Annotated in this window: 45 protein-coding genes and 3 tRNA genes; 23 read left to right on the forward strand and 25 right to left on the reverse strand. The window is 44.2% G+C overall.

Annotated features, from left to right (window positions below):
* Nucleotides 1-53 precede the first annotated feature (53 nt).
* The gene (locus tag L1D50_RS02775; RefSeq protein ID WP_138522513.1) at nt 54-266 is read left to right on the forward strand and encodes a hypothetical protein; all 213 of its coding nucleotides are present in this window, start codon (nt 54-56) and stop codon (nt 264-266) included.
* A gap of 709 nt (nt 267-975) precedes the next feature.
* Here L1D50_RS02775 and L1D50_RS02780 read toward each other — a convergent pair.
* The 5 genes from L1D50_RS02780 to nudE all read right to left on the reverse strand — a co-directional run bounded on the left by L1D50_RS02780 (nt 976) and on the right by nudE (nt 3,147).
* Nucleotides 976-1,052, reverse strand: a tRNA-Met gene (locus tag L1D50_RS02780).
* Between the two features lie 166 nt (nt 1,053-1,218).
* Nucleotides 1,219-1,295 (reverse strand) — tRNA-Met (locus tag L1D50_RS02785).
* Between the two features lie 165 nt (nt 1,296-1,460).
* Nucleotides 1,461-1,537 (reverse strand) — tRNA-Met (locus tag L1D50_RS02790).
* 241 nt (nt 1,538-1,778) lie between these two features.
* The gene (cysQ, locus tag L1D50_RS02795) at nt 1,779-2,582 is read right to left on the reverse strand and encodes a 3'(2'),5'-bisphosphate nucleotidase CysQ (RefSeq protein ID WP_128725622.1); all 804 of its coding nucleotides are present in this window, start codon (nt 2,580-2,582) and stop codon (nt 1,779-1,781) included.
* 1 nt (nt 2,583) lies between these two features.
* Nucleotides 2,584-3,147 (reverse strand): ADP compounds hydrolase NudE, encoded by a 564-nt coding sequence (nudE, locus tag L1D50_RS02800; protein WP_017219353.1) that lies wholly within the window; start codon nt 3,145-3,147, stop codon nt 2,584-2,586.
* A gap of 61 nt (nt 3,148-3,208) precedes the next feature.
* On the opposite strand from nudE, the gene yrfG reads away from it, so the two are divergent.
* Nucleotides 3,209-3,868 carry a GMP/IMP nucleotidase gene (gene yrfG / locus L1D50_RS02805; RefSeq protein WP_045989426.1) on the forward strand — a complete coding sequence of 220 codons (660 nt, stop codon included), beginning with the start codon at nt 3,209-3,211 and terminating at the stop codon, nt 3,866-3,868.
* Here the strand turns inward: yrfG and L1D50_RS02810 are convergent.
* Complete coding sequence (locus tag L1D50_RS02810) at nt 3,865-4,485, reverse strand: dUTP diphosphatase (protein ID WP_017219351.1); 621 nt, start codon at nt 4,483-4,485, stop codon at nt 3,865-3,867. The two genes, yrfG and L1D50_RS02810, sit on opposite strands and share 4 nt — an antisense overlap.
* 114 nt (nt 4,486-4,599) lie before the next feature.
* On the opposite strand from L1D50_RS02810, the gene L1D50_RS02815 reads away from it, so the two are divergent.
* Nucleotides 4,600-5,226, forward strand: coding sequence for a peroxiredoxin-like family protein (locus L1D50_RS02815; protein WP_128725624.1), 627 nt, complete (start codon nt 4,600-4,602; stop codon nt 5,224-5,226).
* Nucleotides 5,227-5,265: 39 nt separating this feature from the next.
* Here L1D50_RS02815 and L1D50_RS02820 read toward each other — a convergent pair whose 3' ends face one another.
* The 3 genes from L1D50_RS02820 to L1D50_RS02830 form a co-directional block, all read right to left on the reverse strand.
* Nucleotides 5,266-7,599, reverse strand: a complete 2,334-nt coding sequence (locus L1D50_RS02820) for a fatty acid cis/trans isomerase (protein ID WP_239965466.1) — start codon at nt 7,597-7,599, stop codon at nt 5,266-5,268.
* Entirely contained in the window at nt 7,600-7,971 is a 372-nt protein-coding gene (locus tag L1D50_RS02825) for a hypothetical protein (RefSeq protein ID WP_010374501.1), read from the reverse strand.
* Between the two features lie 86 nt (nt 7,972-8,057).
* The gene (locus L1D50_RS02830) at nt 8,058-8,723 is read right to left on the reverse strand and encodes an SDR family oxidoreductase (protein WP_128725626.1); all 666 of its coding nucleotides are present in this window, start codon (nt 8,721-8,723) and stop codon (nt 8,058-8,060) included.
* A 157-nt stretch (nt 8,724-8,880) separates the two neighbouring features.
* Here L1D50_RS02830 and L1D50_RS02835 point away from each other — a divergent pair, with 157 nt between their 5' ends.
* Complete coding sequence (locus L1D50_RS02835) at nt 8,881-9,609, forward strand: transporter substrate-binding domain-containing protein (RefSeq protein WP_138524620.1); 729 nt, start codon at nt 8,881-8,883, stop codon at nt 9,607-9,609.
* Here the strand turns inward: L1D50_RS02835 and L1D50_RS02840 are convergent.
* The 5 genes from L1D50_RS02840 to tesB all read right to left on the reverse strand — a co-directional run bounded on the left by L1D50_RS02840 (nt 9,606) and on the right by tesB (nt 13,387).
* Complete coding sequence (locus tag L1D50_RS02840; RefSeq protein WP_128725628.1) at nt 9,606-10,406, reverse strand: VOC family protein; 801 nt, start codon at nt 10,404-10,406, stop codon at nt 9,606-9,608. The two genes, L1D50_RS02835 and L1D50_RS02840, sit on opposite strands and share 4 nt — an antisense overlap.
* A gap of 77 nt (nt 10,407-10,483) precedes the next feature.
* Entirely contained in the window at nt 10,484-11,143 is a 660-nt protein-coding gene (locus L1D50_RS02845) for a DUF799 domain-containing protein (RefSeq protein ID WP_128725629.1), read from the reverse strand.
* Between the two features lies 1 nt (nt 11,144).
* The gene (locus L1D50_RS02850; RefSeq protein WP_128725630.1) at nt 11,145-11,489 is read right to left on the reverse strand and encodes a DUF4810 domain-containing protein; all 345 of its coding nucleotides are present in this window, start codon (nt 11,487-11,489) and stop codon (nt 11,145-11,147) included.
* A gap of 35 nt (nt 11,490-11,524) precedes the next feature.
* On the reverse strand, nt 11,525-12,193 hold the full coding sequence (locus tag L1D50_RS02855) for a CsgG/HfaB family protein (RefSeq protein WP_128725631.1): 669 nt from the start codon (nt 12,191-12,193) through the stop codon (nt 11,525-11,527).
* A gap of 336 nt (nt 12,194-12,529) precedes the next feature.
* On the reverse strand, nt 12,530-13,387 hold the full coding sequence (gene tesB / locus L1D50_RS02860; protein ID WP_128725632.1) for an acyl-CoA thioesterase II: 858 nt from the start codon (nt 13,385-13,387) through the stop codon (nt 12,530-12,532).
* Nucleotides 13,388-13,540: 153 nt separating this feature from the next.
* Here tesB and L1D50_RS02865 point away from each other — a divergent pair, with 153 nt between their 5' ends.
* The gene (locus L1D50_RS02865) at nt 13,541-14,002 is read left to right on the forward strand and encodes an EVE domain-containing protein (RefSeq protein ID WP_128725633.1); all 462 of its coding nucleotides are present in this window, start codon (nt 13,541-13,543) and stop codon (nt 14,000-14,002) included.
* Here L1D50_RS02865 and L1D50_RS02870 read toward each other — a convergent pair.
* The gene (locus L1D50_RS02870; RefSeq protein WP_095728599.1) at nt 13,999-14,181 is read right to left on the reverse strand and encodes a hypothetical protein; all 183 of its coding nucleotides are present in this window, start codon (nt 14,179-14,181) and stop codon (nt 13,999-14,001) included. The genes L1D50_RS02865 and L1D50_RS02870 overlap by 4 nt on opposite strands.
* Nucleotides 14,181-15,260 (reverse strand): potassium channel family protein, encoded by a 1,080-nt coding sequence (locus L1D50_RS02875; protein WP_128725634.1) that lies wholly within the window; start codon nt 15,258-15,260, stop codon nt 14,181-14,183. Before L1D50_RS02875 ends, L1D50_RS02870 begins: the two co-directional genes overlap by 1 nt.
* Before the next feature lie 122 nt (nt 15,261-15,382).
* On the opposite strand from L1D50_RS02875, the gene L1D50_RS02880 reads away from it, so the two are divergent.
* From L1D50_RS02880 to L1D50_RS02900, 5 genes are all read left to right on the forward strand, one after another.
* The gene (locus L1D50_RS02880; RefSeq protein WP_138524618.1) at nt 15,383-16,327 is read left to right on the forward strand and encodes a chemotaxis protein CheV; all 945 of its coding nucleotides are present in this window, start codon (nt 15,383-15,385) and stop codon (nt 16,325-16,327) included.
* Nucleotides 16,328-16,472: 145 nt separating this feature from the next.
* Complete coding sequence (gene uvrD, locus L1D50_RS02885) at nt 16,473-18,638, forward strand: DNA helicase II (RefSeq protein ID WP_128725636.1); 2,166 nt, start codon at nt 16,473-16,475, stop codon at nt 18,636-18,638.
* Nucleotides 18,616-20,685: a GNAT family N-acetyltransferase gene (locus L1D50_RS02890; RefSeq protein WP_138524616.1), complete on the forward strand. Its 2,070-nt coding sequence runs from the start codon at nt 18,616-18,618 to the stop codon at nt 20,683-20,685. The genes uvrD and L1D50_RS02890 overlap by 23 nt, the downstream gene beginning before the upstream one ends.
* A gap of 73 nt (nt 20,686-20,758) precedes the next feature.
* Nucleotides 20,759-21,763 carry an ABC transporter substrate-binding protein gene (locus L1D50_RS02895; RefSeq protein ID WP_235956605.1) on the forward strand — a complete coding sequence of 335 codons (1,005 nt, stop codon included), beginning with the start codon at nt 20,759-20,761 and terminating at the stop codon, nt 21,761-21,763.
* 41 nt (nt 21,764-21,804) lie between these two features.
* Entirely contained in the window at nt 21,805-22,653 is an 849-nt protein-coding gene (locus tag L1D50_RS02900; RefSeq protein WP_138524612.1) for a CZB domain-containing protein, read from the forward strand.
* A gap of 106 nt (nt 22,654-22,759) precedes the next feature.
* On the opposite strand, the gene typA is transcribed toward L1D50_RS02900, so the two are convergent.
* Nucleotides 22,760-24,580 carry a translational GTPase TypA gene (typA, locus tag L1D50_RS02905; protein WP_138524610.1) on the reverse strand — a complete coding sequence of 607 codons (1,821 nt, stop codon included), beginning with the start codon at nt 24,578-24,580 and terminating at the stop codon, nt 22,760-22,762.
* 383 nt (nt 24,581-24,963) lie between these two features.
* On the opposite strand from typA, the gene L1D50_RS02910 reads away from it, so the two are divergent.
* The 11 genes from L1D50_RS02910 (at nt 24,964) to L1D50_RS02960 (ending at nt 39,116) form a co-directional block, all read left to right on the forward strand.
* A complete protein-coding gene (locus L1D50_RS02910) occupies nt 24,964-27,408 on the forward strand; it encodes an ABC transporter permease (protein ID WP_235956604.1) in 2,445 nt (814 codons plus the stop codon).
* A 39-nt stretch (nt 27,409-27,447) separates the two neighbouring features.
* The gene (locus L1D50_RS02915) at nt 27,448-28,800 is read left to right on the forward strand and encodes a sigma-54 dependent transcriptional regulator (protein ID WP_138524608.1); all 1,353 of its coding nucleotides are present in this window, start codon (nt 27,448-27,450) and stop codon (nt 28,798-28,800) included.
* Nucleotides 28,787-30,082, forward strand: a complete 1,296-nt coding sequence (locus L1D50_RS02920) for an ATP-binding protein (protein WP_138524606.1) — start codon at nt 28,787-28,789, stop codon at nt 30,080-30,082. Before L1D50_RS02915 ends, L1D50_RS02920 begins: the two co-directional genes overlap by 14 nt.
* 149 nt (nt 30,083-30,231) lie before the next feature.
* On the forward strand, nt 30,232-31,482 hold the full coding sequence (locus L1D50_RS02925; RefSeq protein WP_235956603.1) for an HlyD family efflux transporter periplasmic adaptor subunit: 1,251 nt from the start codon (nt 30,232-30,234) through the stop codon (nt 31,480-31,482).
* Nucleotides 31,483-31,505: 23 nt separating this feature from the next.
* Nucleotides 31,506-32,228: an ABC transporter ATP-binding protein gene (locus L1D50_RS02930; RefSeq protein ID WP_128725642.1), complete on the forward strand. Its 723-nt coding sequence runs from the start codon at nt 31,506-31,508 to the stop codon at nt 32,226-32,228.
* 26 nt (nt 32,229-32,254) lie between these two features.
* Entirely contained in the window at nt 32,255-32,737 is a 483-nt protein-coding gene (locus tag L1D50_RS02935) for a hypothetical protein (protein ID WP_235956602.1), read from the forward strand.
* A 426-nt stretch (nt 32,738-33,163) separates the two neighbouring features.
* A complete protein-coding gene (glnA, locus tag L1D50_RS02940; RefSeq protein WP_239965467.1) occupies nt 33,164-34,570 on the forward strand; it encodes a glutamate--ammonia ligase in 1,407 nt (468 codons plus the stop codon).
* A gap of 266 nt (nt 34,571-34,836) precedes the next feature.
* Complete coding sequence (locus tag L1D50_RS02945; RefSeq protein WP_239965468.1) at nt 34,837-35,343, forward strand: DUF4124 domain-containing protein; 507 nt, start codon at nt 34,837-34,839, stop codon at nt 35,341-35,343.
* 812 nt (nt 35,344-36,155) lie between these two features.
* Entirely contained in the window at nt 36,156-37,238 is a 1,083-nt protein-coding gene (glnL, locus tag L1D50_RS02950) for a nitrogen regulation protein NR(II) (protein WP_128725646.1), read from the forward strand.
* Nucleotides 37,235-38,632: a nitrogen regulation protein NR(I) gene (gene ntrC, locus L1D50_RS02955; protein WP_128725647.1), complete on the forward strand. Its 1,398-nt coding sequence runs from the start codon at nt 37,235-37,237 to the stop codon at nt 38,630-38,632. The genes glnL and ntrC overlap by 4 nt, the downstream gene beginning before the upstream one ends.
* Nucleotides 38,633-38,654: 22 nt before the next feature.
* A complete protein-coding gene (locus L1D50_RS02960) occupies nt 38,655-39,116 on the forward strand; it encodes a cyclic nucleotide-binding domain-containing protein (protein WP_128725648.1) in 462 nt (153 codons plus the stop codon).
* A 33-nt stretch (nt 39,117-39,149) separates the two neighbouring features.
* Here the strand turns inward: L1D50_RS02960 and L1D50_RS02965 are convergent, their stop codons facing one another.
* The 7 genes from L1D50_RS02965 to L1D50_RS02995 form a co-directional block, all read right to left on the reverse strand.
* The gene (locus tag L1D50_RS02965; RefSeq protein ID WP_239965469.1) at nt 39,150-40,385 is read right to left on the reverse strand and encodes a cysteine desulfurase-like protein; all 1,236 of its coding nucleotides are present in this window, start codon (nt 40,383-40,385) and stop codon (nt 39,150-39,152) included.
* Nucleotides 40,386-40,394: 9 nt separating this feature from the next.
* A complete protein-coding gene (locus L1D50_RS02970) occupies nt 40,395-41,027 on the reverse strand; it encodes a 2OG-Fe dioxygenase family protein (RefSeq protein WP_239965471.1) in 633 nt (210 codons plus the stop codon).
* A gap of 245 nt (nt 41,028-41,272) precedes the next feature.
* Entirely contained in the window at nt 41,273-43,870 is a 2,598-nt protein-coding gene (acnB, locus tag L1D50_RS02975) for a bifunctional aconitate hydratase 2/2-methylisocitrate dehydratase (protein WP_239965473.1), read from the reverse strand.
* Between the two features lie 310 nt (nt 43,871-44,180).
* Nucleotides 44,181-45,230, reverse strand: a complete 1,050-nt coding sequence (locus tag L1D50_RS02980; protein WP_239965475.1) for an OmpA family protein — start codon at nt 45,228-45,230, stop codon at nt 44,181-44,183.
* Nucleotides 45,231-45,381: 151 nt separating this feature from the next.
* Entirely contained in the window at nt 45,382-47,160 is a 1,779-nt protein-coding gene (locus L1D50_RS02985) for an ABC transporter ATP-binding protein (RefSeq protein ID WP_239965477.1), read from the reverse strand.
* Nucleotides 47,161-48,582 carry a YdiU family protein gene (locus tag L1D50_RS02990; protein WP_138524456.1) on the reverse strand — a complete coding sequence of 474 codons (1,422 nt, stop codon included), beginning with the start codon at nt 48,580-48,582 and terminating at the stop codon, nt 47,161-47,163.
* A 29-nt stretch (nt 48,583-48,611) separates the two neighbouring features.
* Complete coding sequence (locus L1D50_RS02995) at nt 48,612-49,292, reverse strand: DNA-3-methyladenine glycosylase I (protein ID WP_138524458.1); 681 nt, start codon at nt 49,290-49,292, stop codon at nt 48,612-48,614.
* 526 nt (nt 49,293-49,818) lie between these two features.
* On the opposite strand from L1D50_RS02995, the gene L1D50_RS03000 reads away from it, so the two are divergent.
* A complete protein-coding gene (locus tag L1D50_RS03000) occupies nt 49,819-50,331 on the forward strand; it encodes a sigma-70 family RNA polymerase sigma factor (protein ID WP_128725655.1) in 513 nt (170 codons plus the stop codon).
* A 7-nt stretch (nt 50,332-50,338) separates the two neighbouring features.
* Here the strand turns inward: L1D50_RS03000 and L1D50_RS03005 are convergent, their stop codons facing one another.
* Entirely contained in the window at nt 50,339-50,788 is a 450-nt protein-coding gene (locus L1D50_RS03005) for a TerB family tellurite resistance protein (RefSeq protein ID WP_128725656.1), read from the reverse strand.
* A gap of 54 nt (nt 50,789-50,842) precedes the next feature.
* On the opposite strand from L1D50_RS03005, the gene L1D50_RS03010 reads away from it, so the two are divergent.
* Entirely contained in the window at nt 50,843-51,217 is a 375-nt protein-coding gene (locus tag L1D50_RS03010) for a hypothetical protein (protein WP_239965478.1), read from the forward strand.
* Nucleotides 51,218-51,486: the final 269 nt, after the last annotated feature.

The following is a 51,486-nucleotide window of genomic DNA, read 5'->3' on the forward strand; positions in this document are numbered from 1 at the left end:
GCTATCGGTTTCGTGATAACAAACTTAATAAATCTATAAAAAGGATATTGGAAATGAAAATAAAGCTTCAAAAAAAGCAGCTAAAAAAGCTAACTCAAGATAACAAACTACCTCAGGAAGCAACGCCTCAAGTAGCTGGAGGTGATTACACGAGAGTTTACGGATGTCAGGACACGATGAAATGTGCATCTCGCCAAGACAACTCAGCTTGTTGCAATCACTCAGATCTTGCTAGCTGCCAAATCGGATTTACCTGCCTTTGCTAAATCTATTCACTCTTTAACAGCGGGTTTCCATAACCCGCGTACAGGTTGTTGCTCACGGTGTGAGTATTAAGATCAATTCTAATTTAAGAAATGCATCAAACAACAGCAACACTCAGGCTTTGAGTTATAAAAAGTGGATGATTTATTTCTCTGTATATATCGAAAAAACTGACTATCCATTGAGGCGATTTTAGGTAACTGAACTAAAAAGGTTGATTGCGGGAGCTATTAATTTATGAAGAGTGAACCGATGAATTTCTGGAGAGTTCTTTAGATTATACAGTCCAATTAAAAATTGGTTGCGGGAGCCATTAATTTATGAAGAGTGAACCGACGACTTTCGGAGCAGTTCTTTAGAGTGTGCAGTCCAAATAAGAATTGGTTGCGGGCGCCATTAATTTATGAAGAGTGAACCGACGACTTTCGGAGCAGTTCTTTAGAGTGTGCAATCCAATTAAAAATTGGTTGCGGGCGCCATTAATTTATGAAGAGTGAACCGACGACTTTCGGAGCAGTTCTTTAGAGTGTGCAGTCCAAATAAGAATTGGTTGCGGGAGCCATTAATTTATGAAGAGTGAACCGACGAGTTTCGGAGCAGTTCTTTAGAGTGTGCAGTCCAATTAAGAATTGGTTGCAGGAGCCTAATTTATGAAAAGTGAACCGATGAATTTCGGGAGAGTTCTTTAGAGTGTGCAGTCCAATCAAGAATTGGTTGCGGGAGCCGGATTTGAACCGACGACCTTCGGGTTATGAGCCCGACGAGCTACCAGGCTGCTCCATCCCGCGCCTGTATATTTTTGTGAATCTATTCTTCGTCGGAGACCGACGACCTTCGATTCTTTTCCAGGTTTAGCGAGTCCGACAAATGATTTATCATTCTGCTCCATCCCACGCCTGTATTTATACTTAATTTTAAGTCTTGTACTTGAGACTTTATACATCCAACTGATGTTGGTTGCGGGAGCCGGATTTGAACCGACGACCTTCGGGTTATGAGCCCGACGAGCTACCAGGCTGCTCCATCCCGCGCCTGTATATTTTTGTGAATCTATTCTTCGTCGGGGACCGACGACCTTCGATTCTTTCCAGGTTTAGCGAGTCCGACGAATGATTTATCATTCTGCTCCATCCCGCGCCTGTATCTGTACTTAATTTTTAGTCTTGTACTTGAGACTTTATACATCCAACTGATGTTGGTTGCGGGAGCCGGATTTGAACCGACGACCTTCGGGTTATGAGCCCGACGAGCTACCAGGCTGCTCCATCCCGCGCCTGTATATTTTTGTGAATCTATTCTTCGTCGGGTACCGACGACCTTCGATTCTTTCCAGGTTTAGCGAGTCCGACGAATGATTTATCATTCTGCTCCATCCCGCGCCTGTAAATTCTTAAAAAGGACTTCCTTTTCAAGAGGCCGCTATAATAATGGATTAAAATTTTATTGCAAGGGATTTAATGCTTAAAACAATTCAAGTGCGCAAAAATCCCACAACCTTAAACTTAAGCCGTTATTTATTCTATCGTTCGATGATGTGGGCTGATCAACTTTTGCCATTGCCAATCGGGGTGCCCCATAACAATAAAGTCTGGGTTTTCGGTGGTTTCTCGTCGATTGTAGGTCAGCGGGTTAAACTCAGCATCGGTAATACAACCTCCGGCTTCTTCCACGATGATCTGTGACGCGCCAGTATCCCACTCTCCCGTTGGTCCTACTCGTAAAAAACAATCCGCCTTACCTTCTGCGATAATGCAGGCTTTTAATGAACATGACCCAAGTGCCACTGTGTCGAACTGACTATTTAAGTACTGACTTACCGCTTCAAGCTTTTGTCTGCGACTTACTGCCAATGTCAGTGTTTCTCGTGGCGAGACGAAAATACGTTTACTTTCACCTGAGTCACTACGTTTGAACGCACCTTCATCTTTGCTGGCGTAATATGTTAGCCCTTGAGATGGCCAGTAAATGACGCCTAACACAGGATGATTATTTTCGATGAGCGCAATATTGACGGCAAAGTCACCACTTTCAAGAATAAACTCCCCAGTGCCATCCATAGGATCGAGTAACCAGTAGCGCTGCCAGTCTTGTCGCTCACTCAATGGTGGAATTGGTGTTTCTTCAGACATTACCGGAATGTCTGGTGCTATTTCAGCAAGACCCGCCATTAAGATCTCATTAGATGCCAAATCTGCTGCAGTGACAGGAGTGTGATCAGACTTTTCTTTTTTACCAATATCGTCAGCTTGATAAATTGCCATAATGGCTTCACCGGCACGTTTTGCCAGTGCGATGCAAGGCTCTAAATAGGACCGCAATTTACGCCTCCAGATTCAAATGTGCTTTTAATAACAGTAGTGCCGCGACACTTCTTGCTTCGGTAAAGTCCTCTTGGTGTAACAGGTCATATAATTTATCTAGCGGCCACTTCACTACTACCAGTGGCTCTGGTTCATCACCTTCAAGCTGTTCAGGGTAAAGTTCACTAGCGACCAAAATATGCATTTTGGCATTAAAGTAACTCGGTGCCAGTGACACTACTTTGAGTTCAGAGAAAGCATTTGCACCAAAACCCACTTCTTCTTTTAGCTCTCGGTTGCCCGCTTCCACCGGGGTTTCGCCTGGGTCAATTAGCCCTTTGGGAAAGCCGAGTTGATAGTCATGTGTTCCTGCACAGTATTCTCTCACTAATAATAGCTCATTATCAGCCGTTATGGGCACGATCATTACTGCGCCACGCCCACCGCCACGAACTCTTTCGTATTCTCGTTGCTCGCCATTCGAAAAGGATAACGAAAGTGCTTCTACCGTGAACAATTTGCTTTTAGCCACGACGTCGCAAGCTAAAATTTCTGGTGGTGTGGGATGCTTTTTATGTGACATAGATCATTATTTGCTATCATGGCGAATAACCTAATCATAAAGCCTTTGAAGTTAAATGCCTATGCTAAATTGGTCAAATATCGATACCGTTTTGTTAGATATGGATGGCACATTACTCGACCTCCATTTTGATAATCACTTTTTTCTCGACGTCGTGCCTAAGGCACACGCAAAACGTCAAGGCTTAACCCTTGAGGCTGCAAGGGCCGACATCCTCGCCCGTTATGACGCGGTAATGGGCCAGATAGAATGGTATTGCCTAGATTATTGGCAGGAGCAGCTACAGCTCCCTATTATGGAGCTTAAACGTGAAGTACAACACTTGATCTCCATTCGTGAGGATGTACCTGCGTTTTTAGAGGCCTTAAGAGAGAGTGGAAAACAGCTTATCTTGTTGACCAACGCGCACCCAAACAGTCTAAGTTTGAAAATTGAGCGTACCCAATTCGATAAGTATCTCGACAAATTGGTTTCAACCCATGAATATGGCGTAAGTAAGGAAAGTCAAATGTTGTGGCAACAGGTAGAGCGTGATTTGGGCTTTGATAAGTCCCGCACTTTATTTGTGGACGATAGCATTAGCGTGTTAAATGCTGCGCAAGAGTTTGGTATTGGCCATTTGCTTGCTGTTGCTAATCCTGATAGTCGGCAACCAGAGCGAGAGATCACTGAATATCTTTCAGTCTCCGATTACCGTACCTTGCTACCTATTATAGATTAAGCTGGGTAGCGAGCTTTTAAGCCGTCGTACACATGTGTTTTGAAGTCTGGGTGCGCTGTGTCTAGACTTTTCACCACTTCAACTAAGTGTTCGTTATCTTCTTGGCCATTCCATACCTTGATGTAAGAACCATCCTTATAGCCATGGTCTTGGCGGAAAAAGTTAAGCGTGTTTTTACCGACATATCCACGGTATAGGTCATCAATAGACATCCCGATTTGCTGCATACACCCCGCAAACGCATGGGCATCAAACTCGCGTTTGGTCACAGCCGCACTTGCAAGCAATTCAAGGGTTTCCTTGAAGTCCTCTGCGGTAGTTGGCTTTGCCAATTCAGCTTCTAACTGAGTCGCTAATTGCTCAAATGACGTTTCGCCGTCGATACGTAAAGACAAGCCAAAATGAAAAATATCCACTAGCTCTAAAATCACTTGCTCAGTATCTGGCGTTTGCTTTTTCCACCATTTCCAGCCGTAGTGATCTAGCATTTCTGCACACTCAACCCAAATTGCGCGGTACCATTCAAACCCTTGTTCAAACCATTGTTGGTGTACTTTGGTATTCATGGCATGTTGCATTTCTAGCATAACCACAAGCTTAGTGATGTTTGCAGACATTGTGCTCTCTCTTCATGGAAATCAATTACGAGCGATATCATACCGAAGTGAAAGATTTTCGCCAGCGCTTAGGTCTTCTGAGTCGATATCAACTTGAAACCCTAGGAACTTTTTATGCGCCATTTTATTTTATCGCTCGCTTTGGCTTGTTCAGCCTTTGTCAGCGCAGCTGAAATCACTAATATCGCCGCAGCACCTGAGCAAGTGAGTCCACTCCTTCCAGGCATTGATGCCCCTGCATTACAACTCAAAGATAAGTCAGGTAAAACTGTCGACCTCGCGACACGCTATAAAGAAAATATCACCGTACTGGTGGTTTATCGTGGTGGCTGGTGTCCGTACTGTTCAAGACAGCTCGCGGGGATCCAAGAAGTTGAACCACAGCTTGTAAAAATGGGAGCACAAATTATTGCAATCGCACCAGACTCACCTGAGGCGCTGGCAAAAAGTACAATTGAATCCCCTCACTACCAACTGTTGTCTGATAACAAAATGCGTATGAGCCAAGCGTTAGGTCTCGCCTATTTTCTAGATGATAAAACAGCCCTTGCTTATCGCAACAAGTTGGGCGTAAATTTCGTTGATTTTGAGGGGAACGATAAAGTTGCCTTGCCGGTGCCGGCGGTATTTGTAGTCGATAAGAAAGGCTTGATCCAATTTCAATATGCAAACCCAAATTACAAAGTGAGACTGGATGAAAGCGTGCTACTAGCTGCGGTAAAAGCAGCTAGTCAACTATAGGAAAAGCACATAAAAAATGGAGTCCGAAGACTCCATTTTTTAGCGGTTTTCTAACCGGTTATAGTCAAATAAACCATATTCAACGCCACGTGTTTGCTTGGCAATGTCGTGGATTAAATCACTGTAACGCCAAAACTCTGGGTGAGTCCTGCGGATCCCATATTGCGCTCGTAGCGCTCGGTAATCAGACTCACTATTCATGTGGCTAAATGATGAGACAAAGTCCTCTTGTGCAGCCTCGCTTTCTAAATACCAAATTGCCTCTGGGTAATCTCCGATAAAGCCTGGCACAATCGTCGCAGTGTCTTCTGTATACGCTCTTTGCCCTTCTTCATTTAACAAACTGGAGATGTTGTAGTGGGCATTATGGTGTAATAGCGAGAACGCTTGATGTGAACCGTCACTTTGCTTAGTAATAATAAACGAGACCTGTGGAAGCAAATTAATCGCCCTAACGGACATGCTATTGAGTGCCTGCAGTGGCTTGCCGACGGCTTTATAGTCATAATCCCTATTTAGAACGGGCTTAAGCACAGCATGTAGTTTGTTATATAGCTCTTGCTTTGGATCGTCCGTTTCGTATTTTATCCCCGTTGGCGCACCGATTAGTGATTTGCGATTGATAAACTCACTTAAACTCAAGTGTGACTTACGATACCAATAACGTTTAATTTCCTGACGATGGCTAAGTGGCAGCAGATTTAAAAAGTTTTGCTCACCTTCAAGCCTCAAGAAGTCCATATATAAGCGTGTGATCAACTGATGACCAATGTTGCCATACACGTCAAAACCCGCCACCAGCAAGTAGTGAATGCGCTCGAACAAAGCATAGTCTAATACCCAAGCTGTTTTGGGAGGCTGGCCAATAAAACCTTTAACCACCGTTGCGCTATCAAAATGGCGGAAGATAGTTAATGCTGCATTCGGGTTTTCTCCCTCACCACGCCAAATCAAGTCCATATTGAGACGTTGCCCATCGGCAAACATCTTATCTGCAAGCTCAGTTTTAGCACGTAAGTAATCCTGTTGCTTTGTGGCGTATTTAGCCCAACTGGAAAGCGGTAACGCATTACTTTGCTCAGCCGCAGGTAGCACCAAATCTTCATCATGTTTAAGCAGCAGCTGGTTCACCGCTTCATTGCTATTTTTTTCAGGATCAACAAACGCCACCCAAAAGTGGTCGTTAATGACATTAAGCGCTATTTGGCCTCGGCATACAGGGCCTTTGATAAAGCCTTTTACAATTAACTCGGCCTCATCCAGCATAAATTGATAACGAGAATTAACCGGAATATCTTTGAATACCTTAAATGGGTTTGCTGCAAGCTCTGGCTCATAACCAGGCAGTTTATCCACGTGATAATCCGCTGCATAAAATTGCTGATGTAACCGTGATAGCTTAGCGTCATTCAATGCCAGTGGCATGTGAGTTTTTGACAAAATAGTACTGGGCACTTGCATCAATCGATAATACACCCTATCGACCTTAGGATCGTCAAATGGACGCACCGAACTCACCAACGCAATAGGCTGGCCTGGCGGCGTGCTTGAGCGTACCAATTGGAAAAACGCAGGGTCATCCAGATGAGGGAAGTGGATATGGGCTAAATACCAATGCTCAAATATATAACGCGCGGCAAGGCGGTGTTTATTGGAGTCCTGATTAAGAAATTGTTCCCACTTTTTCACTTCTTTTTGTGCTGCAACACTTGGCTTTGCAATCTGGCTCATTTTACTGCCACTTTGCAGCCATGCTTCCAAGGTTTTGAATTCATCATGCGTGAGCGCTGGTAAGCCGTAGGGCATGCCCGCATGAGGCTGCCGTTTCGCAAGGCTAGAAAACTCGTCCATGGTTGGGCAAGACTGCGTTCTATCTAAAGAGAAATCAAACTCTTTACCCAAGATGCCTTGCTCAGGAAAACGATGAGACATTTTTAACAGCAAGCTATTATAAAGCACACTTCCAGCTAGGTTGCTGTATTCAGATTGATTGCGCTCATTCAGCACTGGGGTAAAACCACGCTCGCGCCACTGTGTCGTGGTTTGAGCATCGAATAACAGCCGGGTTGGTGTTTGTGCTAACAACCGCGTGCCGTCATACACTAACTCCTTCGATAATCCCCTATCTATTCCTTCTGGAGATGACAATTTGAGCTGGCAGGGTGCGTCATAACAACCATGGCAAACCACACAACGCGACTCCAAAATGGGCTTCACGCTTTGCAAGTAACGTGCACCGCCTTGGTGATATTGTTCGATTCGTGCTTGGGGTTGTTCCGGTCCAAACATATCATCATATTTAGACACGCCCAAAGCCACACAGCCAGAAAGCACGGCGACAACCACCGCACAAAACAGTGCACGTTTAGACATTTACTCGCCCTCGTCGTCATCCAGCCCAAGATCAAAAGTCGGCATCATTTCTACTGGAGGCGAAACAAACAATGCATCGCTACTAGTACTCAGGACAGCACTGAGAATAGGCCCTCGATTAATAAGCAATTGCAACTGATGTTCCGCCCCTATCAACTCAGTCACTGTCGTACTAATGTTGTTGAGCGCATAGTCATCAATATGCAAGCTAATATTCTCATCTTCTTTTGGGTTTTGGCACAAATGAGCAAGGAGGTTCTCACTCAACATCACTGATACTTCAGCATCTGGAGAGTCGATATCACGATTCTCGATGTTGTCGTCTAACAAAAAAAGCGGCAGTGATAATGGGGTATCTTGTTGTAATTCCATCAAAGGTTACCATCTGAGTATTTGCTTTATATTAGCACAGTTAGATGGCTGATGGCTGAAAAGGGGCGACGATGCGCCCACCTTAATTACCAAGGAAGCGTGTCACCATTGGAATGCCAAAAACCACCACTGTTTTCGATAGTTAGGTGTTCAATTCTCTTAATTAAACGTTCCGCCGCAACATCTGGACCTATATCACCTGCAAACCCCACCATCTGCGTTTGCACAAAGCCAGGATGGAATAGTCCAACAGCGATATCTTGGTTTTTCAGCTCGTGAGCCATACTCACACTCGCCGCGTTTAATGCTGCTTTCGACATTCTATAGCCAATGTAACCACCAGAACCATTATCTGCAATCGAACCCATACGACTTGTGATCATGGCAACTTTGCTGCCTGCTTTGAGGTTATCGAGCAGTGCATGAGTGACTCGAATTGGTCCTAACGCATTAACGTTAAATTGGTGGTCGATATTTTCAAAATCCATTTCCGCTAGCGTTTCATTGTGAAATACCCCAGCGTTATTAATAAGAATGTCTATCTTCTCCGAGCCCAATGCCGCCAATAGCTTTTTCGCGCCATTTTCCGTTGCAACATCTATATCTTCAATGATATCCACGCCTAGAGATTCTAGTTCTGCTGATGCTTTGCGCACAACCGCCGTTACTTTGCAGCCTAGAGATAAGTATTGTTTACAAAACTCAAATCCGATCCCACGGTTAGCACCAGTCACCAAAACATGTAGTGTCATATCCTTCTCCTCACAATTTATACGCTCAAACTATTACAATTGGTATGAGTTTACTAAACTCAAGGTCAATCCTGACTGAATTCATTTTTATGATGTACTTTTTCACTTTCTGACAACTTTGCTACAGTTATAACTCTGACAACCGTAAGGATATGTTGTGAAACTCGCACTTAGCATCTTCTTCCTTTTCTTCATCCACAAGGCGACTTTTGCCTACCAAATCAATGTCAGTGAGCTGGTCGCTTATCAGCTTGGCCAGCAGCAAATCGCACAACTCATGCAAAAGATATACACACCTTTGGATATCACACCCACACTTGTCGTATTACCCAGTGAGCGCGGATTAGAATATGTAGATCAAGGGTTTTATGATGCGGAAGCAGGACGCACTAGCGCTATTGCAAATGCCTATCCTAACTTACTGCAAATACCCGAACCACTTGCAACCGTTCAAATGGCGGTGTTTTGTCTCAAGAAGGAGCATTGTACTTTGTCGACCCAGCAAGACTATGTGGTAATACAAGGCAGTTTAATAACGGAGCAAGTTTGCCAACGAAAAAAGTTGACATGTAACGCGGTCTCTAACGATGTTTCTGCGTTTCAAGCGCTTAAAAAAGGTCATGTTGAGCAAATTTTAGCTGATGACTTATTTGCGCTGGGTGCGCTATGCCAGTCAGGACTCGCCACAGTTTATGTGCGTAGGCTACGAGATGCGAGTTATCCTATTTATCACTATATCAATCGTAAACACCAAGACCTACTGCCGAAATTAACAGCGTCTATCAAGCATCTAAATAGTAGTGGCGAGCGCGATACTATTCTAAACCGGCTCTCTGATCACTTTGCCACTTGCCATGGCAAAGTGATTGAATTAGAAATACATTAAGTTGAAATATCATCCATGGCAGATTCTATGATAGAGAATACCGCCCCTTGAGGATCGGTTATCACGCTAAAGCGACCAACTTCTGGTATATCTGTCGGCGGTACACAAATTTCTCCGCCAAGCTTTTGGGCATATTCAGCTTTACTATCGCAGTCCAATACCGCAATATAAATCATCCAGTGCGGGGGAATGTCTTCACCCCATTCAGCCGTCATTTCTAACATGCCAGCGACGGGTTGCTCATTTACTTTGAACAAAGTGTAGTCCATATTTCCCATGTCTTTGACTTCGATTTGCCAACCAAATAATGCAGAATAAAAGTCACGACTTTTGTCACTGTTTTTACTCACTAGCTCAAACCAATAAGGAGTATTCGCTTCAAGATGACGTTGTGTGCCAATATGACCCCCCTCTTGCCATAACGCAAAAACCGCTCCACCTGGCTCCTTTAACATTACCATCCGCCCTGCCCCTGGGACATCATGTGGGCCTGCAAGCACTTCCGCACCGAGTTCGTTGGCTTTGTTTAGACATTCATCGACATTGTCTACCGCCACATAAGCAAGCCAGTGACTGGGCATGCCCCCTTGTTGTTGCTCAGCGGTCATCTGATACATAGCAGCGACATCATCGGCTTCTTTTTGCAACATGGTGTAATAACAATCTTCACCAATAGGTTGGTCAAGAATTTGCCAGTCAAATAGTTGGCTATAGAAAGGCTTAGCTGACTGCCAGTCGCTTGAACACAGTTCAATCCAACAAAAGTAACCTAGTCTAAATTCACTAATTATTGCCATAGGGGATCACCTGTCAATCAAAGTCTAATTGAATATAGCAGCAATCAGCCGATAAGAAAGCACAGTCAGAATATGGCTTATTTTTCAATTTGCCCATACTTAGGTGAGCGCACGCCATAAAGCAAACCATTGCTTGAGTCCGCTGATAACAATCTCTGTGACGCTTTTTGCGAAACTTCAAATCCTTTATCTGAAGTGCTTTCAATCACTTGGTTTAGCACCGCGCCAATCAATGCTCCAGCCAAACTGCTATCATGATCACTTCTGTCTTCACTACTTGAAGCTTGTGACTTACCACGCCAAATTACTTGGCCAGTTTTTAAATCAACCAACCTTGCCGATAGTGCGACGGTAGTGTCACTATCCAATACAACGTATGACGTACCATAATCTTGAATCTCAATGTATAAAGCAGCGTCGGCAGCAAAGATTTCATAGAGCTTGTCTATCGCGACACTGTGAACATCATGAGCCACAGTTAAGCCGTTATTTTTAAAAGTCTCATTGACCAAAGATACTGGAAAAACATAATAGCCAGAGTCTGCAAGTGGCTTCACCACTGTCGCCATTACTCCAAAAGGGGCTACAACTTCATTGGTATTATTGACAGGCGGTAACACCAGTATCGACTTAGGATCGCTTTGAATAAAAGCGCTGTAATCCTGTTTAGGTGCCGTCGCACAGCCATTCAATAAGGCAAAAGTCAAAAGCACCAAGCCCGCTTTAATCCATTTCATGTTATTCTCCCTGCGCATTTTTTTGTAAAAAGTCGATATATTGCTTGGACTCAGGATACAGTTGTTTTTCCTTTTCAAAATAGGCAAACCCTTTTCTGTCATCCCCTTGCATCAAGTATAAGTAACCGAGATGCGCATACATGCCTGGTGCTGGGCTGACCTGAGCTGCTTCGGCGCGCGTTATGCTTGACTCTAATTGACTGACCTGCTCCTCAAGGGACTGTCCGTCACCTCGAAAGAACTCATAAAGGTTACGTTCGTAAGAACCGTAATAATATTGGGGTGCCGTACTCTGACACCCAGATAATATCAATAGTAAAGTCGCCACAAATATCGTTTGCTTCATAATTTACCTAAGATTTAGATTAGCTGTGAGATTATTTATAGAGGCTTCCAATCGCCTTTCTCGATGCCGCTAACCAAGTTGTTAACCGCCTCACGAATGGCTAAATCAAGTACCTTGCCGTTAAGCGTTGAGTCATACCCAGCAGTGCCACCAAAGCCAACCACTTCACGATTAGACAAGCTGTATTCACCAGCACCTTGCACTGAGAAAACAACTTCTGAACTGGTCACATCAACGATATTAAGATTTACCTTAGCGTAAGCAATTTGCGATTTTCCTTTACCTAAAATGCCGAATAGCTGTTTATCACCTACTTCTTTTCGACCAAACTCAGAAACATCTCCCGTAATAACAAAGTTAGCACCTTTAATGCTTTGTTTTGTACCAGTAAACCCAGCTTCTTGGGCGATCTCAGTCATGTTTTCTCTATCTAAAACAATAAAGCGATTGCTCTGCTGTAAGTGTGTGGTCAGAATAGTTTTTGCCTGAGAGCCTAAGCGGTCCGGTCCTGAACTAAACACACCATTATGAAAAGCTGAACGGTTTTGCAACTTACCAACCGCTAACTGGCTTTTTGGGCCATTGTAAGCCTGGTTATATGAGGCCACTTTTGGCGCTTCTACCGTTCTTGATGCTTCCGTTGCGCAACCCGCGGTTAATCCGACAAACGTCAATGCAATTACTGTGGCGAGCGGTTTATTCATTATCATTCTCCTAGAGTCTTAAGCGTCTGTCTGCGACGCGACGAGTCGTTTTGTTGATATTAATGTAGATTAATTTCGCTGACTTTAGTGTTAATTTTTGTTTGAGAACAATACAATCACGCTACATCTAGACTGGGGTGTTAAAGACATTGAAATATCAAACCGAGCGCCGCATCAGAAAAAGTGGTGTAAACGACTAGAGGAGTGGCTATCAAAAAACTATAGCTCCTTTATTAACAATAAGTTATTAAATCAGTAAGCTTGTGATTCGCTTAATGCTACTGGAAGCAGCAGGTAAGATCACCGTTAGCAAATCGCCGAACACTTTCCAACAAATTAGCGCTGACGCATCACGCCTTCTTGAATGGTCGATGCAATCAACTCACCTTGGCGGTTGAAAAATTGGCCACGTACTAGGCCCCGGCCATTAGACGCGCTTGGACTATCAACACTATATAAAATCCACTCATCCATTCTAAACGGACGATGGAACCACATTGCATGGTCTATTGTTGCAACTTGCATATTAGGCTGCATAAACGACAAACCGTGTGGTTGTAGTGCCGTTGGTAAGAATTCAAAATCAGAAGCATAAGCCAGTAAATAGTTATGGATCCTTCTGTCGTCTGGCATGTCACCATTGGCTTTAAACCAAACATTTCTCACCGGATCCTGTTTTTTGGGTTTAAATGGATTTTGAAAGTTTACAGGGCGCATATCTAGCGGCATTTCTTGCGTAAATTTAGCTCGAAGTGATTCAGGAATGAGGTCTGCATGTTCTTGATAAAAGTGGAGTGATGACTTTAACGTTTCAGGCTCTGGCACATCCGGCATCAAAGATTGATGAGAAACTCCAGGCTCGTCACCTTGGAAAGAGGCTGTCATGTAAAATATCGGCTTACCATATTGAATGGCACTGATCCTACGCGTGCTAAAACTTCGACCATCACGAATATTTTCAACATCGTAGACAATGGGCTTACTCGCATCACCAGGACGCAAAAAGTAAGAGTGCAGCGAGTTAACAAAGCGCCCTTCTGGTAAGGTGTACTTTGCCGCAGACAACGCCTGCCCCATCACCTGACCTCCAAACACTTGAGGAAAACCAAGATCTTGGCTTTGACCTCTGTATATCCCTTGCTCAATTTCTTCAAGGCTGAGTAAATCCAACAGATTTTGTAACACTTGACTCATGTTGCACTCCGAACGTCTAGTAGAACTGGCGATAGTCGTTATAATGAGATAATACTTTTACCAAATCCAAGTAAGACACGGACTGGTAGCAAACCAAGTATATTGCTCAAATGAGTATAATACATCATAACTCAAACTATTGGACTAACCTATATGGCTTATTGGCTGTTTAAAACAGAACCCGATGCATTTTCCATTGATGACTTAAAAAACGCGCCTGAGCAGCAAACTTTTTGGGAGGGAATTCGTAATTATCAGGCAAGAAACTTCCTGCGCGACGAGGTTAAGGTGGGTGACTCAGTGTTTATTTACCACTCAAGCTGTAAAGTGCCTGCGGTTGTCGGTATTGCCAAAGTAGTGAAAGCAGCAGAGCCAGATCCACACCAATTTGACTTAAGCAGTGATTATTATGATGCCAAATCAAGCACCGATAGCCCTCGCTGGGTAGGCGTCACTCTAGCATACGAGCAGCACCTACGCCCGGTGACCCTGCAGGCGATAAAAGCCAACACTGCGCTCACCGAACTGGCTCTAAAAAAAGGGGGGCGATTATCCATCATGCCCATCATCGAACCTGAGTGGCAGATTATTTTAGAGATGTCGGGGCAAAGCTAGCGTTTTGCTTTGCCTTTTTGTCGTCCGTGTTTAGGCACTATGCTGATATATAGCAGCAAAGCGACCCAAGAAAATAGTAGCGTTCCTATCAGCCAGCCGTTTTTTTCATGCCCTTTGCTGCGCTTGCTTCCTGCAACTAAAGCGACAGGAAGTAAGTAAGCGCATACAATTGCAATCATCAAGAAGAGTTCTTCGAACATAGTGATGACCAGTCAACCTCTGATGCAAGCACCCGTTGCGGTGCAATATAGTGCAAAATATCTCCCCCTGTAATGTTGTAATCCAGAGGTGGGTTTAGATCCATATTTAGCGCATTTATATCGTGCGCAACACCGAGCAGCGTCGCATCATGATGCTGTTTAAAATAACCAAAAATATCACCAAAGGTTAAACAGCTTACCTCTGCTGGTAAGGCTAAGCTGAATTGCGTATCGCCGTGTAGCGTCGACAGCAATTCCTCTTGTACTCGGCTTGAGCCAGGATCTTGCATGGCTCGCACTAAGATTTCAGCAGACATAGATGCTGAGCATTCAACATTTTTACAATGCTCTCTTAAAAGCAGTGCTTTGCTATCGTCCAAGAAGTGCGCGCTAATATGCGCTTCGGGTTTTACTACTCGGCTAAGCTTTAGCGCGGTGGTAAATGTCTGATTATCATCATCGCCATCAATGATGATTTTGTCAGCCCGCTCGATGTTGATCCGGCTTAACTGTTCGTCATCAGTAAAACTGGTTAAACGCGCAAATGCGACTTCCGGATAACTCAACAGCGGATGCTCCATGGCCTCGGTGACCGCCAATACGATTTTTCTATCTTCGCGCTTATTGTCACCTAGAATATAATCCACCATTTTTTTCGTTCTCACATCATGCCAACCAAAAATTACGATGTGGTTTTGCAAATGTGCAAAATCTTTTTCCCCTGTCATGCCTCTTCTCACCCAATACGTCACAAATTGTCCAGCTTTTCCCAATAACACACCAAATAGCGCAAGGCCAAATGGGATCTGTATAATGGCAACGACTAAACGGCCAAAATCCGTTGTTGCACTAAAGTCTCCGTAGCCAACTGTTGAAGTCGTCACCACGTAGTAATAAAAGAACGTGCTCAGTGGCAATAATGCCGATTCATTGCTGAGCCATAACAACCCCCAAGTCACCAACATATGAATGAGCGTTGCCATAAATAACAGTTGCCAGCTGGCCTTATCCACATGAGCCCGCATCAAAACAACTAAACGCTTAAAAATTATAGGCATATTGCTTCCCTATCAAATACATACTGCTACCTTACTGCAGATTTTAGCCAAAAAACAACACGACATATCGACTTCTTTGATATAGTCTTAGAAAAGGTTACAAGAAGTAATGAGGGGTTAACATGGCTGGCGTATTGGCCTCAGTAAATCAACGCACACAACTGGTGGGTGAAAACCGCCTAGAGTTGCTATTGTTTCATCTTCATAGCCGCCACTTTTTTGCGCTCAACGTCTTTAAAGTAAAAGAAGTTGTTAAGCTCCCTCATCTTAACAAAATGCCCAATGCACACCCTAAAGTGTGTGGCGTAACCAACATCCGTGGCGAGTCTATTCCGGTTATCGATTTACGACAAGCGATATGCATGCCGCCATGCGACCGAGACAAAGACTGTAACTTAGTGATCACAGAGTACAACCGCTCAGTGCAGGCTTTCTTAGTTGGTAAAGTTGACCAAATCGTCAATACTACGTGGTCCGATATTATGCCAACTCCTAAGTCTGTTGGCCGTAACCATTACCTCACCGCACTGACTAAAATAAAACGTGACGGCGCTGAACACATCGTTGAAATCATCGATGTAGAAAAGGTACTTGCCGAAATCGTTGAATACAAAGTTGAGATCCCGCAAGACATTCTAGATAAAGATATCATCAATGAGTTTCATGGCCGTAAAATTTTACATGCCGATGATTCGCCGACCGCTCGTCGTCAAGTTGCCGATACCTTGGCACAATTGGGCATAGAAATCATCCCGGCAACTGACGGTCAAGAGGCGCTAAACGTGTTAAAGCACTGGGCCGACGAAGGTATAGACGTACAAAAAGAGTTACTTGCGGTGATCACCGATGCAGAAATGCCCGTCATGGATGGCTACCGACTGACCTATGAAATTCGCAACGACAGTCGCCTGAAAGACCTTTATGTCATTCTCAATACCTCACTCAGTGGCAGCTTTAACCATGCCATGGTCGAAAAAGTGGGCTGTAATGCGTTTCTATCAAAGTTCCAGCCCGATTTATTGGTAACAGAAGTACAAAACCGGTTGAAGGACGTTTTGCAAAAATAAACATAAATACTGTATAAAAAACCAGTTTATGTTTCTTTATAAATCATAATGTTACCTTTACTCAATTAGGTTTGCTTTGCGATATGCTGGGATTTACGGCAGCGACTCGGTATACTTGCCATCATTTGAGCAAATAGGCAAAGCAATGGACGTATCAGAATTACTCGACGGCCTCAACGACAAACAGCGCGATGCAGTCGCCGCACCTCTGCAAAACATGCTAGTGCTCGCAGGTGCGGGTTCAGGTAAAACACGAGTACTCGTTCATCGTATAGCTTGGCTTATGCAAGTTGAGCAGGCCTCTGCATTTAGTATTTTCGCGGTAACCTTTACCAATAAGGCAGCCAAAGAAATGCGTGCTCGTGTTGAAGCGACGCTCAATGGCCCTGTTGGTGGTATGTGGATAGGCACTTTCCACGGCCTTGCCCACCGCATGTTACGCGCCCATCACCGTGAAGCTAAATTACCAGAGTCATTTCAAATTTTAGATAGCGATGATCAGCAACGAATGATCCGCCGTTTGCTCAAAGCCATGAATATCGATGAGAAAAAGTGGCCACCTAAGCAGTTAAGCTGGTACATCAGCGCGCGTAAAGACGAAGGGTTAAGACCCAAAGATATTCAAGCATATGATGTCAATGAACAGCTGATGTTGAATGTATATAGTGCTTACCAAGATGCCTGTGATAGAGCTGGTCTTGTTGACTTTGCTGAGATCCTATTGCGCTGCTACGAGCTATTACAGCAACAACCTACCTTGCTACGTCACTATCAACAACGCTTCCGCCATATGCTAGTGGACGAGTTCCAAGATACCAATAGCATTCAATATTTGTGGTTGCGCCTGCTGGCAGGTAGTGACAACAATATCATGATCGTAGGTGATGACGACCAAAGTATTTACGGCTGGCGTGGTGCAAAAATAGAAAACATCAAACGTTTTCTGGACGACTTTAACGCCGAGACGATCCGACTTGAACAAAATTATCGTTCTACTGCAACCATTCTAAAAGCATCCAATGCGCTCATTGAAAACAACGCGGAACGAATGGGTAAAAGTCTCTGGACTGACGGAAACCAAGGCGAGCCAATTTCAATTTACGCCGCTTTTAATGAACTTGATGAAGCACGCTTTGTGGTTGGCAAAATTAAATCTTGGTTACAGGCTGGCAATGCGCTCAGCGACAGCGCGGTACTCTACAGAAACAACGCACAGTCCCGAGTATTAGAAGAAGCCCTACTTCAAGAAGGGTTAAAATACCGTATTTATGGCGGTATGCGTTTCTTCGAACGCCAAGAGATTAAAGATGCCCTGTCTTATCTTCGTATAATCAGCAATCGCAATGATGACGCAGCATTTGAGCGTGTGATAAACACGCCTGCCCGTGGTATTGGCGATAAAACGTTAAGCCATATTCGCGATTGTGCGCGTCACGAATCACTCTCACTTTGGGATGCAGCCAAAGCCGTGCTTGCACAAAAGCATTTAGCAGGAAGAGCTGCTACAGCGGTGACAAAATTTATTGAACTAGTCGAGCAGCTCGACGATAAAATTGCAGAACTTGAACTGGCACAGCAAGCACAGACAGCCATTGAGCAGTCAGGTCTCATGGCAATGTATCAAGCCGAAAAAGGCGAAAAAGGCCGCGCTCGAGTGGAGAACTTGGAAGAATTGATCAGTGCTTGTGGTCAGTATGAGCTTCCTATCGATGAAGACTTTACCTCACCATTACAAGGCTTTTTAGCCTATACCTCTTTGGAGGCAGGCGAAGGCCAGGCTGACGAGCATGAAGACGCAGTACAAATGATGACGCTGCACTCAGCCAAAGGTCTCGAGTTCCCACTGGTCTTTATGGTTGGGGTGGAAGAAGGCATGTTCCCATCGCAGCAAAGTAATGAAGAGTCGGGCCGCTTGGAAGAAGAGCGCCGCTTGTGCTACGTCGGTATGACGCGTGCCATGGATAAGCTTTACATTAGCCACGCAGAAAGCCGCCGCTTGTATGGTCAAGAAAAACATCACAGCCCTTCAAGGTTCTTACGTGAAATTCCTGAAGACTGCATGGAAGAAATTCGGATTAAAACACAAATTTCTCGCCCTGCTAACTCGGGTCGATTCAGCCCATCAATCAGTCATGCGACTTTTGAAGATAGCGGCTTTAATTTAGGCCAGCGTGTCCTGCATGCCAAATTTGGTGCAGGCACAGTGCTTAACTATGAAGGTGCTGGTGCTCAGTCACGCATTCAAGTTAGCTTTGATGATGTTGGTAGTAAGTGGTTAGTAACCGCCTATGCAAGACTTCAAGCACTCTAATCTGCCGCTATTACGCTCTCAGCTTGCCGATGCGCGCCATCGGCAACTCTTGCTTATCACCGGCAGCCAAGCTTGGTGCTACGCGCAGTGTCAGCAGCTACTAGCAAACTCAAACGATAATCTTATCCTAAGTAGCAGTAAGGCATTAGAAAATGCCGTTTGGCCTGAGCATTTACACCAAATACTCGGACAAGAATTTAGCAACTTAGTCTACGACGGCTTTAGTGGTATTGTGCCTAACAAAATCGCAGCTGCGGCGGGCACTGTAAAGGCAGGCGGCTTACTGCTGTTGTTACTTCCCGAATTAGATGCACTCGACCACTGGCTAGACCCTGCAATTACCCGCTGGTGCTCTGAGGGGCAAATACCCAAACATAGCTACTTTTTAAAAAGGTGGCAGCAACTCTGGCAGCAACAACCAGCTTGGCATATCAGCGAGCACTTTGGGGTTCAACTGCCCTCAGCGTATCTTGCTGCAAGTTCAGCGGTTTGCGGTATTGAAGAGCAACAAAACGTACTGGCACAACTCTCCACAGCATTGGAAAACCGGCAAAAACCTGTATTACTGAGCGCAGATAGAGGTCGGGGGAAGAGCGCGCTATTGGGCCTCTTGGCATCAAAGCACCCTACACAACAATTTGTTATTTGTAGCCGCCATTTCCATGCTCTACATAGTTGCTTTGACATGCTTGCTCAAGCACTCAATACCGAGGTTGAGGTAAAAACAAAGAAGCTGGCTAATCTCAGCTATCTGGCACCAGATGCGTTACTACAACAAGCCTCTACGCTTGATAGCAATACGGTTATTTTGGTGGATGAAGCAGCCGCCTTGCCAGTTCCATTTTTAATACAAGTCGCTCAATTTGGTTTTCGCTGCATTTTTTCCAGTACCATAGTTGGTTATGAGGGTAATGGTAGAGGCTACACATTGCGGTTTAAGCGCTACTTGGAATCACATTACCCAAGTTATCTTAACTTCACCTTGTCGACTCCTATTCGCTACGCATCGGATGATCCGTTGGAGCGGCAGATCAGGGATTTATTTGTACTCGAGTGTAAAGCGACATCACCCCAACTCACCTCGCCAACCACAATGCGTGCTATCGCACAGAGTGAGTTGTTAGAAAATAGCTCGTTACTTGAGCAAGTATTTTCACTACTCGTATTAGCACATTATCAAACCAGCGTGGATGATTTAAGGCAATTATTAGATGCACCCGATCTCCACTTACAGGGCGCATTTTGCAATAACGAGCTAGTAGGCATTTGCCTTGCTGTTATCGAAGGCGGACTCGCTGCAGATCTCGCAGGAGATATTCTGGTAGGAACGCGAAGGCCCGCAGGCCATCTCATGGCGCAGCAGCTAACGACAAGCTTTGGTGACAACCGCTTTGTCACCGAAAAAAGCGCTAGAGTCGTTAGAATAGCCGTACACCCAGATGTACAACAGCAAGGAATTGGCCGCCGCCTACTGGCTTCTTTTGAAACCACATTATCAAAAGATATCAGTTACATAGGAACCAGTTTTGGTCTTACAGCGCCGTTGCTTTCGTTTTGGTCACAGCGTCACTATCAGCCAATGAAACTAGGGTTTAAGCAAGATAAAGCCAGTGGCGAGTACGCAGTTTTGATGCTTAAAAAAGTCAGAGGCGAATTAGACAACACCTATACTCAAGTATTTAAACAAGCTTTTTTCTATCAGTTACGCTCGCACTATCAACAACTTGATACTGAGGTGGTTGCCGCTATATTAGCTACAATGCCCTTTAAAAGCATAACTAGTGAACAGCTGGATTATTTGTGCTATCTACGTAACAGCAATCCGGTCGAGCAACAAGTATGTCCTTTTTTATGGCAGCTGATCACAACCGATCCTCGATTGCTTAAAAACTTAACTAAAGTTTCCAAAGCATTAGTAATTCGTCTAATATTACAGCAACATTCGACCCAAGTCGTACTTAATTTGCTTGGGTTATCTGGTAAAAAAGCCCTCACCACAACGCTTAGAGAGACAGTGCGGCAAGTATATGAGTATTTTCGGTGTTAAATTTTTACTATTCGTTTTTGCTTCTGCTGTACTAAATTTTACAGCTTCCGCTCAACCTGTTGTGAAAATTGGTATGTCCACCGCACTTTCTGGGCCTGCAAAAGAGATAGGTCAACAACTAAGGGCTGGTGCCGAGCTACATTTTAACTTTTATAACCAGCATAAAGCCGATAACGCCGCTGCAATTGAGTTGCAGGTGTTGGATGATGGCTATGAGCCACACAAAACCGTAACCAATGCTCGTAAGCTCGTTTATGAAAATAAAGTCGATGCATTATTTGGTGTTATGGGCACGCCCACATCTTATGCCATAAAGCCTATTTTGGAGCACTCTAAGGTCCCCTTTCTTATGCCATATACTGGCGCTGAGTTTCTTCAAGATCCTAATACTTTCAAAGTGTTTAACCTTCGCACTAGCTACAATAAAGAAGCACAAGATATCATCCGCTACTTTATCGATGAACAAAAACTACAGCGGGTGGGTTTACTCATTCAAGCCGATGAATTTGGTCTAACCGTAGAAAAGAGCCTCACCAGAGCGCTTTCTGAACGTGGATTAAAGCCCGTTGTGATAACACGTTTTAGGCGCAATACTGATGATATAGAGCGAGCCCTTGGACAAGCGCAGCGGCATCAAATAGAGGGCCTAGCTATGGTCGGCACCTACACGCCACTGTCCAAGTTTATTAATCGTGCCATAGAGGTTGGCCTTGAAACACAATACGCTACGGTTTCATTTGCCTCCTCCAATGAGCTGTTTGCCAGACTAAATGGCACGCCAAAGGTATTGGTCACCGAAGTGGTACCTGATCCTGCGGTTTGTAAAGGTAAGCTTTGTGACACTTTTCGCGAGGCAATTCGTAATACCACCCTGTCCCAAAATGAGCAGGTATTCGAAGGCTATCTCAATGCCTACTTATTAACGACTGCAATCCAGCAATGTGACCTGCCCATTGATAGTGACTGCCTACTAACCGCATTACAACAGGAGTTGGAGCATAACGCCGTTATTCAAGAGGTATTTATGCTCCAGCCAGCGCAAAAGAAATTGCCAGTTTACCGTTCCTTTTTCCAATAATGTTCTATGCTTAGTTGATACTGACCATATGCGAGGCTAACATGGATTTAATTAACTTTCGCGTCGGGAAAAAAACAATATCACTGCAAATCCTCGATATTCTATTAACTGAGCGCTACGAAGAAAACTTAACAGACCTACCTAATGACAACCCAAGCTTCCTTGGTGTTAAGGATTATATGGGAATACCCACTCCCATATTCGATTTAGGGATCATCCTCAATAAACGTTCTTCTTATGAGACTAACCAAGAACTTGTAGACATGCTTAAAAAGCGAGAAGAAGACCATAAAGAATGGCTACACGCTCTAGAAGCAAGTATTTTTAATGATGTTCCCTTCACTAAAGCTAAAGATCCTAAACAATGCGCCTTTGGTCAGTGGTTTTACGGCTTCAAAACTGAAAATGACGACCTAAAAGCGCTCCTAAAACGCTTCGAAGAACCACATGAAAAACTCCATTCATTAGCAGATAAACTGTTGATGATGTGCGCACAAGGGCAAAAACAACAGGCCATAGAAACGCTCGCTCGTGAAAAGAGCACCACCTTTAATAAGCTGATGCGACTTTTTGAATCCGCCCGTGACCAAATCATGCTCGACCATAAACCCATTATTGTTTTTACCACTCAAGATGGCCAAAGTCCGCATATCGGTTTGCTAGTCGACAAGGTCGAAGATAACGTTCACTGTGACGAAAGCGATATTAAATCACTGCAGGAAATGACCAGTATCGGTTTTGAGATAGATGCTCAAACCAAAAAGTTAATGAAAGGTTTGGTCAAGATGGGAAAACGCCACAGCGTATTGATTGACCCCAGTGCCATTTTCCGCCCTGAACATTTACAAAGCTATGAGCCCGAAGAAACGGAAGAATACGGTTTGTTTTAGGTTTGGAAAATGGAATACAAAAAAACGCCGCAATTTTTGCGGCGTTTTTTGTATTCTAAGTAACCTGCTTTCGAGATAAGTTGTTATCCCAAGTCCAGGTTAACTATTATTTAGCTTGGCGGCTAGCGCGTTTACGCTCGCTTTCAGTCAATAACTTCTTACGAATACGGATGCTTTCAGGTGTTACTTCTACAAGCTCGTCGTCATCGATGAACTCAAGCGCTTGCTCTAGTGACATAACAACAGGTGGCACAAGGTTTTGTGCTTCATCAGTACCAGATGCACGTACGTTGGTTAACTGCTTGCCTTTAAGCGCGTTTACCGTTAGGTCGTTATCACGGCTGTGAATACCAATAACCATACCTTCGTACACTTCAACACCGTGACCAATGAATAGGCGACCACGCTCTTGTAGGTTAAATAGTGCGTTTGTTAGCGCTTTACCTGCTGCATTCGCGATTAGTACACCATTCTTGCGCTGACCAATGTTACCGCCTTTGTGTGGACCGTAATGTGAGAACGTGTGGTACATCAAACCAGAACCAGATGTTAACGTCATAAATTCAGTTTGGAAACCAATTAGACCACGTGCAGGCATCATGAAGTCCATACGCACACGACCTTTGCCATCTGGAGACATGTCAGTCATTTCTGCTTTACGCAGACCAAGCTGCTCCATGATAGAACCTTGGTGCTCTTCTTGACAGTCAATGGTTACTGTTTCGTACGGCTCTTCTAGCTGACCATCAACTTCACGTAGGATTACTTCTGGACGAGATACTGCAATCTCGTAGCCTTCACGACGCATATTCTCAATCAGAATACCCAAGTGAAGTTCACCACGACCAGATACACGGAAGCTATCTGGGTTATCGGTTTCTTCAACACGTAGTGCAACGTTGTGCACAAGCTCAGCTTCTAGACGCTCAAGGATATTACGCGAGGTGACGTATTTACCTTCTTGGCCTGAGAATGGAGACGTGTTTACAGAGAAAGTCATTGTTACTGTTGGTTCATCAACAGATAACGGAGGCAATGCTTCAACATTGTTCTGGCAACAGATAGTGTCAGAAATTTTCAGTTCGCCAAGACCTGTGATTGCGATGATATCACCTGCAGTTGCTTGCTCAACCTCATGACGGTCAAGACCTAAGTAACCAAGTACTTGACCTACTTTACCGTTACGTGTTTTACCATCAGCACCGACGATAGTCACCTGTTGGTTAGGCTTAACTGAACCGCGTTTAATACGGCCAACACCGATAACACCTACGTATGAGTTGTAATCAAGCTGAGAAATTTGCATCTGGAACGGACCTTCAGGATCCGCGTTAGGCGCTTCAACTTCGTCTACGATAGCTTGGAACATTGGTTCCATATTGTCAGACGGCTCATCTAGGTCAAGTGTTGCCCAACCGTTGATTGCTGATGCGTAGATCACTTTAAAGTCTAGCTGTTCGTCAGTTGCACCTAAGTTATCGAATAGGTCAAAAACTTGGTCCATTACCCAATCAGGACGAGCACCCGGCTTGTCGATTTTGTTGATTACAACAATAGGCTTAAGACCCTGAGCAAACGCCTTTTGCGTTACGAAACGCGTTTGTGGCATCGGACCTTCTTGTGCATCAACTAGTAGTAATACTGAGTCAGCCATCGAAAGAACACGCTCTACTTCACCACCGAAGTCGGCGTGTCCCGGAGTATCTACGATATTGATACGGTAGTCGTTCCACTTGATTGCGGTATTTTTTGCAAGGATGGTGATACCACGCTCTCTTTCAAGATCGTTTGAATCCATCACTCGCTCTTCATTACCACCGCGCTGCTGTAGTGTACCTGATTGCTCAAGTAGCTTGTCTACAAGCGTTGTTTTACCGTGGTCTACGTGCGCGATAATCGCGATATTTCTTAACTTTTCGATGCTCATATTATTACTCAGTGAAGTTGGCCCTCAGTGATCCTAGTCGATCTACGCAAAAATGCGCGTTGAGATTGCCCGATTGAGAATTAAAGGTCGCGTATTATCTACTATTAATGTGACAGATGAAAGTTTATCCAACATTTTTTTCAATAATCCTGATCGGTCCGTGTATAAATCAACAACCTAGTCTGGCTTCTGTACGGTCTGATCGCAGCTATAGTCCATTTATGGTCTTTTATCGTCCGATTATGGACTGAACACTTGTAAATAAAAGACAAATATCATTAATATCAATAAGGTAAGTTTGGCATAGGCGTTGCTGCTCCCCTGTAGAGTAGAATAACTATCACAGCATACCGATACACAAGGTGCGTGGATTTGGAGTAAATATGGTAACGCATTCACTTAAAATGGCCTGGCAAAAACTTCGCAGCCATGTCAGTTACACCCTAACAATAATAATTACGCTCGCGCTGACACTCGGTGCGCTGGTAGCGATGTATAACCTAAACTATCAATTGCTCGCAGCTCCGCTTCCTTATCCAGATGCAGAGCGCTTGGTATTAATGCGTGGCGCGTTGGTAGATGACAATAATGAAGTGAAGCAAAGCAATTTTATTCCTCATGCTGGCAGCTTAGAGGCGTATGACAAGCAAGCACAATTTTCTGATATCGAAGTGATGGCCATTCAGAATATCAGTATTGATGTTGAACAAAGTTTACCGAGCAGCCCAACATTTAATACTGGCGCGATCACCCCCGAGTTTATGTCGATATTCAATGTACCACTGGCATTGGGACGGTACTTTTCAGTAGATGAAGGGATAGGTAGCCAACAACCTGTCGCGATCGTTTCACACCAAGTGTGGCAACGTTATTTCGGCGGAAATACAAACGTTCTAGACCAAACATTGGTATTTAAAGGGGTGAGCTTTAAAATTGTTGGCGTCACCGACGAGCGATTCATTGAGCCGGTATTATCCACACCTAACTGGCACACCGATGTATGGATCAGTTATGACTATAATGATTCTCCAACACCAACATGGCAAAGGAATAATATCCAGACATATCAATTGCTAAAGTTACATGATGTACAACATGCACGTCGCGCAAAGCTTTCTCTTGAAAACTGGCTGAATGAACAACTACAACAACAAACTGCTGGCGAGCAAACTTTCGCTAATAGTAAAGTACAACTTGAATTTGTACCGATGAAAACTCGTATTATTGGTGAAGCATCACAAGTGAGTATAATGATGCTACTCGGAAGCTCTGTATTACTATTAATCGCATTAAGTAATATTTGTAATTTAGTGCTTTCACGTGCCGCCGAGCAACAAAAAAGCTTTGCCGTTCAAGCCGCTTTAGGTGCCAAGCCTAATCATCTATTTTTCCACATTGCGATAGAATTAGGGCTGTTATTTATCAGCGCAGCAGCATTATCGCTTTTAATCGCTGAGGGGATCATAAGGCTACTAAAATCAGGGGTTGTCGGCCCGCTCGCTCGTTTGCAAGAGCTGCAACTCGAAGCGCATACTATTGCTTTCGCCTTTACTGTCAGTATCTTATTATGTTTGCTACTTTCTTGGATAGTAAGCCGTCAGCTTAACTACCGTCATATTATTCAACAGCTGCAAAGTAGTGGTAAAGGTACTGGCGTTCAGATTTCCGCGATGACCCGCACCTTATTAATCTCATTTCAATTATTTGTTTGCCTGTCACTGCTCACTATTTGTCTGGGGATATTCCAAACAAGCTGGCAAAACTTGCAACGTGATACGGGAATACGAGAACAAAATACCTATCAAGTAGCACTAAACTTAGGTACTTTGCTACAACAGATGAGCCGCGGGGAGCGCTCACAACTGCTTCTATCCGCCGTTGACTCGTTAGCAAAGTTACCGCAGGTAACCAAAGTAGGCATTGGCGGTTATCCCCCTTTTTCCTATTGGCTACCGGGCTTTTCAAATCGTCAAATGCAATTTGAACCTGGTATCGAAAAAAATTCGTTTGAATATCAAAGTACCACTGGTACTTGGCCATACTTTGACGCCTTTGGGGCAACACTTATCGACGGTAGGGCCTTTACTCATGAGGAAGCCATTAATAATGCGCCTGTTGTCATTGTCAATCAGACCCTAGCTACGCAATTACGCCAGCAAGGACAAGTATTGGGCGCTAAACTATACCCCCGAAATGGCCAACAAAGCGTTGAAGTAGTTGGTGTTGTCGAGGACATTTATCTTCCCAAACAACCTGATATTGCAAGGGTTTTCATCCCCTCAGTGCCAACTGGTTACCCCTTTGTGTTAATTGAAACTCACGCACATGCCACCATTAGTCGAGCAGAAATAAATCAGGCACTCACAGGTATCCACCCGCAAATGCGTGTCTATAACTTTCAGTCCACGACCATGCTTTTGGCTACGCACTTACAGCAAGCTCGTGTCATTAGTATGTTTACTTTGATGCTATCGATATTTGCACTTGCGCTTGCGGCACTTGGTATTTACGGTGTATGTAAGTACAGCGTGGCGTTACGTCGGTTTGAGTTAGGCGTGAGAATGTCAGTTGGTGCAACACCGATTGCCGTATTTAAACTGGTATTACGAGATAATTTGCGCCCTATTACTGCAGCGGCGTGCGCTTCTATCATAGTGTTATTGAGTATTTCAACACTTCAAGATACGCTTGTACCTATTACAATAGATAGTGCTGTCCATTGGCTAATTTCACTTGCCACTGTAATCACTTTAGTCACGGGTGTTACGCTACTATCTTCGAGAAATATTATTGCCCGCCCCGCATTACATGCACTTCGCGGAGAGTAATAGAATGATTAGGAAAATAATAAATCAAGGAAGCTTACTTTGAGTGCTAAACCACAAATATTGCTAATAGAAGACAACAGAGAAGTTAGATTAGCTGCGCGATTTGTATTGGAAGATTTAGGTCTAGCCGTCGAAGAAGTTGAAAATCCAGTGCAAGCACTCAGCTTTCTTGAACAACACCAGCCTAGCTTGATCCTACTCGATATGAACTTTGAGTTAGACTCTACATCGGGGCAAGAAGGACTCAGGTTTCTACGACAGCAACAGCAACTTGGCAATACCATCCCTATTGTGGCTATGACCGCATGGTCACATACTGAGCTTGTGGTCCAAGCCATGCAATTAGGCGCCGTAGACTTTCTAGAAAAACCATGGAAAAACCAGCGCTTTGAACAAGTTATTAGGGGCCAGTTACAGCTCAATAAGCTAAAAAATAAAAGCCAAGCTCTTCAGCATGCGCTCGCTGGAGATGCTAAACCTGTGTTATGGCGCAGCAAAGCCATGCAACACCTGATGACGCAATTAGAAGTCATGGCTCCCACGGATGCCAATATTCTGTTAACTGGAGAGAATGGAGTTGGCAAAAGCTTAATAGCCCAGTGGATACATCAACACTCGCAACGTGCAGCGCAGCCATTTATTTCCGTTAACATGGCAACCATCCCTGAGCAACTGTTTGAAAGTGAGCTTTTTGGCCATACCAAAGGCGCATTTACTGACGCCAAATCAGACCGTGCAGGACGGTTTAAATTAGCGGATCTTGGTACCTTATTTTTGGATGAAATCGGCACTCTTCCGCTTGCACAACAAAGTAAGTTGCTGCGAGTGCTAGAGTCTCGAGAATATGAAGCCGTCGGCTCAAGCGTCACTGAAGTCGCAGACGTGAGGCTCATTAGTGCAACGAATGCAAACTTAGAGCTGTTAATCGCTCAAGCTGAGTTTCGCCAAGATCTTTTCTACCGCATCAATACCTTCACAATCGAAATTCCCCCCTTGCGTACACGTCCTGAAGACATTGAATTATTAGCGGAACACTTTATCAAAACCCATGGTCAGCGGTATGGAAAAACACAATGCAGGCTTACACCCACAGCACTAAATCAGCTAAAACAGTACGATTGGCCGGGTAATACCAGAGAGCTTGGGCACTTGCTCGAACGCGCAGTGTTATTAACGCAAACGGGTGAAATCGGCCCCGAGCAATTACATATGAGCACGCCTTCACAACCAAGTGCGAACAAGCTCCCACTCATCACGTTGGAGCAAGCAGAACAACAACTGATTGCTCAGGCTTTGACTAATACGGCAGGAAACAAACAACAAGCTGCTGAATTACTAGGGATCACCAAGCAATCACTCTACCGACGCCTCGAAAAATATGCACTTATTTAAAGAACCCTTGGCGCGCTATTTCGTAGTTAAGTTTTTACTACTCATCGCCATTGAAATTGCGGGAGTTTGTGTCGTCAGTTGGCAAATGGGGATTAACATACCTATTTCCATGCCTCTACCCACCTTACTCTTAATCGCTGCCCTAGTCTTCTGCCAAGGTTTTTTGCTAAAGCAGCTTTATGATCGTTGTAAGCTATCGTTTGAGCGCTGTAGCTACCAAGCCGAAGCGTGGCTCAAGCGCGACTTTAGCCTAAAAGCCAAGCCGACATTTTCTTCGGGCGTTGTCGCCCAGCTGCACAATCAGCTGAATGCTATATCCGATATGCTACAAAATGAAAAAACCGACGACGATATGCAATCATTTCTCGTTGCTGAACTTATCAGTGTGTTAAATACCCCGATACTTATTTTCGACCAGCGTATGCAACTGTGCTTTGGCAATGACGCCTGCTTTCACCTATTTCAAAAGCCATGGCAAACCTTACGATATAGCCACCCAGAGGCAATAGGGTTAACTCCTTCTCCACAGTGGCATTTCATCGATATACAGAACAATAAACGCTGGCAAGTGAGGCACAGCACTTTTACTCAGCAAAGCCGGTCATATCATCTTGTTGTTTGTATCGATATTCAGCAAGCACTGCGCGATCAGGAGCTTCAAGCTTGGCAACGCTTGATCCGAGTAATTAGTCATGAAATAAGAAACTCCCTCACCCCGGTGTCTGCCATACTGGAACGCCTACAAACTCGCGCAAAAGACCCAAGGGATCACGAAGCCTTTAATATCGTACTTGAGCGGTGCTTCCATTTGCAGGATTTTATCCATAAATACAGCCAGCTCAACCAGCCAATAAAAGTAGAGATAAAACGTCTGTCGGGGTTAGAAGTGAGCAAAACCATTCAAGGCCTTTTCACCGATGTAGCGTGGCAAATTGAACTTTCTCCGGTCTACTTCCATGTTGACCCAACCCTATTTAATCAAGTGCTAATCAATATCATCAAGAACGCCATAGAAGCGAGCCCCGCGGGCTCTGTGCTTACACTGAAGCTGTATACCAAAGACAATATTGCTATCTTGGAGGTGCTTGATGAAGGTACCGGCGTTGCCAACCACGATAACTTATTTGTGCCATTTTACTCCACCAAACAAACGGGGGAAGGTATTGGCCTTTACCTTAGTCGCTATTTCGTCGAGCAAATGTCTGGTTCCATTAGCCTGAGCAATCGTCAGGATAAACAGGGAGCGGTTTGCCAACTCGCCTTTCCTGTGCCACTTAACTGACCCAATATACTCAGTCCAGTTTTTGAACTCTCACGTCCACAATCGGACCTTTCGGTAAAGCAAAAAAATTAAATACCAATAAAAACAATAGGATAAAATTTGGCATATCGTTTGCTCTTATTGGTTAACCGATTACAGTAAGGTAACTGATGATGGATGTAATAAAACAAAAACAAGCAAGGCCGCTACACAAAGTAGGGCTTATTGTCGCTATCCCCCTAGTGCTGATATTTGCTTGGCTTAGCCTTAAGCTATTCTCAACATCGGACGAGTTCAAGTTACCAAGACAAGCCATCATTGTTGGACAAGTTAAGCAAGGTGATTTAGATGTTAGCGTTGACGGCTATGGTGTGCTTCGCTCTAATAAACAAAAACTGATCACCACACAAGACCCAGCTACGGTCTATGAAATCTTAGTACGCCCCGGTGGTGAAGTTCAGCCTGACACCATCATTTTGAAGATGCAAGACCCTGATCTCTTACAGCAATTAGAAAGTGCTGAAATGGAGCTGAACCGTCAACAAGCAAACTTTCGCAGACAAAAGCTCGCAAACCAGCGCGAGTTATTAATGGAAGTCGCCACCCTTGCCGAACTTACCAGTGAGCATCAATCGTTAGTCATGCGCCGAGAAGCTCAGCAAACACTCAGAGACCAAGGTGTTGTTCCCGCCATTGATGTAAAAACCGCAGAGCTTGAAGAACAGCAGCTGTCAGAAAGAGTACAACTACAGCAAACACGTATAGAACAGCTAAAGCTATTACATTCAGAAGATTTAACCATCTCGCAAGAACTGATCAACCAAGCTCAGTCTCTTTTCGCCCGGTTAAAAGAAAGAGAAGCGAAACTAACAGTCCGAGCAGGTACAGAAGGTGTGTTGCAACGGCTCGCAGTTGAACTTGGACAAAGTGTTGTAGCCGGCCAAGAACTTGCTCAAGTTGGCAGTACCAACGACCTTCAAGCACTGGTTAGAGTATCTCAGTCTAAAGCAGAACAAATTCTGGTAGGTCAATTTGCTATGGTCAATACACGCCGCGAACAAGTCCCTGCAAAAGTCACAAGGATCAGCCCGCAAGTACAAGAGGGCACCATTGAAGTCGAGCTCACTTTTGTCAATGGCGTTCCAGATTCTGCGCGTCCTGAACTTAACGTAGATGCGCAAATTAGCACACATCAGTTGAAGAACGCACTGTATGTTGAGCGTCCAAGTAACACCCAATCACACAGCCAGCAAACGCTCTTTGTGTTAAACAATGACATCGCAACCCCTCAGTTAGTGTCATTTGGTATTGATGCAGGCAAATTTTTGCAAATTGAAAGCGGTGTCACCCCAAATCAGCAAATCATACTCTCTGATACAAGTACTTATAAAAACGCTAAACAAGTACGGATCATTCAATAATAAATCATCATTAGGATACGATTATGAAAGAAACTATTTTAACCATGTCAGGGATCACCAAAGTTTTTAGTACCGAAGAAATGGAAACTCACGCATTGCGTGGGATTGACTTGGAAATATATAAGGGCGATTTCGTGTCAATTTGTGGCCCTTCTGGATGCGGTAAATCTACCCTGCTGTCAATACTTGGCCTGTTAGACATGCCAACAGATGGTAGCTATAAAATTGAAGATCTTGAGGTTAGCCAATTAACTTTAGCGGCGGCTGCACATATTCGAAACGAAAAAATTGGCTTTATCTTTCAGTCATTTAACTTAATTGATGAGCTGACAGTATACGATAATATCGCGCTGCCATTACGTTATCGTAAAAACCCAATGAGCAATGCCGATATTGATCACGCAGTAATGAGCTGTCTGACAAAAGTAGATATGGCACACCGCGCAAAACATCGCCCAAACCAGCTTTCAGGTGGGCAACAGCAAAGGATTGCTATTGCCCGCGCACTCGTCGGTAACCCCGCATTACTGCTTGTTGACGAACCTACAGGTAACCTTGACTCAAAAAATGGTGATGCCGTTATGGACATGTTGAAAACGCTAAACCTAGAAGGGACGACATTATGTATGGTGACGCACGACCCTAGATATGCCGATATGGCGACACGCAAACTACACCTTCTAGATGGCAAAATACTAGCCCCTCAATCACACACTAACGCCAACGCAGTCGTTGACACGTTCTAGTCCATGATGGAAACGAGGAAAGTAATATGCTTGTCAAAGACATGAGTGCCAGTCTGTACTCTCTGAGTAAAGTAAAAGTATTTACCATCACGATTATCTCTACGCTAGCACTCACACTAGGTACGCTCGTGGCGATGTTTAATTTAAACTTTACTATTCTCTCTGCGCCGTTGCCTTACCCCAATGCAGAGCAGCTTTACGTTTCAAAAGCAGTGCACTATATCAAGGATAGGGTGGAGTTTGATGATTTCACTCCGATACCTATGCTGCTTGAGATCTATGAAAATGAAAAAACGCCGGAGTCGCAAACCGCCCTATTTGGCTATTCCGAAGAGGTGATTAGAAGTAAAGTTGAAACGCCACAAGTCAATACCACTTACATCACCCCTGAATTTATGCCGATGCTAGGATTTACTTTTCACTTAGGTCGTGGACCGAGCGCAGACGAAGGCCTTAATTCAATGCAGCCAGTCGCGGTATTGTCCTATCAAGCTTGGCAAAAATATTAGCCGCCAGCGGGGTTGTTACTAAGCCCGCATTATACTCGCTGAGAAGTAACTAGCTTCGATAAAATTAACTCCCTGAAGGCAGGGCGCCTCCCTCAAGGCGCCTTGCTTTTTTTATTAAAACACGACCCCTGATCCCAGCTATCGAATTAAATTAATTTTTGCTTTGTTGCGCTTCATAATCTATACCAATACTCCAAACACTTACTCGAAGATAAAGTGACTATCACAGGGAATTGCTTGCACCAATATTGCGCACCATCATGAAACATTTACGCACCAAATTAGTGCAACAAGCTAATCCTTAAATTTCCCAAAAGTTAAAAATCAATATTTATCAAAAACTTAAAAATATGGCACAGATCAAGCTTACTTGTGTGCAATTGCAGTACATTGCAGCAAAAAATAACCCAACGAGTCGGAGGACACATGTCACAATCGGTTTTAGATTTTATTAAAGAGCACGACGTAAAATTTGTCGATTTACGTTTCACAGATACAAAAGGTAAAGAACAACACGTATCGATCCCACATCATCAAGCCGATGAAGACTTCTTTGAAGACGGCAAAATGTTTGACGGCTCATCTATCGCTGGTTGGAAAGGCATCAACGAATCCGACATGGTACTTATGCCTGACGCAGAAAGTGTCAAGCTAGACCCATTCGCAGAAGAAACAACACTTATCGTTCGTTGTGACGTAGTTGAACCAAACACACACCAAGGCTACGAGCGTGACCCACGTTCAGTAGCTAAACGCGCTGAAGAGTTCATGCGTTTAACGGGTATTGCAGACACCGTATTATTCGGTCCAGAGCCAGAGTTTTTCTTGTTTGACGATGTTAAGTACAAAACTGATATGTCTGGTTCAATGTACAAAATCGATTCAGAAGAAGCGTCTTGGAATTCAGACAAAGACTACGAAGGTGGTAACACAGGTCACCGTCCTGGCGTAAAAGGTGGTTACTTCCCAGTAGCACCGGTAGATTCGTCTAATGATTGGCGTGCAGCTACTTGTTTAGTACTTGAAGAGATGGGCCACGTTGTTGAAGCACACCACCACGAAGTAGCAACTGCTGGTCAAAATGAGATTGCGACTCGCTTTAATACTATGGTAACTAAAGCAGACGAAATCCAAGAGATGAAGTACGTTATCCACAACATGGCGCACCTATACGGTAAAACAGCAACCTTTATGCCTAAGCCAATCGTTGGTGATAACGGCTCAGGTATGCACTGCCACCAATCACTTGCTAAAGACGGCAAAAACATCTTCGCAGGCGACAAGTACGGCGGTCTATCTGAAGAAGCGCTTTACTACATTGGTGGTATCATTAAGCATGCTAAAGCAATCAATGCATTCACTAACCCAGCAACAAACTCTTATAAGCGTCTAGTACCAGGGTTTGAAGCGCCAGTTATGCTTGCATACTCAGCACGTAACCGCTCAGCATCAATCCGAATCCCTGTGATCCCATCAGAGAAAGGTCGTCGTATCGAAGTACGCTTCCCAGATCCTGCGGCTAACCCATACCTAGCTTTCGCAGCGCAGTTGATGGCAGGTCTTGACGGTATCCGCAACAAGATCCACCCTGGTGATGCAATGGATAAAGATTTGTACGACCTACCAGCAGAAGAAGCAGCAGAAATCCCAACGGTTGCTGCATCACTTGATGAAGCGCTTGCTTCTCTAGATGCTGACCGTGAGTTCTTAACTCAAGGTGGCGTATTCACTGATGACCTAATCGATGCATATATCGCACTTAAGTCGAAAGAAGTTGAAAAATTAAACATGACAACTCACCCAGTTGAGTTCGAAATGTATTACAGCGTTTAATCGCTATCCAACTACTGCGCTCAGTGCTGCGGTATTGAGCTTGTAGAGCCAAAACTCGTTATGCGTTTCTGGCACTCTTAATCATATGTGTTCTCAAGCCCGTAATTACGGGCTTTTTTGATGAAATTCAAAAACTTAAATAAAGTCCATTTTATGTTATCATTATGGGAATTATTCATTTGTAACTCGCAATTCCAGCTGCTCTATACTAAAGTATGAACAGTGGTTTACTGTGGAGAGTTGTGGTGCGTCAGTGGTTTCTTATAATGTCGGTTAGCATGACGCTAGCCCTAACAAGCATTGATGCTGCAGCAGAATCCAATCCAAAAATCTATCGCTGGAAAGACAAAAATGGCCATTGGGTTTATTCGGATGTCCCACGACTTGGATCAAAAGAAGTCAAACTTAACGCTAACGCCTTAACCATGCCAAGTGTTGATACCCAAATCCTCGAGCAAGTTGATACCGCGCCAACTATCCGATATACAGCCAAAATCACTTCTCCAGAGCATGAACAGACAATCCGCGACAATAGTGGCAGCGTATACGTGACGGGCACAGTAGAACCAAGATTTACCCAAGGGTTGAGTGTCCAACTGTTTCTCGACGGTGTAGCGACAGGTCCAAAACAAACGAATACCCAGTTCGCTTTACGTGGCATCAATCGCGGCGAACATTCTTTGGTTATCAAAGTGTTTAACCAAAAGGGAACGTTAGTTGCCCAAAGCGATACCCATAAATTCTTTTTGCACCGAAATACCGTGAATAATTAATGGTTTATTTTCTACTTACACTGGCTTTCAACTAGTAATTGTAAACACGCCATGCTTATCCCCTCTGGTATTAGAGAGGCTGAATTTGACAACTCAAGATGGTCAATCCACAACCTTTGCTCACCCACCTGGACTTGATAGTAGACTTCAGCCTTTGTTTGCAATAAATATTTATCTCGCCAGCTAGGTTGAACGACTCGCATTACACCTGTAAGGGTGGTTTTCTCGCCATTCGTCGCTCGATGTAAATTAGCGGTGTGAGGAGGGAAGCAGCCTGTATACTCGGTAACATACCTAGTGCCTTGAAAGTCACAACCGCTCATACAAATAGCGATAAAAAGGCTCCCCCCGCAGGCACAAGCTAGATGTATTTTTTGACACAAAGCACTAGGGCCTGTTGACCTTTGCTGTTTGATTTTTGTTCTCCTGAGTGTATTTTGGTAGCGACGCTCGACTTGCCGCCTAGTAATCTAAGCAAAAGTTGAGCAACAATGAACAAAGCACACTCAGGTGAACCCATAGGGCAGCGCTTGATTGGCATTTCTACTGTGTTGTCACCAGACTTACATAGAATAACTATGCTACGCAGGCTCTGCCTTGTATAAATACCAGTCAAACTGCTGCAAAAACAAACTTGAAAGATCAACAGGCCCTAATAATCTCGGCACCTTAAAGTTGGCATGCTTTATTAATAACAAGTTTAGGATACGAGTTCGAAAACCCCTAGTTTCTGAGCTTAGGTGATAATTTACTTCAAAGCATACAAAGCTGTGCTATTCTCATTGCACCATATTGGTGCACGGTGAACATAAATGGATCAACATAACTCGATTGACTTGGATAAAATTTGGCAATCTCTCTCAACCGCGATTTTAGTGCTCGATCAAAATTTAATGATCCACTATGCCAATTACAGCAGCAGTGAACTACTTGGACTCAGCACTAAACGGCTTGTCGGACTGGCGATTGATAGCGTGTTTAATCATCATCATATTGACTTACCGAGGCTCTCTAAATACGTGCTACAAGATGGCGTAGACTGTCAGCAACACAGGGTAGACGTGGTATTCGTAGATAATCGTGTTGCAACACTAAGTCTGCATGCCAGACGAGTTTACCTTGCGGACAAGGCGTATATTTTAGTGGAATGTCGCCGTGTTGATGATGCCCTGCGTTATGACCAAGCATCCAATCAAATGCACCAATTTCAAGCGGCTCGAAACCTCATTCGCGGTCTTGCTCATGAAATAAAAAATCCACTTGGTGGGATCCGCGGTGCGGCGCAATTATTGCAATACGAAACTGATCAACAAGAACGGGAAGAATGTGCCACGCTCATTATTGAGCAAGCAGATAGATTGCGCGAATTGGTAGATAGATTGCTTGGACCCAATCAGCTACCACAAAAAGAACCGTGTAATATCCATCAGGCGTTAGAATCGGTGATTAAGTTAACCACCTTGGAGCGCGATGCGGATATCACCTTGGTAAAAGATTATGATCCCAGTATTCCAGCCATCGTGATAGATCAAGCCAAAATTCAGCAAGTTCTGCTGAATATGCTGCGCAATGCTCAACAAGCGCTACAGCATGATGGTACGATCACTATAACAACGCGCATTAAACACCGTCTTCATCATGGTGAGCGACTATTGAAAAAAGCATTGCTCATCCGTATCAGCGACAACGGTCCGGGGATCGCCGATGAGGTAAAAGAGACATTATTCTTTCCGATGATCACGAATAAAGAAGGTGGATCTGGACTTGGACTCTCTATCGCGCAAACTTTGGTAGAGCAACATCAAGGGTTTATCGAATGCGATAGCTGGCCAGGACACACTGAGTTCAGTATCTACCTTCCCTTTGACAACACCGAAACAGGAAACGTGCAATGAAATCAGTTTGGTTAGTCGATGATGACGCTTCAATCCGATTTGTTTTAGAAAAGGCATTAAAGCGAGCTGAGTTTGAAACCGAGAGCTTCGCCAGTGGTCAAGATGTATTGACGGCACTGGAATATGAGCAACCCGCGGTGCTGATTTCAGATGTACGCATGCCTGGTATCGATGGCATGGCCTTGTTAGATAAAATTGCAGGGCTCTACCCTAGCCTACCGGTGATCATTATGACCGCGCACTCGGACTTAGACTCTGCGGTCAACGCATTTAAAAAGGGAGCGTTTGAATACCTCGCCAAACCTTTCGACTTAAATGAAGCTGTTTCCCTTGTGCAACGTGCATTTCGTGCAGGCCAGCAAACTAAAAAACAAAAGCGACACAGTGAAAAAGCCAATAGTCCCGACATAATTGGTGAAGCCCCTGCTATGCAGGAAGTGTTCCGTGCTATCGGTAAACTTTCCGCGTCAAGCATGAGCGTATTGATTAACGGCGAATCAGGTACGGGTAAAGAGCTTGTGGCAGGCGCGCTGCACAATCACAGTCCGCGCAAAGACGCTTCTTTTATCGCGCTCAATATGGCCGCCATCCCCAAAGATCTCGTCGAGTCTGAGTTGTTCGGCCATGAAAAAGGCGCTTTTACTGGTGCTGACAGCATGCGCCGTGGCCGCTTTGAGCAAGCCGATGGTGGCACCTTATTTTTAGATGAAATCGGTGATATGCCACTGGACGTACAAACTCGGCTATTACGTGTACTTGCCGATGGTGAGTTTTATCGGGTTGGTGGCCACAACAGCGTGAAAGTCGATGTCCGTATTGTCGCTGCTACCCATCAAGATTTAGAGACACTGGTAAAGCAAGGTAAATTCCGTGAAGACTTGTTTCACCGCCTAAATGTCGTCAGGTTAAAACTACCAGCCTTACGTGAACGCCCTGAAGATATCGCCGCACTGTGCGATCACTTTCTTGCAAAAAGCGCCAAAGAGCTAAAAGCCGAGCCAAAAATCATCTCCAAACATGCACTGCAAAAAATGCAAGCATATCACTGGCCTGGCAACGTTAGGCAATTGGAAAACACCTGCCGTTGGTTAACCGTAATGGCGCCGGGCGAACTTGTTACCCCCGCGGATCTGCCCGAAGAGCTAGAAAAGCCACAACAGATTGACACCTTAGAGCATGGTAATTGGCTGGACGCATTCCAAACGTGGTTAGACTCAGAGTTACGTAAAGGAAAAGACCATATTTGGCCAGATGTACAGGCACAATTAGAAACACGACTGATCAAATCCGCACTCAATGCCTGCCATGGTCATAAGCAAGATGCGGCATTAAAGATAGGTTGGGGGCGCAATACGTTGACGCGCAAGTTAAAAGAACGCAATATTCAAGAATAAGTTTGATTTACGAATAGTCTGCATGAAGTTACTTGAAAATGTCCCACTATTTAAACAACTAGAGATCATTAATCGCGTAGCGTTTTTTAAAGAGTTTACGCTTGCCGAACGCCAAGTGTTACTCGAGTCTTTTGGCCACTTATATCTGGTGCAGCAAGAGCGTCATGCTTTCAAACGCTTTGAAAAAGACAATCGCCTGTATATTGTGTTAAGCGGTGAGTTTTTGATTTTTAAACAGGATGCCGCCCATGATTTAGGTAAGGTTGGTCCTGGAGAATTTTTAGGTGAAGGCGCATTTATCACTAACAGAGAGCGCAGCACCAGCGCACAAGCGTTAAAAGACAGCATTATATTGGCGATAACCCCAGATGCACTAACACGCTTGCCCAATGTGATCCGAGAAAAAATCAAAGATAAGCTTATTGAAGGCATGAGTCATCGTATTGCTAAGCTCAATGCATTTATTGAAGAGCAAGAAACCTAAATTAGCAGTGGGAGCCTTAGCTCCCACTTTGTATTATGCTAATAGCTCACTAAATGCATCAAACAAGCTATCTAGTTCTTCTATGGTGTTGTAATGCATACAACCAATGCGCACCACACCACCTTTATCCATCACGCTAAGTTGCTCGCAAAGCCCTTGGGCGTAAAAATTGCCATCCCATACACACATGTGCTTTTTACCTAAGAATTCCGACACGGCACGTGGCTCGATGCCATCAAATGTCAAAGCAAACGTTGGTGTACGCTCAGCGAGTCTCTCAAGTGACTCGATACCAAAAAGCTTAATCTTTTTAAACTCGGCTAAACGCGTTAAAAAGTGCTGGCTAAGCTGCATCTCATGCGCTTTTGTGCGTGCAAACGCCTCAACCAGTTTCTCACGACGTGAGGTATCTGAACTCATTCCACTAAGTGAAGCAATGTAGTCAATCGCCGCAACAACACCCGCTAGCCCTTCGAAACTCTGCGTACCAGTTTCCCAGCGGCCAGGAATAATGTCTTTTGCCGGCTCCACCTTGTACGGAGTAAAACCTTCTAAATGCTCACGCTTACCATACACAATACCCACATGCGGACCAAAGAACTTATAAGCAGAGCACGCAAGGAAGTCGCAATCCAAACCTTGTACATCGATTAGCTCATGAGGTGCATAATGCACAGCATCAACATATACCAATACACCAACTTGGTGCGCAAGCTCCACAATGCGTTTGATATCGTTGATTGAGCCCGTTGTATTTGATGCATACGTCACCGCAACCAACTTAGTCTTGGCATTTAGTAGTGATTCAAAATGCGCAAGATCAAGTGTGCAATCGGTTTCATTAATACGCACCGCATGTACCTTCGCACCTTTATCTTCGGCGGCTTGACGCCATGAAGAAACGTTTGAATAGTGATCGGCATTAGTCACAATGACTTCATCACCCGCTTGCCATTCGCGAGATAGCGCACGGCTAAAGCTGAAGGTTAAGCTAGTCATGTTGGCACCGAATACAATTTGATCTGCACTTGGCGCATTGAGTAAGTCCGCAACCGCTTGGCGCGCTTCACTCATCAAACTGACGGTCTTATCGCTCGAGAAAAATGCACCACCTAAGTTAGAGTTAAAATAACCAAGGTAAGCAGACATCGCGCTCAATACGGATTGCGGTACTTGAGAGCCACCCGGACCATCAAGGAAAATTGGCGCGGTTCCACCGATACTTTGCATAAGCGCAGGGAACTGACGACGCACTTGATTTAAATCCATACTACCCTCTTAGGCTGTAAATACGAAGCAGTCTAGGTAACCGACTTGCTCGGCATCTAGCTTGTTCATCGGCGTTGCGTTATGCCACACTTCACGGTCATTCACCAGTGCAAATAAACCATCTTTGATTTCCATTTTGAAGCAAGGTTCGGCTTCTTTATGTTCATAAACCAATAGCTCACCACCGGCGATATTTTCGTGAGAAACACCACAAACACACACATGGTCAAAGCCATCTTGGTGTACACCTTCAGGCGCAGGAGGGGTATCGCTTTCAATCGCTAACATGCGAAACTGATGAACTTCTATGCTGGTATCGTCTGCAATTCCTGTCATGGCTTTGAATTCAGCAAGCATATGCTTAAAGCCATCGGTGTTTAACATGTCCAGCTCAAGGTTTTCGTAAACACGCTCAATATTACCTTGGAAAGTATTAATTGAATCGTCTTGAACGAAAGCCTTAGTCGGCTGCAATATCACTTCACCGCCAGTGAATTTAACCACTGAATAGCGGCGCTTTCTGAATGCACCATCGGCATAAGGGTTATCTGGAAGTTGATTGAAAAAAGGCTTAACTGCGTCGATATGTGACTGCGGCAAAAAGCGTAGTTGTAATAAATTCTGGTTGTTCACTGTTGTCATGATCCTCTCGCCCATTGATGAGAATTTGCCGACAATTCTAATAAAACCAGAGAAAATTACTGTTTAAAAAAACGGGATTTTAACAAGTAAAACGCAATAAAAACCCAGTTATAGCCACTTTAATAGATTACTTATCTAGGTTTAAAATAATGCTTGATAACACCATTTAAGATGAGCGTTTTATGTGCATAAAAAAAGCCAGCATGCGCTGGCTTTTTTCTTTCAATATATTCTAGAGCGAGTAATTAAACCGCTTGTTGAATGATCACTGAGTCTGCCTTTTTAGTGTACTGAGGCATCTTATGGAAGTTCAAGTAACGGTACGTGTCCGCAGCCGTTGCATTGATCTTCTCTGCATACTCTTGATATTCAGCAGGCGTTGGTAGTTTACCAAGAATAGCAGCTACCGCTGCAAGTTCTGCTGATGCAAGGTATACGTTTGCACCTGTACCTAAACGGTTAGGGAAGTTACGAGTCGAGGTAGAAACAACCGTTGCTTTATCAGCAACACGCGCCTGGTTACCCATACATAGTGAACATCCAGGAGTTTCGATACGTGCACCTACACGACCATAAATACCGTAGTAACCTTCGTCAGTTAACTGATCGCGGTCCATTTTCGTTGGTGGAGCAACCCATAGTTGCGTTGGTAGACGACCACCGAAATTATCCAGTAGTTTACCAGCTGCACGGAAGTGACCAATGTTAGTCATACAAGAACCAATGAACACTTCATCGATTTTCTCACCGGTTACCGCTGAAAGTAGACGAGCGTCATCAGGGTCATTCGGTGCACAAAGGATTGGCTCTTTGATATCAGCAAGATCAATCTCAATGGTGTGCGCGTATTCTGCATCCGCGTCAGCAGTCATTAGCTCAGGGTTTGCTAACCACTCTTCCATCTTAGTGATACGACGCTCAATAGTACGTACATCACCATAACCTTCAGAGATCATCCACTTAAGCATCACGATGTTAGAGTTTAGGTACTCTTCGATAGACGCTTGTGAAAGCTTAACGGTACAACCTGCCGCACTACGCTCTGCAGATGCGTCAGATAGTTCGAACGCTTGCTCAACCGTTAGGTGCTCAACACCTTCGATTTCAAGGATACGACCAGAGAACTCGTTGATCTTACCTTTTTTCTCAACCGTCAATAGACCTTGCTGAATTGCATAGTAAGGGATAGCGTGTACTAGGTCACGTAATGTGATACCCGGCTGCATTTCACCTTTAAAACGAACAAGGATTGACTCAGGCATATCCAACGGCATTACGCCCGTTGCTGCTGCAAACGCTACCGCACCTGAACCTGCTGGGAATGAAATACCTAACGGGAAACGAGTATGTGAGTCACCTCCTGTACCTACTGTATCTGGAAGTAGCATACGGTTTAGCCACGAGTGGATAACACCGTCACCAGGGCGTAGTGATACACCGCCACGGTTCATGATGAAATCAGGAAGTGTGTGGTGTGTATTTACATCGATAGGCTTAGGATAAGCTGAGGTATGACAGAATGACTGCATCGTAAGATCAGCAGAGAAGCCTAGACAAGCAAGGTCTTTAAGCTCATCACGCGTCATTGGACCCGTAGTATCCTGAGAACCTACCGTTGTCATTGTTGGCTCACAGTATTGGCCTGGGCGTACACCTGCCATATTACATGCTTTACCAACCATCTTCTGTGCAAGCGTAAAGCCTTTACCAGAATCTTCTACTAACTTAGGCTTGCGGAAGATATCTTCAGCTTCAAGGCCCAGTGACGCACGAGCTTTATCAGTTAGACCACGACCGATGATAAGTGGAATACGACCACCAGCACGTACTTCATCAAGAATTACGTCTGACTTTAGTGAGAACGTCGAGATAACTTCGTCTGTACCGTGACGCTTCACTACACCTTCGTATGGGAAGATGTCGATTTGGTCACCCATGTTCAATTCATCAACTGGAAGTTCAATAGGTAGTGCACCTGAATCTTCCATGGTGTTGAAGAAGATAGGTGCAATTTTACCACCTAGACACACACCGCCAACACGCTTGTTTGGTACGAATGGGATGTCATCACCCATGAACCAAAGTACAGAGTTAGTTGCAGATTTACGAGATGAACCCGTACCAACAACATCACCCACGTATGCTAGAGGTAAACCTTTGCCGTTAAGCGCTTCAAGCTGTGCGATAGGACCTACTTCACCAGGTTTGTCAGGGTTGATACCGTCACGCTCGTTTTTAAGCATAGCTAGTGCGTGTAACGGGATATCTGGACGAGACCAAGCATCTGGTGCTGGAGACAAGTCATCTGTGTTTGTCTCACCTGTTACTTTGAATACAGTTACAGAAATTTTGTCTGCAACGGCTGGCTTCTCAAGGAACCATTCTGCATTTGCCCATGATTCAATAACTTGTTTAGCAAACTCGTTGCCAGCTTTTGCTTTTTCTTCTACGTCGTAGAATGCGTCAAACATCAGTAGTGTATGAGATAAACCTTTAGCAACGATAGGTGCAAGTGCTGCATCGTCTAACAGATCAATCATTGGCGCGATGTTATAACCACCTAGCATAGTGCCAAGTAACTCAGCTGCATATTCTTTTGAAATAAGTGGAGATTCAGCTTCGCCTTTCGCTACTGCAGCCAAAAAACCTGCTTTTACGTAAGCGGCATCATCTACACCTGGCGGTACACGGTTGATAAATAGATCAACAATGAACTCTTCTTCACCTGCAGGTGGAGTTTTTAGTAATTCGATAAGGTCAGCAGTTTGCTGCGCGTCTAACGGCTTAGGCACGATACCTTGCGCGGCACGCTCTTCTACGTGTTTACGATATTCTTGAAGCACAATATTGCCCTCTTGGTGACGTGGACAGACAAGTAAATGATCTGGCTGCGATTATTGATACAATCGGCTGAACCATTCCCTTGACCATAAAATATAATGAACAATTATAAGGTCTTTGAGTATAGATGAAAATCTTGCATACGATACCTCGCCTTATAGTCACTATAAATACAATGAATAAGCATGCCGAAACAAGTATATTTTGATGAATATTAGTCAAACGAGAATCATTTTAATTTTGCGAAAAGGTACTAACAATTGGATCAAAAAAGGCTCCAGAAGGAGCCTTTTTGCATAAGCTAAGTGAAAATTAACGCTTAACTTTTACTTTTTCTTTAGAAGAAACGTGCGCTTCTACACGACGGTTTTCCGCATGTGCTTTTAGCGTGTTTGCTGGGTTTTTCAAACGCTCTTCACCGTAACCAACCGTGGTAATGCGCATTGAATCAATACCCATATCAACGAGTTTCTCAGCAACGTTCTTCGCACGGCGCTCAGAAAGCTTTTGGTTGTAATCAGCATCACCCACAGCTGACGCGTGACCTTCAATCACAACATCTGCATTTTTATGCTCTTTCAAGAACTTAGCAACCGCGTTGATATCATCAACATATTGCTGTGAGAAAGTTGCATCGTCATGCGGGAAGCGGACTAGCAGACTTACTTTATCTTCCTTAGTCTCGTACAAAGTACAACCAGAGGCATCAACAGCATCCGTCATTGGTGTGTTAGCACATTTATCTTCGCTATCCACAACACCATCTTTGTCACTGTCTTGCGGTGCTTCTGCAACAACAGGAGCAGGGGCTGGCGCAACCTCTTCCGTTTTACTCGTGCTACCGAATGAGTAGTTGATACCAATTTTACCACCTACATCTGTAAAACCAGCTTCAAGGCCTTGGTAGATTGCCGCTTCTGCGTTCACAAACAAGTGATCGGTGAAGTAATGGCGAACACCAGCACCCACGTTAGCAAAAGTGTTATCTGAGATTACATCTAGATTCATCTTTTTGATACCCACTAGGCCATAGAATGGACCACCATCAAAGTGGTACAAACCGTCAATACCGTAACGCTCTGCGTCTAGTGAACCATTGCTGATCCCACCAAGATCAAAGTCCATATCTGCATACTCAAGACGACCACTCCAGTATTTATCAAAGCGGTAGCCAATTTCAGCACCCCAACCAGTAGACTCTTCTACATCTAAGCCAGCCATATCGCGGTGATTTTGCCAGTCAGCGTCATAATAGTCACCAAATACACCAAGGTATACGCCTTCAGTTGGCTCTGTGGTATTTGCATTTGCATTGGCTGTTACTGCCATCGCAACTAGTAAGCTCAAAGTTTTAATTTTCATCATTCCTTCCCATCTCTGTTAGTTAACGCATTGAGTATTGACTCGGATAGTCTATCAGAAAATGCGTCTACTGATTACGTTGCATAGATAATATTAGCTCGTCTATTAATGTTTACTTAACGTTACATAAGGAATTTTTGCTATTTCTCAATTAATTTTGATGGCCAAATAGGATTTGGTACAGACCCTGTTCCTCTAACAACTCCTTGTGTTCTCCGTATTGGGACACTTCACCATCATCTAACACATAAATTAAGTCGGCTTGTTTTATTGCGCTCAGTCGATGTGCAATAATCAAAGTCGTTCTATCAGTCAAAAACGCTTGCAAATTGCGGTGAATTTTTGCCTCAGTCTCAATATCAAGTGCCGAGGTTGCTTCATCCAGCACCACCACTTTAGGGTCGGCAACAACCATTCTTGCAATAGCTAACCTTTGCTTCTGTCCTCCGGACAATTTAATACCGTTACGACCAACTTGTGCATCTAGCTTGTCGGCTAGTGTAAGTACAGTGTCGGCTAGCTCTGCAACGCGGAGTGCCTGCCACAATATTTGGTCAGATACCTCTCGTCCCATTGCTAGATTTTCACGGATGCTAGTATTAAAGAGTATCGGCTGCTGCAGTACGGTCACTATATTATCTCGCACGGCTTCGTAACCAATTTGCTCTACTGGTGTGTCATTTATATGAATCTCGCCGCTTTGCTTTTCATACAGTCCCAACAGCAGTTGCACCAAAGTAGATTTACCACCTCCAGACACCGCTACTAACGCTACTTTCTTCCCTGCTGGAATATGCAAAGATACCTGTTTGAGCACGGGTTGCTCTGCAACGTAAGCGAAGTCTATATTGGCAAATTTGATATCAACCTGAGATGAATCAAAGACGGTTTTCGTAGCGGGATATTGTGCTTCTGTCGCAAAGTTAAAAACCTGATTTAACCTGCTAAGTGCCGCTGAGGCACCATAGTACGCATATTGAATACCAAGAATTTCCTGCACAGGCCCCATCATGAACCAAAGGTAACCAAATACCGCAAATATCTGGCCGACCGTTAAATCAGAAAACACCACCATAAACATAGCGACAGCACGGAAAAACTCGAACCCCACCAAAAATACGGTGAAGCTTAAGCGGTTAACCGCATCCGTTTTCCATTGCGACTGCACCGCGTAATGTTTGAGATCTTTGGCGGCTACTTTAACTTGTGCAAAGTAGTTCCCCTCTCGACGAACAGCTTTTAATTGAGAAATAGCATCTAGCGTCTCAACTAACGAAGTTTGTAATGCTTCAAATGCAGCGTTTTCTTCCTTTTTCAGCTCTTTAACATGTTTGCCAAACTGTCGAGAAAAATAGATGACCGCCGGATTAAGCAATAGGATAACCAGCCCCAACATCCAATCAATCCAAAGCAAAATCGCCGCAGTGCCAATGATTGTAAGTAAGCCGATTAAAAAGCGTGACAAGGTTTGGCTGATAAATTTATCCAAAGTTTCTACATCGGTAATACAGCGAGAGCTAATTGCTGCACCACCTTGGCTTTCGTACTCCTTCAGTTGAACTTTAGGTAAATGCGTAAGTAAACGCTCACGGATTTGATAACTAATGTCCTTGCCAATAATAGTAAACTGGCGTGACTGCATCACTCCTAGCACCAAGCTGGCCAAGCGCATGGTTATGACAGCCAACAAAATAACCACAATATAGCCACTAGGGCCATGCCATTGTTCGGGTAAGACTGAGTTCATCCAAGCTACCGCTCTGCCAGGTGTGTCTAGTAAGACTTCATCGACCAGCAACGGCATCATCAAAGGGATAGGGACACTCACTAACGCGGCAAACAAGGCGATGATATGCGCCTTAATAAGCGGTCGTTTGTGCTCAAGGACTTTACGTTTAATTTCTTGCCAAGAAAGCTGCTGTTCTGCCATTTAGGTTCCACAAAAAGTTTGATAGTGGGCCGGTGTAGAGGCGCTGGTCCACGACTCAGGATAGTCTTTGTAATCATAGGGCGACGTCAACGCAGTTAGCCAATCCTCTAGTGTTTGACTCATGCCTTGCTGATTAAATAGCGCAATCTCAGCCTCCACCAACGCATTACGAGGGATAAGTATCGGGTTAGCTTGACTCATCAAGTTAGCCGCAACGTCATCAAGAGCATGCCTTTGCGCCCATTGCTGCTGCCAGCCCTCCAACTCCGTTGGCACAGTTAAGGCTTTGTTGGGATGACCAAGCAAGCTATTGGTTAGTGCCGCAAAGGTATTGGTAAAGTCTAGTTCGTGCTCCGTCATCAACTTGAGTAAATCACTAAGGAGAATGTCGTCTGCGTCGCTCCATTCATCAATACCAAGCTTAGCCGCCCACATATCTTTGTACTTGCGATTAAACGATTCAGAAAACTCCGCCAAAATTTGACTAAATGCTTCAATTCCCGCTTGCTCATCCTGCCATAACACCAATAAGGCCTCGGCAAGTCGCGCACAGTTCCAATTCATGATGTTTGGCTGATTACCAAATGCATAACGGCCTTGACGGTCGATAGAGCTAAACACGGCGTTAAAATCAAACTTTTCCATCATTGCACAGGGGCCAAAGTCTATCGTTTCGCCACTGAGCAAAATATTGTCGGTATTCATCACGCCGTGAATAAAGCCAACCCGCATCCACTCGACGACTAAGTCAACCAACTGTTCACACACTTCACGGAACAATTCGAGTACATCCTGTTCGGTCTCAACTTTAAATCCCTCAAATAATTGCTCGCCCAGCAAGTTAAGCAGGCTCCAAAGCTCATCTTTATTTTGCTGTGTAGCCAGATATTGTAAGGAACCGATGCGGATATGGCTTTTTGCCACACGGCATACAACCGCGCCAGATGCTTCACCTTGACGGTAAACATGGTGTCCAGTGGTTACAACAGCAAGGCATTCCGTAGTTGGAACACCCAAGCCAACCATAGCTTGGCTCATGATGAACTCACGTACCGCGGGCCCTAGCGCACAAAATCCATCACCGCCTCGAGAAAATCGCGTCGCTCCAGAGCCTTTCAAGTGCAGGTCGTATTGACGTCCGTCATCGAGTTTCACCCCACCTATTAAATGCGCTCGACCATCACCAAGTAACGGGTTAAATTGCCCAAACTGATGACCACTGTAGGCTAAGCTCGTAGGCTCAATGTTACCTAAAGGACGTTGACCACTTAATAGCTCAGCAAGCGCTGTGGTGTCGTATTTATCTAGCTCAAGCTTATCTAGCAGTGGCGTATTGGATAGTAGTAATGTGGGCTGATTAAATCTTGCTGGTTGCTCCTTAAAGAGCAGAGCAGAGCCTTGATAGGGCTGAAAAAATACCATGCGGCCATCTCCATTTTTAGCACATTTTACTAGCGAATATTATCACCAACACTCATTGATACAATTTGGCTTAACGCTTGTAAGCTAAGCCCGCTATATTGACGCATTTCATTGAAAAACTGCTGCGCCGCTTGCAGTGACTTCTTACTTTGCAAGCCACCGTCGATTATCTCCTCAGCACGCAGTACCGTTTCGACATCTTTACTCAGTAAGAACGTATCTTTACCTAACACACGAAGCGCGTAAGGACCGGTATTCCCACCGAGTCTCGAGCCATGCTTTTTCAAGTACAGCCACAAACCAACAATATTGTCTTCCGGCCAGTTTGCGACGAATTCACTAAAACGGCCATGCTGTTGTTGCACTTCAAAAATCATATGGCAATTGTCAGCGATACTTTTTACCTTTTTAGCATTACGAATGATCCGTTCATCCTGACTACGTTGCTCGTACATTTCAGGAGACATCATTAACAGCTTCTCGACTGAGAATTGCCAAAACACTTCTCTAAAACCGTCCCATTTATTATCCACCACCGCCCAGTAAAACCCACTTTGAAATATCTTGCGAGTAAATTCTTCTAGCCATTGATCATCACTTAATGCCAATAGCGATTCGGTGCTCAATGGCTGGCTAAGCCTAGCTTTTAGCGCCGCCTCAGAGCCTTTACGCTCGGCAGCCCTATGATAAATTTTTTCGAATACTTTCATGCTCGTATATACATCCGATTTGCATTCCCTACAGGGTAACTGATCTCAGGGCTGGATGTGAGCTAATTTTAACTCTCTTATGTCCCTATGCTTAAACTCCAGTTTATTTTTCCATAACCCGATAAATTGGGTGCTCTGTTTGCGCCTATTTCCTTTCTGGTTTTTTGTAAAAGCTGCGGCCTTCCCTCTGGATCCATCACGACTTATCAAGTGATAAAAGTCCGACTTTCACTTTCAACACGAACAAAGTAAAAACATTCTATTTACACCAACCAGTAAAGACAGCAAAAAGCGAATATTAATCTAGGGTTTAACAAATAAAAACTTAGAAAGCTATGACTATAAATTCAACAGTCACATCCTAGATAGCTTAAACCAGGCTAAATGTTAATAAAGCGTACATAAAAATGCGTCATTACTTTAATTTAACTTGACACGAACCTATAACAGAAAATAAGATCGCACAACAAATGATAAGCGTTATCATTTGCACTGGTAAAATACAATTAACATAGGAGTGTGATCTGTGTCCAAGTTTGCTATCAAGTGGGCTAACGTTATTTCAGACAACAAAGGGAAAGTGCTTGCATATCTCAATAGTATTTTAAAGTGCCCTTACCTTGCTGAAGATGCATTACAGGACACCTTTATTCGCCTTAGTAGCATGTCACATACACAAAATGCGCAAATCAATAATGCCACCAGCTTTTGCTTCCAAGTGGCAAGAAATATCGCAATTGATATGCTACGCAAGCAAAGTAGAGAAAGTTTAGTTGCACTTGAGGCAACACATGTAGAATACATGTCAGACAAAGACTCAGATATCGAAAACAAAGTCGAGTCGGCGCAACTGAATAGACGCATGGACTCAACCATCCGAAAACTGTCGACGCGACATCAGAATATCATTAGTTTTTATCGCTCTGGTCGGCTCAAGCAAAAAGAAATTGCCAAACTATACAAGATCTCACCAACCTTGGTTAACTTTATGATAAAAGAGGCTGTACATAGCTGCCAAAAAGAGTTTCTGGCTCACTAACACTGCATTATGCATTAACTGATTGCTGTACTCGTAACTTCGCGGCAATAAAATCAGCATGAGCAACATAAAATAGCCCGGCTATTTTACGAATGATGTAGTCCTCGTGGCTATCCAGCTCACCATCAGCATAAGCAACGTGCCATAACAGCTCAATGACCTCGATACGTTCAATGTCGCTGGTGTGGTTATTCACTTGTTTGGCAAAAGAATACATATCTACTGCCTGTTCTACTAATTGCTGTGCTTGCGTTATCAATGCACTGACTTGTGGTTCAGGCAATTCACAACGTGTTTTGAGTAGCTCCGCAATTTTATCGAACTCCGACTGTTGTAGTTTGCCGTCCGCTCGCATTACTTCGACCAATAATGCAGCAAGCGCGGTATTAAAGTCGATTTCTTGTTTCGGTGACGACTCCTGCAAGCTTTGAAATAGCTTTTTAAGTTGGTTAAGCAAGTGGCTAATCTCCCATGTGATATACTGTAAATGTAGCAGACTAAAAGGACAGTTATGCGTAAGTTATCATTGAGACTAAATTCATTAAAGCTAAGTTCCCTAGTCGTAGGTGCAGCACTGCTCTCGGCGTGCCAATATACACCGGTTCCAAGAGGCGAACCTGAAAAGCTCTATGACTTTGACCATAAAGTACATTATGAGCAAACCACGTATAACGATGACCACTTTCGACTGGCAATTAAGCCAGATAGTTATGCGCATTTTAGGCAACAAAGCGTATTTTTGCTGCGCCATGCCAAACGCTTATGCCAAGGCAGTAACCCACAATTGACATTACTCGGAGGCGTCCAAAGCTTTGATAAGATGCCATTAGAGCCAAGACCTTACCAGAATGACTTAACAGTAGACGTAAAATGTGTGACCAAATAGCCACACATTTTTGTTAACGCTATAAATTTCAGTGACCCGCTCTGGGTTTAGTCTTTATACCAGTTGTATTAAATAAATGATCTATCTTGAAGCGGGGAAATAGCTTTAGTAGCACCGCTCTCGCGTCCTGCTACCGCTAAGGTACCTATATCCATATAGGCAAGGCAAAAATTTTGCTATTTAGTTGTTCTAAATGAGAAATTTTTAACGAAGCTAATATGCTATTTCACCCTTCAAATTGATTAGAGAATTAATTCAATTGGTATAAC

Source organism: Pseudoalteromonas sp. Isolate6 (assembly GCF_022398435.1).
In the GTDB taxonomy this organism is placed as follows: domain Bacteria; phylum Pseudomonadota; class Gammaproteobacteria; order Enterobacterales; family Alteromonadaceae; genus Pseudoalteromonas; species Pseudoalteromonas galatheae.

Coding starts and splice junctions, on each gene's coding strand:
- L1D50_RS02970 (WP_239965471.1), bottom strand. CDS start 41,027: ATGACAACAGTGAACAACCAGAATTTATTACAACTACGCTTTTTGCCG.
- L1D50_RS02985 (WP_239965477.1), bottom strand. CDS start 47,160: ATGGCAGAACAGCAGCTTTCTTGGCAAGAAATTAAACGTAAAGTCCTT.
- L1D50_RS02825 (WP_010374501.1), bottom strand. CDS start 7,971: ATGGAATTACAACAAGATACCCCATTATCACTGCCGCTTTTTTTGTTA.
- L1D50_RS02945 (WP_239965468.1), top strand. CDS start 34,837: ATGTCGGTTAGCATGACGCTAGCCCTAACAAGCATTGATGCTGCAGCA.
- L1D50_RS02930 (WP_128725642.1), top strand. CDS start 31,506: ATGAAAGAAACTATTTTAACCATGTCAGGGATCACCAAAGTTTTTAGT.
- tesB (WP_128725632.1), bottom strand. CDS start 13,387: ATGAGTCAAGTGTTACAAAATCTGTTGGATTTACTCAGCCTTGAAGAA.
- L1D50_RS02840 (WP_128725628.1), bottom strand. CDS start 10,406: ATGGCAATAATTAGTGAATTTAGACTAGGTTACTTTTGTTGGATTGAA.
- L1D50_RS02880 (WP_138524618.1), top strand. CDS start 15,383: ATGGCTGGCGTATTGGCCTCAGTAAATCAACGCACACAACTGGTGGGT.
- L1D50_RS02980 (WP_239965475.1), bottom strand. CDS start 45,230: ATGAAAATTAAAACTTTGAGCTTACTAGTTGCGATGGCAGTAACAGCC.
- ntrC (WP_128725647.1), top strand. CDS start 37,235: ATGAAATCAGTTTGGTTAGTCGATGATGACGCTTCAATCCGATTTGTT.
- L1D50_RS02990 (WP_138524456.1), bottom strand. CDS start 48,582: ATGGTATTTTTTCAGCCCTATCAAGGCTCTGCTCTGCTCTTTAAGGAG.
- L1D50_RS02775 (WP_138522513.1), top strand. CDS start 54: ATGAAAATAAAGCTTCAAAAAAAGCAGCTAAAAAAGCTAACTCAAGAT.
- yrfG (WP_045989426.1), top strand. CDS start 3,209: ATGCTAAATTGGTCAAATATCGATACCGTTTTGTTAGATATGGATGGC.
- L1D50_RS02935 (WP_235956602.1), top strand. CDS start 32,255: ATGCTTGTCAAAGACATGAGTGCCAGTCTGTACTCTCTGAGTAAAGTA.
- L1D50_RS02895 (WP_235956605.1), top strand. CDS start 20,759: ATGTCCACCGCACTTTCTGGGCCTGCAAAAGAGATAGGTCAACAACTA.
- L1D50_RS02910 (WP_235956604.1), top strand. CDS start 24,964: ATGGTAACGCATTCACTTAAAATGGCCTGGCAAAAACTTCGCAGCCAT.
- L1D50_RS02875 (WP_128725634.1), bottom strand. CDS start 15,260: ATGCCTATAATTTTTAAGCGTTTAGTTGTTTTGATGCGGGCTCATGTG.
- L1D50_RS02815 (WP_128725624.1), top strand. CDS start 4,600: ATGCGCCATTTTATTTTATCGCTCGCTTTGGCTTGTTCAGCCTTTGTC.
- L1D50_RS02965 (WP_239965469.1), bottom strand. CDS start 40,385: ATGGATTTAAATCAAGTGCGTCGTCAGTTCCCTGCGCTTATGCAAAGT.
- L1D50_RS02855 (WP_128725631.1), bottom strand. CDS start 12,193: ATGAATAAACCGCTCGCCACAGTAATTGCATTGACGTTTGTCGGATTA.
- L1D50_RS03010 (WP_239965478.1), top strand. CDS start 50,843: ATGCGTAAGTTATCATTGAGACTAAATTCATTAAAGCTAAGTTCCCTA.
- L1D50_RS02820 (WP_239965466.1), bottom strand. CDS start 7,599: ATGTCTAAACGTGCACTGTTTTGTGCGGTGGTTGTCGCCGTGCTTTCT.
- L1D50_RS02925 (WP_235956603.1), top strand. CDS start 30,232: ATGATGGATGTAATAAAACAAAAACAAGCAAGGCCGCTACACAAAGTA.
- glnL (WP_128725646.1), top strand. CDS start 36,156: ATGGATCAACATAACTCGATTGACTTGGATAAAATTTGGCAATCTCTC.
- L1D50_RS02850 (WP_128725630.1), bottom strand. CDS start 11,489: ATGAAGCAAACGATATTTGTGGCGACTTTACTATTGATATTATCTGGG.
- L1D50_RS02960 (WP_128725648.1), top strand. CDS start 38,655: ATGAAGTTACTTGAAAATGTCCCACTATTTAAACAACTAGAGATCATT.
- L1D50_RS02890 (WP_138524616.1), top strand. CDS start 18,616: ATGCAAGACTTCAAGCACTCTAATCTGCCGCTATTACGCTCTCAGCTT.
- nudE (WP_017219353.1), bottom strand. CDS start 3,147: ATGTCACATAAAAAGCATCCCACACCACCAGAAATTTTAGCTTGCGAC.
- glnA (WP_239965467.1), top strand. CDS start 33,164: ATGTCACAATCGGTTTTAGATTTTATTAAAGAGCACGACGTAAAATTT.
- L1D50_RS02830 (WP_128725626.1), bottom strand. CDS start 8,723: ATGACACTACATGTTTTGGTGACTGGTGCTAACCGTGGGATCGGATTT.
- L1D50_RS02920 (WP_138524606.1), top strand. CDS start 28,787: ATGCACTTATTTAAAGAACCCTTGGCGCGCTATTTCGTAGTTAAGTTT.
- L1D50_RS02865 (WP_128725633.1), top strand. CDS start 13,541: ATGGCTTATTGGCTGTTTAAAACAGAACCCGATGCATTTTCCATTGAT.
- L1D50_RS02845 (WP_128725629.1), bottom strand. CDS start 11,143: ATGAAATGGATTAAAGCGGGCTTGGTGCTTTTGACTTTTGCCTTATTG.
- uvrD (WP_128725636.1), top strand. CDS start 16,473: ATGGACGTATCAGAATTACTCGACGGCCTCAACGACAAACAGCGCGAT.
- L1D50_RS02995 (WP_138524458.1), bottom strand. CDS start 49,292: ATGAAAGTATTCGAAAAAATTTATCATAGGGCTGCCGAGCGTAAAGGC.
- L1D50_RS02900 (WP_138524612.1), top strand. CDS start 21,805: ATGGATTTAATTAACTTTCGCGTCGGGAAAAAAACAATATCACTGCAA.
- L1D50_RS02810 (WP_017219351.1), bottom strand. CDS start 4,485: ATGTCTGCAAACATCACTAAGCTTGTGGTTATGCTAGAAATGCAACAT.
- typA (WP_138524610.1), bottom strand. CDS start 24,580: ATGAGCATCGAAAAGTTAAGAAATATCGCGATTATCGCGCACGTAGAC.
- L1D50_RS02870 (WP_095728599.1), bottom strand. CDS start 14,181: ATGATTGCAATTGTATGCGCTTACTTACTTCCTGTCGCTTTAGTTGCA.